This window comes from Marinobacterium iners DSM 11526, from assembly GCF_900107855.1.
In the GTDB taxonomy this organism is placed as follows: domain Bacteria; phylum Pseudomonadota; class Gammaproteobacteria; order Pseudomonadales; family Balneatricaceae; genus Marinobacterium; species Marinobacterium iners.
On the sequence record NZ_FNRJ01000001.1, the window covers coordinates 457,451 to 515,121 of the forward strand.

The window sequence follows — 57,671 nt, forward strand, 5'->3', positions numbered from 1 at the left end:
TCCAGTGTGCCGAGCGCCTTGCCCATCTCTTCATCTTCACGAGCACCGCCCAGACGCACCAGACGGTTACGCACCAACACCAGCTCACCGACCATGTTCATGATCTTGTCGAGCAAACGGGTATCAACACGGACATTACTCTCGGCAGCCGGTTTGTTGCCAGCAGCGGGTTTGCCTTTCACTTCTTTGGCGTCATCCGCAACAGTAGCGACTGGCTCGGCAGAGGGGGGAGGCGGTGGTTCAGCCGGCGCAGGCGCAACGGATGCAGCGGCCGGTTTGGCCTGCTCTGCATCCGGCATATGAGCAAAGGCACCCTGGCCACTGGACTGAAGTTCATCCAGCAGCGCTTCAAATTCATCGTCGGTGATCAATTCACCATCGCTGTTGGTTGCCGGTGCAGCCGCGGCCGCTTCAATTTTCGGCGCTTTGCCGGGGCCATGCAGCTCGTCCAGCAACGCCTCGAATTCGTCTTCAGTGATAAGCTCATCGCCACCCGACTCAGATTCACTTTGCTGGTGGCTGCCCGCCAGATCACCCAGCAGCATCTCGAATTCATCGTTCGGTGTGTTTGGGTTAACAGGGGCTGATGCTTGGGGGACAGGCTCTGCCGGTTTTGGAGTGCTGGCAGCTGCCGGTGCCGGTGCCGGTGCAGACGGTACTGTTTCACCACGCCCTTCAGCAAAGTCCTGCAAACGCTGCAGCAATGCAGGCGATGCATGCTGGGGTTCTTCACCACCGCGCACCGCTTCAAACATGGCATTGACGGCATCAAGTGCCTGCAACACCACATCCATCAGTTCGGAGCTGATACTCAGTTCACCGTTGCGCAGCAGGTCAAACAGGTTTTCCGCCTTGTGACAGCATTCAACCATCGCTTCCAGCTGCAGGAAGCCGGCACCACCCTTGACGGTATGGAAACCGCGAAAGATTGCGTTCAGCAGATCCTTGTCATCGGGGCGCTGCTCAAGATCGACAAGCTGCTCAGACAGCTGCTCAAGTATCTCGCCGGCTTCGACGAGAAAGTCTTCCAGTATTTCCTGATCAACATCCAAACTCATAGGGAGCTCCTATCAAAATCCCAGGCTGGAAAGCAGGTCATCAACATCGTCCTGATCACACAGCGTATCTGTTTTCCCTGTCGGAAGCTGGGGCCCTTCCGCCCGGATAGGATCATGTTTTTGTTCTTGTTCAGCCGCGTGGCCCTTCCGGCGTACCGGCTTGTCATCAGAGGCTGCTATATCCTCTGCACTCTCCAGGCTGCTCAGCCGTTCTACTCTGGCCGCCATATCCATCAGTTTGACCAACTGACCCTCAACCTGAGTCACCAGCGTGATAACTCGGCGGATCAACTGACCGGTTATGTCCTGAACCCCCTGGGAGACGAGGATATCAGTCAAAGTTGTGCGCAGTTCAGTAATGGTTTTCTCGGACTGATCCTTGAGGCTGCAGGTGCGATCATAAACCCCGTTCAATGCCTCGAACTCACCCTCAAGCTGCCCTACCAGCAACAGCAGATCCTTGAAACGTTCACTCTGCTGATCCAGCTTATCAACCAGGCTGAGTGATCGATCCACACGATCCATGGTTTCATGGGCATTTTTTTCAGTGAGCTCAATCACGTAATTGAGTCGATCTGAAGCATCACCGATGGCCGAGACCGTACTTTCCGCATCGCTCGGCATTTTTTCGCCGACATCGCTGGAAAATGACTTGATCGCCTCATGCAGGCCGCGCGTCAGGTGACCGACCTCGTTATAGAACACCTGGTGACGGGCAAACTGAAGCTCATTGATAAGCCCCATCGCCTCTGCCATGTTGCCGGCCTCAAGTTCGGACACCAGTGCCTGGGCACGGCTACGCAGAAACTCATCGAAGCCGTTGAAGTCCACTTTACTGGCCGTTTGCGCTGCCATCTGTCTTCCCCGCTTCCGGTTAACCCTCGATACGCTCGAAGATCTTGTCGATCTTCTCTTTCAACACGGCGGCCGTGAACGGTTTTACGACATAACCGTTCACACCGGCCTGTGCTGCCGCAATAATCTGCTCGCGCTTGGCCTCTGCCGTTACCATCAGTACCGGAATGGAAGCCAGAGCAGGATCGGCTCGGACTGCCTTGAGCAGGTCTATACCGGTCATTTCCGGCATATTCCAGTCGGTAATGAGGAAGTCGATACCTCCCTGCTTGAGAATCGGCAACGCCGTCTTGCCGTCGTCAGCCTCGTCGACATTGGTAAAACCAAGGTCCCGCAGCAGGTTTTTTATGATGCGCCTCATTGTGGAGAAATCATCCACAACGAGAATTTTGATGTCTTTCTTCAAGACACTTCTCCCAGTTCAGAAAACACCTTCAAGAGTCGTCCTTATTCCAGACCACAATCGGTCAGCGCCAATCCCTTAGCCGGCCCCTGAGCCTCAGCGCAGCCTGGCTATGGATCTGGCTCACGCGCGACTCACTCACCCCAAGAATCTGTCCTATCTCTTTAAGGTTCAGCTCTTCATCATAATACAGCGACAGCACAAGCCGCTCACGCTCTGGCAAGACACCTATCGCCTGCGCCAGCGCCTGCCTGAATCCTTCCCCTTCATGGGCATGCCCAGGGTCTGGATCAGAGGCAACAAACTGCTCCGAGGGTGTTTCTTCGGAGCTGTCAGTCAACTGATCATAGCTGAACAGGCGGCTGTCGAGTGAATCCTGCAGCAGGGCATGGTACTCGGCAACCCCTATTCCCATTTCGGCCGCAACTTCTATGTCTGTGGCATCACGGCCGGTCCGGTTTTCAACCTGGGCAATCGCTTCGCTGACCCGACGCCCATTTCGGTGTACTGATCTCGGCGTCCAGTCACCCCGCCGTACCTCATCGATAATGGCACCGCGGATACGAATACCGGCATAGGTTTCAAAACTGGCACCCTTGCTGGAGTCGTAACGTTTGGCAGCTTCTAGCAGTCCCATCATGCCAGCCTGAAGCAAGTCGTCCAGCACAACATGGGACGGCAGGCGCGCCAGCAGATGATGCGCAATACGGCGCACCAGAGGGGTGTACTCCTCGATCAGCTCCTGCCCTGACTTAAACTCCAGTTCGTTGTACATATACGCTTCTTTTCAGTGTGCCCGCGCTCCCTGCACGAGCCGCTCGACAAAGAATTCAAGGTGCCCACGTGGGCTGGAACTGACCGGCCAGCTGTCCACCTTGTTCGCCAACTGGCGATAGGCCAATGCGGCCTTGTCCTTGGGAAAGGCTTTCAAAACAGCCTTTTGTCTCTGTACAGCCTTGCGCACCGTTTCATCATAAGGGATTGAGCCAACGTATTGAAGCGTAACATCCAGGAATCTGTCGGTCACCGTCAACAGTTTATTGAACATATTACGTCCTTCGGATTCCGTTCTGACCATATTGGCCAACACTCGAAAGCGTGTCATCTGATAGTCACGATTCAAAAGCTTGATCAGTGCATAGGCGTCGGTAATCGAAGTAGGCTCATCACAGACCACCACCAGCACCTCCTGAGCGGCACGCACAAAGCTGACCACCGAGTCCGAGATTCCAGCCGCAGTGTCAATAACCAATACATCCAGCTCATCGGCAATGTCGTTAAAGGCATGGATCAACTCTGCATGCTCATGGGCGCTTAGAGCCGTCATTTCCTGCGTCCCCGAAGCCGCCGGCACTATCCAGAAATTATCCCCTGCCGGCACCATAACTTCCTTGAGACTGCAGTTGCCTGCAAGCACATCCGAAATGTTGCGTTGCGCTCTCAGCCCGAGCATCACGTCTACATTGGCAAGGCCCAGGTCAGCATCCATCAGCACCACCCGCTGCCCCATTTCACTGAGAGCGGTGGCCAGATTGACCGACACATTGGTCTTGCCAACGCCTCCCTTGCCGCCCGTTACTGCTATCACCTTGACCGGGTGGGTCTGCTTCATCAAATGACTCCTCAACCCGCCCTGAATAATGAACTGCCGGAAGCTTGATCTGCATCATGCTCCCCCGATTTCTGTGCAATCACCACGGCACGGCTGACCAGATCATGCCGCTTGGCGATACCGATATCATCCGGAATTTTCTGCCCATCAGTCACATAGGCGATCGGCAGCTGCTTTTCGATTGCCAGCGTAAGCGCCTCACCCAGGCTGCCCGACTCATCTGTCTTGCTGAGCACACAACCGTTCAGACCCAGCTCTCGATAGTTGTCGAACGCACTACGCATCAACTGGCGCTGACTGGAGCAGGACAGCACCAGCAACTTTTTCAGGCGAACAGTGACACTGGAAAGCATCTGCATCTGCACCAGACCCTGTGGGTCGGATGCACTCATGCCAGCGGTATCAATCAGCACCAGACGCTTGTTGCGAAGACTTTGCAGCACTTCTTCCAGGCTATGGTTTTCATCCACCACGCGAACAGGCACATCCAGAATACGGCCAAAGGTTTTCAGCTGCTCATGAGCCGCGATGCGGAAACAGTCCGTGGTAACCAGTGCCACACTGGAGCTGCCGTGCTGCAGCACATGACGAGCAGCCAGCTTGCCGATGGTGGTGGTTTTGCCGACACCGGTAGGGCCGACAAAGGCGATCATGCCGCCACGCTCCACCAGCTCTTCACCCAGCACCGGCAAAGCATCCGAAAGGCGAGCGAGCGCATTGCGCCAGGCCTTGTCAGCGGCAAGCTCAGGCTCCACACCGCTCATCAGCTGCTGTACCAACTGTGAACCGAGGCCCAGCTGCTCCAGGCGGGCGTGTACAGCTGATCTTTCCTGCACTGGGGCTGCGGCAGGCGTGGCAAACACAGGCGCAGCCGGTTCGGGACGCGCCACCTGCTGCTGCAGCATATTACGCAGCTCTTGAATTTCCTGCTGCATACTCAGCAACGCATCGTCATCCGCAGGCAGGGTATCACTCTCAACAGGTCGTGACGCGGGACGGGGCGTTTCAACCTGACGGGAAGGCGGAGAAGGTACTTCCCGCTGGCGGTTGCGGGCACGAAGCGACTCAAGAATGGAGCGCAGATCTTCATCATCTTCGTCATCAATCTGGCGATTTGCGCTGCGGTCCGCTACCGGCGTAGGCTCGGTGATGCGTCGACTGGCTTCTGCGATTCGAGCCCTGGTACGGTTCAGTTCCTCTTCAAGCGCCGCATTGCGACTGGCCTGCTCCGATTGGTGCGAGTGCCCACCGGTAAGGATACGTATCTGCTCATCCCGATTGGGCGGCTGACGACGACTGCGGCTGCGCTTGAGCTCTGCCTGAGCAGCCTCATATTCATCTTCACGCGCGGCCACAACCTCGACCCCACCCGCTACACGGTGGTTGGAGATGATCACGGCATCAGGGCCGATTTCGTCACGCACCCGGCGCATTGCCTGGCGCATATCCGGTGCAAATATGCGTTTTACCTTCATACCCGTCCCTTATCGGCCGCCAGCCGCCAAACCCTAGCCATTTTGTCCACCCACAGTGGCCACAATCGTGACTTTCTTGTTCTCCGGGATCTCCTGATAGGAGAGTACATGAATCTGGTGTTCTCCATAACGTACAAATTTGGCCATCAGCGGCCGAATCGGGGCTGCCACCAACAGGATGGACGGCTTGCCGGACATCTCCTGTTTCTGAGCGGTCTCGCCCAGCGAGCGCTGCAACCGCTCGGCCATACCGGGCTCCAGTACCATCCCCTCGTCCTGCCCCTGCTGCATGGATCCGAGCAACATCTGTTCCAGTGACGGGTCCAGCGTAATAACAGCGAGCTCCGGTTCCGAGCCATTGACCGTTTGCACAATCAGACGTGACAGCGCCACCCTCACGGCCGCAGTTAACGCCAGCGGATCCTGTGTCCGGTTGACCGCCTCGGCCAGCGCCTCGGCGATGGAGCGGAAATCCTTCAACGGCACCTGTTCCATCAGCAGGTTCTGCAACACCTTCAGCAACGCACTGATCGACAGTTTCTTCGGTACCAACTCTTCCACCAGCTTGGGCGAAGCCTTACTCAGCAGATCAAGCAGTTGCTGTACCTCCTCATGCCCCAGCAACTCATGGGCGTGGGTTTGCAACACCTGATTGATATGGGTCGCCACCACCGTACTTGCATCTACTACTGTATAGCCCAGTGTTTGCGCGTGCTCCTTATGGCTCTTTTCGATCCAGACTGCCTCCAGACCAAACGCCGGGTCACGCACGCTGACCCCTTTCAGCTCTCCGAATACCTGACCCGGGTTGATCGCCAGTTCGCGGTCGGGGTAGATCTCCGCCTCACCTGCTATAACGCCCATCAATGTAATGCGATAGGCGCCGGGCAACAGGTCCAGGTTATCCCGAATATGCACAGACGGCACCAGGAAGCCCAGATCCTGAGACAGCTTCTTGCGCACCCCCTTGATCCGCCCAAGCAACTGCCCACCCTGCATTTTGTCCACCATCGGAATCAGCCGGTAGCCGACTTCCAGTCCGATCATGTCCACCGGCATCACATCATCCCAGCCCAGCTCTTTCTGTTCTTCCGCCGCTGGTTTGCTGTCTGTTGGTGCCTCGGCCTCTTCCGCCTTTGCCTGTTCCAGCTTCTGCAGCTCCTGACGCCGAATCCACCAGGCAATACCGGCTGCGGCCATCGCCAGCATCAGGAAAGCAAAGTGCGGCATGCCGGGCACAATACCCATGATAAAGAGTATGGCAGCTGCCACAGTCAACGCACGTGGTGAGGCGAACATCTGACGGAATACCTGCGACCCCATCGCTTCGGAGGAGTTGGCACGGGTCACCATCACCGCAGCCGCAGTGGACAGCAACAGCGACGGGATCTGTGCAACCAGCCCGTCACCGATGGTCAACAGTGAGTAATATTGCAGGGCCAGACTGAAATCCAGCCCGTGCTGCACCATGCCAATCCCCAGACCACCCAACAGGTTGATCACCAAAATCAGGATACCCGCCACCGCATCCCCGCGCACAAACTTCGAGGCACCATCCATGGCACCGTAGAAATCGGCTTCCTGCGTTACTTCTCGACGTCGATCACGCGCCTCTTCCTGACCAATCAGGCCCGCGTTCAAATCGGCATCGATGGCCATCTGCTTGCCGGGCATTGCGTCAAGGGTAAAGCGAGCACTCACTTCGGAAATACGGCCAGCACCCTTGGTCACAACCACAAAGTTGATGATCACAAGAATAAGGAACACGATGATACCGACGACATAGTTGCCGCCAACCATCACATCCCCGAAGGCCTCGATCACCTTACCGGCAGCATCCCCTCCCTCATGGCCGTACAGCAGAACCACCCGAGTTGACGCCACATTGAGAGCCAATCGCAGCAGGGTCGCAGCCAGCAGAATGGTTGGAAACACACCGAAATCAAGTGGCCGCAGGGCGTAGATCGCCACCAGCAACACCACGATCGATAGAGCAATATTGAAGGTGAAGAACACATCGAGCATGAACGGAGGAACAGGCAACGCCACCATGCCCAGCACGACAAGCAGCAGCAGCGGAATCCCCAGATTCCCCTGCGACAGGCTTCGCACATTGTTCAGGACGACTTGGCGTTCCACTCTTCCTCCGAATGCGTCAAAAAAACATCAAACCAAAGCAACAACACTGCAATCCGAATCAATCCGGCCACATACCGAGAAAAAACGCTGCTTTTCTGACGCTTAACGTACTTCAAGAGGGGTTAAATGCAAAAAACAGGCCAAGCTACCTACTCATCCGGATCCTTGCGATACTCTTCAGGGATATCGATATCTTCATCCCGCAACGGCTCCGGCGCTTCCTCCAACCGTTTGCGATAGCGCTTGAGCTGAAACACATAAGCCAATACCTGGGCAACCGATTGGTAGAGCCCGGCGGGAATCTCGTCACCAATCTCAGTGGCATGATAGAGTGCACGTGCCAGTGGAGGAGCCGACAAAAGCGGCACATCATGCTCCTGTGCGATCTCGCGGATCTTGAGGGCAACAAAGTCCACCCCCTTGGCAACCACACGTGGCGCCCCACTGCCACCCTGATCATACTTCAGCGCGACGGCATAGTGAGTCGGGTTGGTGATCACCACATCGGCCTCAGGCACTTCGGACATCATCTTGCGTTGTGAAATTTCACGCTGGAGTTGACGGATACGCCCCTTGACCTCGGGCTTACCCTCGGTGCTCTTCATCTCATCCTTGACTTCCTGCAGCGTCATTTTCAGCTTCTTGTTGTAATCGTAGAGCTGAAACGGCACATCAATCAACGAGATGATAATCAGTGACAAACTCATCACCAGAAAGGACCAACCCAGAATCTGCAGTGAATGAGCAATGGCCGGCTCCACTGCCTCTCTCGCAAGTGCAAACAGGTCAGGCCGATCCAGCCACAGAACCATGATTGCAAAGGCCCCCACCAATAGAAACTTGGCCAGCGCCTTGAACAGCTCAATCAGAGCCTTGAGCGAGAACATCCGCTTGAGCCCGCTGAGCGGGTTGATGCGACTGCCCTTGGGCTGAATCGCCTGACCGCTGAAATTCCAGCCACCCAGAGCGATCGGGCTCAGCAGTGCCGCCAGCAACGTCAGCAGATAAAACCCCCACAGGCTGAAAAAGCCCTCATACAGAGCCTCACCCAGATGCGTAAACATGCGCGCTGTATCAAAAACATCTTGGCGATCGAGGGTAAAACTTTCCTGCATGATGCTTATCATGGTAGCGGCTACATTACCGCCAAACAGAATAGCGGCAGCTGCCGATGCCAGCAGCAATGCGGTGGAGGCAAGTTCACGTGAGCGTGGAATATCACCTTTTTGTCGCGCATCCTTGATGCGCTTCTCCGTAGGTTGTTCTGTCTTTTCCTGACCCGTCTCTTCAGCCATCTCAGCGCCCTGCTTTTAAAAGCTGACTGACATTCTCCAGCGCTTCGGCCGAGAATGTCTGATAGTGACTGAAAAAACCGGAAAGGCTGACCCAGACAATGAACACCCCCATCAGCATGGTGAAAGGGAAGCCAATCGCAAAGATATTCAACTGGGGTGCCGCCTTGGTCATGATGCCAAAGGCAAAGTTGATCACCAGCAACGCTGTCACGGCCGGTAGTGACATCATGAGCGCAGCCATGAACAGCCACCCGCCCCAATGGGCAATTTCCCATAGCGTCATTTTACTGACACCCTCCAGCCCTACCGGAATGACGTCAAAACTGTCCACCATAATTTCGATCAACACCAGATGGCCATTCATCCCCAGAAACAGCATCATCACCATCATCAGATAGATCTGGGACAGGATAACGGTATTCACACCGTTTGCCGGATCGGTCATGGAGGCAAAGCCAAGCCCCATCTGCATTGCCATAATCTGGCCACCAGCCACAAAACTCTGCAGCAGAATATTGGCTGAAAAGCCAAGCAAGGAACCAATCAGTACCTGCTGAGCCACCACAATCCAGTTCTGCAGCGACAAGCCATCAAATTCAGGCATGGGGGGCAACACCGGCACGATTAAAACAGTCACCGCCAGTGCCAGCCCAAGGCGCAAACGCATCGGCAACATCTGGGTACCGATGATCGGCATTGCCATGAAAAAGGAGGAAACACGGAACAGAGGCCAAAGAAAACTGCTGACCATTTGCTCGACCTGCAGCAGGGTAATTTCCATGGCCTAGGAGATCAGTCTGGGGATGTTCATGAACAGGTAATTGAACAGATCCGATATATTGGTAACGATCCAGGGACCTGCCCACATCACCGCCAGCAGCGTTACAATCAGGCGGGGCAAAAAACTCAGCGTCTGTTCGTTGATCTGGGTTGCGGCCTGAAACACCGATATGATCAAACCGACCGCCAGTGCCGGGCCCACAATGACGGCGACGATGATGACCACCAGCCAGAGTGCGCGACCGAACAGGTCAAGCGTCATGCCTGGATCCATAACACCTCCCTAAACACCAAAACTTGCGGCCAGCGTACCGATCACCATGGCCCAGCCATCCACCAATACAAACAACATGATTTTGAATGGCAAAGAGATGATGATTGGAGACAGCATCATCATACCCATGGCCATCAGTACACTGGCGACCACCAGGTCGATCACCAGAAAGGGTATGAACAGCATGAAACCGATCTGAAAGGCGGTTTTCAGCTCACTGGTAACGAACGCCGGTATCAGTATAGTAAACGGGATCTCTTCTGCCGTTTCCACTGGAGGCGTTTCCGAGATCCGCATGAACAGCTGCAGATCGCTCTCGCGAGTCTGGTTCAACATGAACTCATGAAAGGGGACACCTGCCGCTTCAAAGGCCTCCATCGGCCCCAGCTCTTCAGCCATATACGGCTGCACAGCGCGGACATTCACCTCTTCCAGCACCGGCGACATGATGAACAGCGTCAGGAATAGAGACAGGCCGATGATGATTTGGTTGGAAGGTGTCTGTTGCAGACCCAATGCCTGCCGCAGAATGGCAAATACGATAATGATGCGTGCAAATGAGGTCATCATCATCAACATGGCCGGCAGGAACGTCAGCAGCGTCATCAATGCCAGGATCTGGATGGTGACGCTGTAGTTGCTGGTTCCATCTTCGCCGGTAACCAGCGTCACGGCCGGAATGCCGGTTTCAGCTACTGCAGCCATGGAGGGCAGCATCAACAGCGGCAATAACAGCACGGGAAGCAGCCTGCATTTCATGACCCGCTTTGCCCCCGTCCCAGTACTTGCTGCAAACGATCGGCAAAGGCTGCCCCTCGCAGCTCTGCCGAATCCAGCACAGGTTCATCAAACCGTGCCAGCAAGCTTACACGACCTGGCGCCACGCCAAGCAACATCTGCTCCTGCCCGATCTGAACCAGCACGGCACGTTCGCGTTGCCCCAGCGGCAGCGCTGCCAGCACTTTCATCCCCCTGCCCTGCGCCGGCGCACCATTCACTCGACGGACCAGCCAGGCCAACACCAGGATAAGCCCAACCACCAGCGCCAACCCGAGCAGCAACTGGCCTATAGCACCCAACGACAGCGGGTCCGGCAGATCGACACGAGCACTGGCCTTGCCGGTCTCTTCAGCAGCCGATGCCAGTGTCGGCAACAGCATCAGAGCAAGCAAAGCCCTCATTTAAGCCGCCGAATACGTTCCTGCGGACTGATCACGTCGGTCAGGCGAATACCATAGCGGTCATTCACCACGACCACTTCACCGTGCGCGATGAGGGTACCATTTACTTTCACATCCAGCGGCTCTCCCGCCACACGGTCGAGCTCAATGACCGATCCCTGACTCAGCTGCAGAAGGTTGCGAATGGCGATCTCCGTACCGCCCACCTCCATGGTCAGGTGTACCGGAATATCCAGAATCACATCCAGCTTGGGATCCGCAATCGGCGTGGATTCATCCTTCAGCTCATCGAGTTCGACACCTTGAGCCCCGCCCCCGGACTGCGCCTGAACATCATCCAGCAGAGCATCTGTATCCACACCGGCATCACCGGTCTGCTGTTCCAGCGCTGCGGCCCACTCGTCCGCCAGCGCCTGTTGATCCTGATCGTTGTTCTCGTCACTCACCTTGGTCACTCTCCGCCAGCCGGTTTACTCACTACCCGGCCGCTTGATGGGGTCCTTGATTTTAACCGCCAGATTACCACGCGAGGTCCCCAGCTGGCACTCAAACATGGGGATGCCGTTGGCTCTCAGCTCAAGATTTTCAGGCATTTCTACCGGGATAACATCGCCCGCTTCCAGCTGCATCACATCACGCAGTGTCAACTCGCGTTCGGCCACGGTCAGATCGAGTTCCAGCGTGGCCATCATGATGTCACGCCGCAATGCTGTCAGCCAGCGCTCATCACCCTTCTCTTCATTGGCCTGCACGCCCGATACCAGTTGCTCGCGGATCGGCTCCAGCATTGAATAGGGCATGGTAATGTGCAGTTCGCCGGTACCGCCTTCAAGGTCGATCTGAAACGAGCTCACCACCACAACTTCAGTCGGGTTGATGGCATTAGCCATGGCCGGATTCACCTCATGACCAATATGCTCAAACTCCAGCTCGGCTACTGAACGCCAGGCATCCTTAAGATCCTGAAACAGCTGCTGCAGGGTTTTGTGAACAATGCGTGTTTCGGTGGGAGTAAACTCTCGCCCCTCGATCTTCGCATGCCGACCATCCCCTCCAAAGAACTGGTCCACCAGCTTGAATACCAACCGTGCATCCATGATGAACAGCGCCGTACCCCGTAATGGATGAACCTTGACCAGGCTCATGCTGGTGGGGACGTAAAGGGTGTGGATATAGTCGCCGTACTTCATGACCTGGATGCCACCGACGGTCACATCGGCAGTGCGGCGCAACAAATTAAACAGACTGATTCGGGTGTGGCGGGCAAAACGCTCATTGATCATTTCGAGCGTTGGCATTCGCCCACGCACGATACGCTCATGGCTGGCCAGATCATATGGCCTTATGCCATCAGCATCCTCATCGGCATTGTCTTCGGTCTCGACATCACCGTCATCAACACCGTGCAACAGCGCATCTATTTCATCCTGTGAAAGCAGGTCCTTGACCGACATGGATAACCCTACTGCATCACAAAGTTGGTAAAGAGGATCGTTTCGACCCCGGGCTGGCCGATTTTTTCCTGCATAATCGACTGTACCAGCGCCGTAGCTTCTGTTCGCAGTGCCTGTTTGCCTTCCAGCGTCTGCAGCTCTTCAAACGCCTGGGTAGCGAACAGAGCATTGAGACGTGCCACGATCAACGGCATGTGCAGCTTCAGCGCCTCATCCACAACCGGGTCCCGACTTTTGGCCTCGATGAAGGCCTGCATGTAGTGTCGCTTGCCATCAGACGACTGCAGGGTTACCACAAAGGATGGCTTGCCCTCCAGCGTACGGACCTTGGTATAGATCGCCTCTCGCTTGACCGCCTCAATCTGCTGAGCCTCACCATCAGAGCCGCCATCGCCCGACAGCAGGAAGAATGCAGTGGCACCACCCCCACCCAACAACAGGAGCGTCACGGCCACGAGTATGATGATTAACTTCTTTTTGGAACCCTTGGCTCCCTGTTCGTCATCTGCCGCTTCTTCTTTATCTGCCATCAGTGCCTCCGCTGGTCGAGCGTTAATGCGCTTGGATGGAGACTAATATAACACACTGTTTTTGGGGCTGAAGCCTCAGGCGTAATAGTCCACCAGACCGACCTTGACCGAATGCAGAGCCAACCCTTCGTTCGGACCCGCGTCACCCTGCCCATAACGGCCACCGGGCTGGCCCTGCCGCGCCTGTTCGTGCTGCCCGGATTGCTGCTGGGAGGACTGGTCCGCCACTGAAGAATCCTGCAGATTGAGTCCCTGCTCGGCAAACATTTCGCGCAGACGTGGCATCTGCTGCTCCAGCGCCTCACGAACCATTGGATTGGGGCTGGTGAAGCTGACACTAACCTGATCGCCGCCCTGTATGTGGATACGAATCTGCATGGCACCCAACTCAGGCGGATCAAGCTGAATCTGGGCCGTTCGCGGACCGTGCTGGGCCATCATAATCGCACGCTCACCCATCGCACGCCCCCAGTTGGGCGAGAGCAGCTGTTGCTGAGCCAGTGAAAAGGGTTGCTGTGGCAGGGCACCTCCTGACGCAACGCTCTGCGTACGGTTGCCGGCGGCAGCCTGGGCCTACTGTGAATCCTGCCGCTGAGACTGTTGTTCCTCTCGCCCCTCATCACCCATGTTACTGCCGGTGCCGCTCTGCGCTACCTGGTCTGCACGACTGGCCACCATTTCAGCCTGAGCTCGCCCACCAGCCACATCAGGACCGGAGCGTTGCGCGCCATTAGTCGTAACAGCGGCGTCCAACACGCCATCAGATGATGTCGACGCCGTTGCTCCTATTGCCGATTGAGTGGAACTGCTCTGCGGCTGCAGGTTGAGTGGCTGACGCGCCTCATCAGCGGCCGAATCACTGCTCACAAGCGGCTGCTCCGGAGCCGACTGTTCGGCACCGGGTTGTGTAATGGTTTCGGGTTGACCTGTTTCGGTAAGGCGTAATGGATCGACATTCACTTCTGCGCCCATGCCCGCAGCCGGGACGGTTTCAGTGGCTCCACGCTCACCTGCCGTCGCGCCCCCCGACTGTGCCTGTGCACGCATTACCGATGCGGGTATCGCAGGCTGCGCTGGTTCACCCTCTCCCGGGAGCGGGTATGCCGGTGTAGCTCGCACAGTATGTGCCGTTTCATTCTGACGGACGGCCTCACTTTGCCGCACCGCTTCGGCCCTGCTGGCTGCCTGTGCGTCCGAACGCATGGCAGCACGCTGCTGGTCGGCACTGCCCCTCGGCTGTGACTGCGCCATTTGCTGCTGTACTTGTTGCTCACGGTTTTGCTGACCGTTAGCTTGCTGCTGGCGAGCAGCCTCGGCGGCGACCTGTTGATCCCTGAACTGTGTCTGCGCAGACCGCTCCGCTGCTTTCTGTTCCTGCGTCAGTTGCTCGCCATTGCGCTCACCGCGCGCTGCTTCAGACTGACGAAGTTGATCGCTTTGTTGCTCAGACTCAGCTTTCATAGCCGCTTCAGCCTGTTGCCGTGCATCAGCATTATTAACGCTTGCCATGGTTTGTGCCGTTTTATCAGCTGTTTCGGCCTGAGTATATGCTGCCTGAGCCTGCACAGCTTGTGCCTGCTGCTTTTCTACTGACTGCTGTTCAGCGTCTTCAGAAGCAGTTTCAAGCAATCGGCCGTCTTGTTCCAGCTCAGGGTCAACAGCACTACTTGGCTGTTCCGATTCGATGACCGACGCATCCGGCAATTGCTCGCCCGTCGGTGGCAAGACTGTGCCAGCTTCGGCCTCAACCCTTGCCTCCTGATAGGCCTGTAGCGAACCGTTGAAATGAAAATGAAAACCGCCCCCCTTCATCGGGCTAACCGGAGCAACCGCCCCGCCAGCTGTTGGATTCAGAGGTTGTCCAATGCCGCCCAGACCCAGTAACAGAGGGGATGAAGGAGATGGTTGTGTGATTGCCATGAGAGGTTCCTGCATACAAGGTTACAGGGAACAAGCAAGTTAAATGCCAAATTCAGATAAAGCGAGGACGACCATGTTGCGAGCGCTCATCAATATCCCGTTGCAGCTTGCGCTCCTGCTCCTGCTGCTCATCCTCACGCGCCTTTCGAATCAGCCGCTCAATCCCTTTCTGGCGAGCATAAACCTGCTGCCAGTAAGCACGCACCTGTTGCAGCTGTTCTCGCGCCTGTTTCAGCGCATGCTCCTGCTCGGAGATGGTCGTATTGATCTTATGCATGAACGCCTGCTGAGTATTCAATGCACCGATACTCAGGCCCTGCTGGCCACTGGTCGTAAACTGCTGCTGATATTCACGCAGATAGGTTTGCAGCTGGGCGATACCGGCTTCCCCCTGACTCACCCGCTTCTGGGCATCCGCCAGAAAGCGGTCAGCTTCCTTGCGCTTGCGCTCGGCAACAGAAAGCACTACCTGTAATCGATCCGATCGTTTCGCTGCCATGCGTCACTGCCTCCTATGGGGTACGCCGCAGGGTTTGCGGCTGGCCAGGCTGATTCTTGGGCTGTGGCGGAGGCGACATCACCATCGCCAGTTCCTGTACGCTGCGCTGCATTGGCATCGGTTCATCCATTCCCTGCTGCAGGTAGGCACGAATGGCAGGCAGCATGTCGACCGCACGATCGGTTTCCGGATCACTGCCGCGCGCATAGGCCCCAACCGAGATCAGGTCCGCATTCTGCTGATAGCGCGAGTACAACCGCTTGAATTGCAATGCCAGGTTCAACTGACTGTTGTCCACGATCTGTGGCATGGCACGGCTGATCGAGGCCTCAATATCCAGCGCGGGATAATGCCCCTGCTCCGCCAGCGTACGAGACAGTACAAAGTGCCCGTCCAGTATGGCGCGCGCCGAATCAGCCACCGGGTCCTGCTGGTCATCACCCTCAGTCAGTACAGTGTAGAAGGCTGTGATGGAGCCCCCTCCTGTTTCACCGTTGCCCGCACGCTCTACCAACTTGGGCAACTTGGCAAATACCGATGGTGGATACCCTTTGGTGGCGGGTGGCTCACCCACAGCCAGCGCGATCTCTCGCTGCGCCTGGGCATAGCGGGTCAAAGAGTCCATCAGCAGTAATACGTTACGCCCCTGTGCACGGAAATATTCGGCAATACGGGTGGTAAGCTGGGCCGCGCGCAGACGCATCAGTGGCGAGTCATCCGCTGGCGAGGCAACCACCACCGAACGCGCCATGCCTTCGGCACCCAGACTGTGATCAATGAATTCACGCACCTCACGACCACGCTCACCGATCAAACCCACAACAGTAATTTCTGCTTCGGTAAAGCGAGTCATCATGCCAAGCAGCACCGATTTGCCTACACCGCTGCCGGCGAACAAACCCAGACGCTGACCTCGGCCCACCGTCAGCAAACCATTGATGGCACGTATCCCGACATCCAGAGTCTGTTCAATCGGGTGTCGATGCAACGGGTTGATGCTTTCGCCGGCCAACGTCACCATGTCGTCGGGCTTGAGTGGTCCCTTTCCGTCCAGCGGACGGCCAATACCGTCAATCACTCGGCCGAGCAGACCGAATCCCACCGGCACCAGACTGGCCCCTACACGCGGACGAACCGCTGCACCGGGGGCCAGTCCGTCCACACTATCCAGTGGCATGAGGTAGATACGATCACCGGCAAAGCCAACCACTTCAGCCTCGACACTGCCATCGCCCTGCAGATCCACCATACAATAGTCGCCCAGAGCCACTTTCAGCCCAACTGCTTCCAGAGTAAGGCCTATCAACCTCGTCACCTGCCCCTCAACACCGGGGCGAGGCGGCTCATAATCAACCTGCAGATAACGTTCAAGACGGTGATTCAGGTCCGGCAAGGCGGGCTCCGGTGATCAGTTGGAATTGGCGTCAGGTGTACTGATAAGGCGCGCCAGCAGCTGCTCGGCCACCTGTGCAAAACGTTCTTCAGTGCGATAGTCGACGCGACAACTGCCACTTTCAACGATACAGCTGCCTGCTGCAAGACCTTCGTCTGATTTGAGCTGGAGCCGACTGTCATCCAGCAGTGGCTCCAGGGCTGCAAGCTGGTCAGGATTAACCCGCACCAGGATTTCGCCACTGGCTCTTGGCAGCTGATCCAGCGCCTCATGGACGCTGCGAGCAAGCAGCTCAACTCGTTGACTCAGCTCAGCCTTGACCGCCGCCTCCGACAGAGTCACCACCAGTTTCACAATGGTAGATTCAAGTTCTTCACGCTGCTGCTCGATCGGTTGTTGCAACTGCTCAAGCAAGGCGTCAAGCCTCTCCAGCCTAGCCCTAATCTCGGCCTGACCCGCTTCCAGCCCCTGAGCAAGCCCCTGCTCATAGCCTTCCTTTTGCCCCTGTTCACGGCCTTCGCTCAACCCTTCGGCATAACCTTCCCGTCGCGCCTCCTCACAGATTTCTTCCCACTGTGACAGCGTCAATTTTTCGGCAAATATCTCCTCTTCAACCACGGAGACATCGACATCTTCAAGCGGAGCCTTCGGCTTACGGGCCAGCGCCTGAACAACCGGCGCTTCCACGCCAACATCGGGCGGCAGCCAACGTTCGAGGCTGGCCACATCAGCGGCACGAATACGGACAGGAGCATCCTGTTTCATCAGATCATCTCTTCGCCGGAGCCACCCAGCATGATTTCACCCTCATCGGCCAAACGACGAGCTACGTTGAGAATCTCCTTCTGAGCATCCTCAACCTCAGACACACGCACCGGGCCCTTGGCCTCAAGGTCATCACGCAACAGCTCGGAGGCACGCTTGGACATGTTCTTGAAAATCTTTTCCTGCAGAGCAGTATCGGCCCCCTTGAGCGCCAGCACCAGACTATCGGTGGAAATTTCGCGCAGAATCACCTGAATGCCGCGATCGTCGACATCGATCAGATTCTCGAACACGAACATGAGATCCGAAATCTCACTTGCCAGCCCTTCATCATTCTCTTTAATGCCTTCCAGCAGTTCAGCTTCAAGACTGGTCTCGATGTAGTTCATGATATTCGCAGCTGAACGCACGCCGCCCAGAGTGCGCGACTGACTGGCCTTGCTGCCGGCAAACTGGGTTTCAAACATGTCGTTCAGTTCCTGCAGGGCCTGAGGCTGAATACGATCCAACGCCGCGATGCGCATGAGGATGTCCAACCGCACCTTCTCATCGAAGTAAGTCAACACGACTGCTGCCTGGTCCGGATCGAGGTAGGCAACCACCACCGCCTGAATCTGAGGATGCTCATAGCGCAGCACTTCGGCAACCTGACGCGGATCCATCCAGCGCAGGGTATCCAGCCCGGAAGTATTGGTGCTGAAAAGGATACGGTCGATCAATGTCTTGGCTTTTTCTTCGCCCAATGCCTGATTCAGCATGGCACGGATATAGCGATCGTTATTGATGCCGATGCCGGTCTGGTCACTGACGACATGCATGAAATCGGCAACGACCGATTCGACCCGCGATTGGGGCACATTATCCAACTGGGTCATTGCCTCGCCGATACGCTGCACTTCCTTGGGACCCAAGTGCTTAAGAATCTCAGCTGCATCGGACTCGCCCAGGCTGATCAGCAGAATGGCCGCTTTCTGGATGTCCGTGAGATCACTGTCATCGCTCATGATCGATCACCCACTGCCGAACTGCCTGTGCCACTTTCTCCGGATCCTCTGCGACCATGCTCCTGATCGCATTGAGCTGATAGTCAAAGCTTTCATTGGGTGTCGGCATGACACCACGATCGGAGCCACCGAGTGTCACCTTGTCATCTGCCACTCCGGGGCCATCCAACCCTTCAAGATCTGCTGATATTTCACCGGCCGGGCCCAGCGTCGCCACTTCACGTCCCTTACCTGCATCCGCCAGGCTGCGCAGAATCGGGCGCAATACACCCAAAATCAGCAGCAGCACGAACAACCCCGCCATCAGCTGCTTCATCAGATCCCAAAACCAGTCCTCCTGCCAGAAGGAAGACTCTTCCACTTCAAATTGCTCAGGGGGCACGAAAGGTGAGTTGACCACTGTGACGCTGTCACCGCGCAGTGCCGAGAAACCCACGGCATTGCGTACCAGTACCTGCAGCCGCTCGAGTTCAGCCTCGGTCCATGGCGTGCGCACGGCTTCACCGGACTCGGGGTTGATGGTCTGAAGATCATCCACCACAACCGCAACACTCAGGCGCTTCACCACGCCGGATTGATGTCGTGTATAACTGAGGGTACGGTCCAGCTCGTAGTTGCGCACGGCCTGCTCACGGCTTGAACCCGAGCGTGAGGCGCCACCAAGTGCGGTAGCATTGGCATCCATCTCCTCGGGAACTGAGTTGGGTCCGGGCGGCTGATTGGAGAGCGCCCCCGGAACCCCCTGAGCGAGATCACCGCTGGCGCGGTTTTCTTCCAGTGTCTGCTCGCTGCGCAACGCCGGCAGATCCGGATTGTATATCTCGTCTGCCTGTTCAACTTCGGTAAAATCGATATCGGTCGACACTTCAGCCCGGAAGTTGCCCAACCCAACAACCGGTTGGAGGATACTGTTGACCCGGTTAAGCAGGGTCTCTTCAATGCTGCGGGTGTACTCGAGCTGTTTTGCCGCCAGCACCACATCCTGGTCCTGGCTGCGTGTGTTGAGCAGACGCCCTTTCTGATCAACTACCGTGACATCATCCACCGCCAGCTCAGGAATACTGGACGCCACCAGATTGGCAATCGCGGCCACCTGGTCCCGCTCCAGCGTGCGCCCAGAAAACATTTCGATAAATACGGAGGCACGCGGCTTGCGCTGATCACGTACAAAAACAGACTCTTTCGGCAACGCAAGATGAACACGGGCAGAACGTACCGCAAGCAGGCTGCTGATGGTACGCGCCAACTCGCCTTCCAGCCCACGGCGGAAGCGGGCATTCTCCATGAACTGACTGGTCCCCAGCCCCTGTTCCTGTTCCAGCAGCTCAAAGCCTACCGTCTTGTCAGCGGTAAAACCTTCAGCGGCCAGTTTTAGCCGCGCTTGATGCACATGCTCCTGCGGCACAAGAATTGCCCGGCCGTCAGCGTCAAACTTGTACGGCATGTTATACAGCCGTAACTGTTCAATCACTTCATTGGCATCGGAAAAGTTGAGATTGGAAAACAGCACCCGATAATCCGGCTTCTGTGACCAGAGCACAACGGCAAAGCCGATGGCGATGCTGGCGGCCAGCCCCACCATCAAACCCAGCTGGCGCAGGATTCCCAGGCTGTTAAAGCCGGTCATCAAACTGCCCTTGCTGTTAAGTTGTGCCGGTGTGTTATCCATTCAGCCCTGACCGTGTAAAACCTGAAAACATTAAATCGGCATCTTCATGACATCTTCATACGCCGTTACCAAACGATTACGCACCTGAGTCATAGCCTGAAACGAAACAGAAGACTTCTGAGCCTGAATCATGACCTGCGGCAGATCCACGCCAGGATCGCCCCGCTCATACGCTTCACGCAGCCGTGATGCTTCCGACTGGTGTTCATTGACCTTATCCACAGCCCCTTTGAGCAGCGTCGCAAAACTGTTGCTTTCGGTCTTGCTAATCCCCGGCGCACCAATACCTTCGGCCCTAAGATCCAGCATTTCGACCGGACGCGGCCCCTGCTGCACCTCTGACTTGATCGCGCGCATCTGTGACAGAAGGCTGTTGATATCAGCTCGTTCAATCATGCAGAGCTTCCTCCCGGACGGCAATATTTTGACATTATAGAGACTAACCCTCCCGCTTCAAGCTGCAATCACGCCAGAGTTGACAATATCCTGACGCCAATTGAGCCTGACAAGGGTCATGCTGTTACTGCTTAACGCTATAATGCAAAAAGCGGGCCATATAGCCCGCCGGGGAACCTGACGTTAATGCATGCCCTAGTATCGTCCTTCTGGCGATTCACCGTAGCGCAGCCGTACATACATCAGCGCTACCGTGATGGCATCCCCCAAAGCTGTGTGCCGCTCAAGGATGGGAATATCCAGTTTGCCTGCAATGGTGTCAAAGCGCAGGTCGATATTACCCCCCACATGCTTCCACTTGATGATGTCGTGATAGACGTGGGAAAGCTCAACAGCCTTGTTGGGCAGGCCGAAACCGTACTTGGGGCGGATAAACTTGTCCAGCATGCGAATATCAAAATTGACGTAGTAACCGAGAATGGGACGATTGCCGACGAATTCGAGCACCTTTTCCAGAGCCTCGTCCAGTTCGATGCCATCCGCCAGATCGCTGGCTCTGATCTTGTGGATTTTGATGGAATCACCACTGAGGCTGGCCGGAGGCTTCAATTTCAGGTCGAGACGCTCACTGGTAATCACTTTACGCCCTTTGATGCGCACAGCTCCGATCGACAGTATTTCGGCCTTTTTCACATCAAGACTGGTGGTTTCACAGTCAAGTGACACGACTTCGTCACCCTTGTAGGCTTCGAACAGATGCGCCCAGGGCCCTTCCCTGTGCTCACGTTTCTCTTTCAGACGCCGTATTGAGCGCGGAATGATCATCTACATCAGCCTCCCAAGTGGTAACGCATTGTCAGGTGCTTTTTGAACCCTTTCACCACATGCAAGGCATCACGCAGCAGTTCCCGCTCAAGCTTGTTCAGCTGCTGCAGGTCGATCATGTTTGGGGTTGGATCGGCTCCATCAGGACTTTCTTCGGCACGGCGGATCTGCTGCCGCAGACGCAGCTGAATAAACAGCGCCAGCGCTTCCGATAGATCACGGCCATGCTGTTCCTGCATCTGGCCACTTTCCATCAGCGCCTCAATGCGCTGGAAAGTATTCGTCTTGAGGATCCGCTGTTCAAGCGCGATGGTACGAACACCATGCACAATGGGGAAAATCCCGCCTTTCTTGATATCCAGCTGCCCCTTGTCCTTGAGGTTGCCAAAGAAGGTAAGTGGCGTATCAAACCCAATCGCGGCACGGGCAAAATGCGAGAAAAACACATCATTGTTCCGCAGGTGACGCAGGAACCAGTTACGCGCCACCTTGAACAGCGCCTCGTTACCCGCTACCGGCTTGGCATCAACCGCAATGGCCAGGTTCATCTGCGCACTGCCTTCACAGGTGTCGGCCCAATCACTGAGCTTCTGGGTCCAGTCACCCACCGAGTTGACCCACTCGGGATTGGACACCATGATATTACCTGGACAAGGCGGAAAGCCGAATGAAATCAGGGTCTCGCTGAATTGCTGCATGCATTGCTGCATTTCAGGCCAGGCCAAATTGTCACGAAATATAAGCGCGTTATCCTGATCGGTTTTCATGATCTGCTCGGCACGCCCCTCCGACCCCATCACGATCAAGCAGACGTGCGGCTGCATGTCCGCAGGGACGATCAGATCGAACAGCTTGGCAATAATGCGCCCGTTCATGGCCGCCAGCAGATCCATGGTGAAACGAATCTTGACGCCGGTAGAGATCAACGCCTTGATCAGCTCATTCAGGCCCTGTGCGGCCTCACGCAACTGGTCGATGCTGGCTGCACGCTCGATGCGCAAGCCAATCACATGGGAATGGCTGGAGAAGTAGCTGAGCACATCGGTCAGCTCGACAATACCCACCATCTCCTGACCATCCATCACGACTACACGCTCGATCTGCTGCTGAGTCATCATCACAAGCGCGTTGAACAGGTAGTCCTCATGATCAATGGCGATCAATCGATAACTGGCGATATCGGACACATCCGTTTCCAGTGGCAGCTGCTTCAGCACGACTGCGTCCAGCAGATCAGTCCCGGTTACCATGCCATAACGGCCACCCTTGCGTGCCAGCACACAGTCCGCTTTATGGCTTCGCATAAGCTCGGTTGCAGTATGAATGCTGGTCCCTTGTTCTACCACCAACGGCTCACGAACAGTGGCATCGGTGATTTTGGCCAGCATGAACTCAGCCATGTCCTGATTACTGCCATGCTGAGCGACAATCTCACGCTTTACCGCCAGGTTCTGCTGGAAGTAATCGGCAAACTGGGCATTGGTCGCCATCAAGTCCAGCAGTGTTCGTGTCGGCAGGATATGACAAATGGTTTCCTCTTCCGCCACGAAATTATGAATCGCCTTGCCTCTCAGTGCCGACCAGCCGCCGAAGTAGTCTTCGTTCTCATAGTGTACGAACACATGCTGAGTTCTTTTTTCGCCATCCTCGGAAACCGCTTCACTCTCGCTGACTCGGCCTTTCAGCACCACATGCAAGCCGTCTGGCACTTCACCTGCCTGGATGACGGTTTCGCCTTTCTGGAAATAGGCGATATCCAGGTTGGCACGCAGCAGCGTTTGCTCCTCCTCATTCAGCAGGCTGAAAGGGATGTTATCGATCTTGAACGAGTTGGGCATTTTCTACTCCTGCAGCTCGAGACAAAGGCGGGGCCGACTCATGCAGAACACATAAGCCCACATAAGCACGATCATGAGAAAAGCAGGGCCTTGCTGAGAAAACCAGAAGTCAGGTGGGGTGTTTGAAAGGCGGGCTTGATGCTGCTCATCGATAAAGACAGTGCCACATCCACACAAAGCAGCAAGACAGATAACCAGACCGGTAAGACTAATTCTGAGGTTCTCGCGCCAACTTGCCTTGGCGCCTTCTTTACCTGAATACATGACACCACTCTGTTGTTGTTATATCCGGTGAAAGCCTGTGGGCTTATCCACTGAATCTAACAAACACAGGTGGCTAAATATGCCCCGACTTTAGTCGGAGCGGTTCGTTGTGCCAAGGCCAGTCAGGGCTGACACAGCATCTGATATACCTGCTTTCCTCTGGCAATCTGCTCTGCAGGCGAAGCCATCGGCCGCCCCTCCTCATCCAGCTTAACCACTTCACGGTTATCACAGTTGAGCAGATACCCCTGAGGATGCGCCTGAGTTACATGGTGCTTCTCGAACCGATACAACACAAACCTGACCACCTGTTCACCCGTTTCAAGAGTTCGGCTGTCGGCATTGGTTACATCCAGTGCAGTAAAGGCGGTTTCCAGAGGAACCAGATAGGTCCACGGGCGCCACACCATACTGTCCGTTTCGGTTTCGATCACAGCAGTACCTTCAGGCAACCTGGACTTGATCAGATCCAGTGCGCTGTATTCAATATAGATCTGGTAGGCCAGCATACCAGCACCTGCAAAAGCAGGAATGATCCACTTGGGGAGTTTTTTTCGGCTCAGCATACGCAGGATGAGCGCTACCCCCGCGGCACCGAGACCGGCAAACGCTGTTGCAACCAGATTCCAGATCATACTTCTCACTTCCTGAAAAAAGTCGGGCTTCCAGTTGGAAGCCCGATTTGGATCAACCCTTGTCAGACATCTGCTGTCTGTGCTCAGGCAGCATTATGCTCAGTGGTCAACCGCAGCGCCAGCACCTTTCGGGTAACGCACGCTTTCTACCAGCTCCTGAATCTCAACCGGCGGCTCTTCAGTCATGTGAGACACAGCGAAGGCAACCACGAAGTTGATCATCGCACCCACCGCACCGAAGGACAGCGGAGAGATGCCCAGAATCCAGTTATCCGGAGTGTTGGCCAGAGTGTTGGTTTCCGGGATGAAGAACCAGCCCAGGAAGGTGAAGATGTACACCAGAGTACTCAGCAGACCAGCCAGCATACCGGCAACTGCACCCTTGTTATTCACCCGCTTGGAGAAGATACCCATCATAAGGGCCGGGAAGATGGACGCAGCTGCGATACCGAACGCCAGTGCTACCGTCTGCGCCGCAAACCCTGGCGGGTTCAGACCCAGATAGGTTGCTAGCAGAATCGCTACAGCCATGGAGATACGGGCCGCCATCAATTCACCCTTATCGGTGATATTCGGGTTGATCATGGTTTTGATCAGGTCGTGCGATACGGCAGAGGAGATCGCCAGCAGCAGGCCTGCTGCAGTCGACAGTGCCGCTGCAATACCACCGGCCGCAATCAGACCGATAACCCAACCCGGCAGCTGTGCAATTTCAGGGTTTGCCAGTACCAGGATGTCATTGTTTACGGTCAGCTCGTTACCGTTCCAGCCACGCGCCTGCTCGACGGGTGCAAAGTCATCGCCCGCTTTGGCATTGTAGAACTGGATGCGACCGTCGCTGTTCTTGTCTTCAAACTTGATCAGACCGGTTTCTTCCCAGGTTTTCACCCAGTCAGGACGCTCTGCGTACTGAATAGACTCCTCAGTCGGGCCATTCGGATACACAGTGGTGATCAGGTTCAGACGCGCCATGGAAGCAACCGCCGGAGCCGTCAGGTACAGCAGCGCGATGAAGATCAGTGCCCAACCAGCAGACCAGCGCGCATCAGCCACCTTCGGTACAGTGAAGAAGCGGATGATAACGTGCGGCAGACCTGCAGTACCGATCATCAGAGACAGTGTGAACAGAACCATGTTCAGCTTGTTGTCCACATCCGCGGTGTAATCACGGAAGCCCAACTCACGTACCACTTCGTCCAGTTTGGTCAGCAACGGCAGACCGGATTCGGTGTGATCACCGAACATGCCGAACATCGGGATCGGGTTACCGGTCAGCTGCAAAGAGATGAACACGGCCGGGATGGTGTAGGCGATGATCAGTACCACGTACTGAGCCACCTGGGTGTAGGTGATACCCTTCATGCCACCAAATACGGCGTAGAAGAATACAACCGCCGCCGCAATCCAGATACCGGCAGTACTGCTCACTTCCAGGAAGCGAGAGAAGGCAACACCGGCGCCGGTCATCTGACCGATTACGTAGGTAACAGACGCCACGATCAGGCAGATTACCGCCACCAGACGTGCACCACGACTGTAGAAGCGATCGCCAATGAAGTCAGGTACGGTGAACTTGCCGAACTTCCGCAGGTACGGGGCCAGCAGCATCGCCAGCAGTACATAACCACCAGTCCAACCCATCAGGAAGGAGGAGTTGACATAACCTGCAGACAGCAGACCCGCCATGGAGATAAAGGAGGCAGCTGACATCCAGTCAGCAGCGGTCGCCATACCGTTGGCAACCGGGTGAACCCCCCCGCCTGCAACGTAGAACTCTTTGGTAGAACCGGCACGGGCCCAGATGGCGATGCCGAAGTAGAGTGCAAAGGATGCACCTACGAAGATCAAGTTGATTGCAAACTGACTCATACTGGCTTACTCCTCCAGACCCATCTCTTTATCGAGCTTGTTCATTCTCCAGGCGTAGTGGAAAATGATGCCGATAAAGGTAAGGATGGAGCCCTGCTGGGCAAACCAGAAGCCGAGGTCAGCGCCACCGACCGGAATGCCGGACAGCATGCCACGGAACAGGATGCCGCAGCCATAGGACACAAGGGCCCACACGACCAGACTTCCCAGGATCAAACGAAGGTTCGTCGACCAGTATTGAGCAGCTTTGGATTTATCATCTGCCATGTTGTTTCTCCGTTTTCTTGTTATTGGAGCCGAGAGTAATTCCAGAGTGATCTTGCAGAAAGAACGCACGGAATAAAAGCCCCGACTTTAGTAGAACACTGTATTCCCTGCCGTACCCGAACAAAAATAACATCGAAGAATCAGCATGTTACAAAAACATTCAAAAAACATGATCCGTGGCATGTAATACAATGGTCACAGGCCTTTGGTCCGCTCTGGTGTCCGTAACGGTGCCGACACAAGACTTAGGCGCTACACTAGCCGCCTGATCCACTTGCAAGCGAGATTCGACATGCTATCCGGCTGGACCATCATCCTGATTTCATTGGCCTACTTGGGCCTGCTGTTTGCCATCGCCTACTTTGGTGACAAAAGCAGTGCCGGCAAACAGTGGGCCAGCAACCCGGTCATTTACTCGCTCTCCCTCGCCGTCTACTGCTCCAGTTGGACCTTTTACGGGGCTGTTGGCCGCGCCGTTTCTACCGGTTGGGAATTCGTCGCCACCTACCTGGGGCCAATTCTGGTATTTCTGCTGGCAATGCGTGTCATCGAAAAGGTGTTCACCGTCAGCAAGCAGCAAAACATCACCACCATCGCCGACTTCATCTCTTCACGCTATGGCAAAAGCCAAAGTCTCGCGGTACTGGTGACGCTGATCGCGGTCATGGGGACCATTCCCTATATCGCCCTGCAGTTGAAGGCGGTAGCTATCAGTTACAACGCACTGGCGCCGGGGGCTACCGAAGCCATGAGCAAGGGCAGTGACACCGCCCTGTTTGTTGCACTGTTGATGGCGGTATTTGCCATTCTGTTCGGCACCCGGCACATCGACGCAACTGAACACCACGAAGGACTGGTGCTGGCGGTGGCGTTTGAATCACTGGTCAAACTTGCCGCGTTTGTCGCGGTCGGGCTGTTCGTGATCTTCGGCATTTTTGACGGTTTTCAGGACCTGGCTTGGCAGGTGCAGACACAGCTGCGCGACAACCAGAATTTCAGCAACCCGCTTACCACCGGTTTTCTCACCGAGGTGGTTCTGGCCTGCGCGGCAGCCATCTGCCTGCCACGTCAATTTCATGTCAGCATTGTGGAAAACACCCGACGTCGCAACCTGTACACCGCCCGTTGGCTGTTCCCACTCTATCTGTTGATACTGGGCCTGTTTGTGCTGCCGATCGCCACCGGTGGCATGATCTTTTTCAACGGCAGTAATGTTGATGCCGACACCTATGTACTGATGCTGCCACTTGCAGAGGGCTCGGGCTACCTGGCCACCTTCGCCTTTATTGGTGGACTGTCGGCGGCCACCAGCATGGTGATCGTGGCCAGCATCACGCTGGCTACCATGGTATGTAACGATATCGTAATGCCGCTGCTGTTCCGCATCTCATGGCTGCGCCTGTCACAATCCCGTGATTTGGGCGCCCTGCTGCTGCGTGTGCGGCGCATCACCATCATCTGCCTGTTACTGATGGGCTACTTCTACTACCGCATCCTGGGCGAACAGGGGCCGCTGGCCTCCTTCGGCCTGCTGGCATTCGTGGCAGCGATCCAGTTCCTGCCGGCCATCATCGGCGGCATCTACTGGCGCAGCGGCAACCGCTACGGTGTGCTGGCAGGGCTCAGCGCCGGCTTTCTGCTTTGGGTCTACACTCTGGTGCTGCCGACCCTCAACTCGGCCCGATTGATTCCGGTTGAATGGCTGCCTCAGGTCAGTGACAGCAGCGGTTTACTCAACCCAACCGCCCTGCTTGGCCTGAATGGACTCGACCCATTGACGCACGGTGTGATCTGGAGCCTGGGCGTCAACATCCTGCTGTTTGTGCTGATCTCACGCTTCACCAGCATCCGCTTGGTTGACCGGATTCAGGCCAGTGCCTTTGTGAATACCTCTGCCAAGGGCATTGCCGACCCTTCACGCCATTTCGGGCAAGTGACCGTTGGCGATTTGCAGATGTTGAGCGAGCGGTTTTTGGGTATGAGCCGCACCCGTCAGGCGTTCAGCAGTTTTGGGCAGGGCCGGGGAGAAGGGCCGCCAATGGCAGCCGAAAAGGCGACGCCCGAACTGATTCAGCATACCGAGCGCCTGCTGTCGGGTGCCATCGGCGCCTCATCGGCCCGTATCGTCATGGATTCCACCCTGCGCGGTCGCGAGATGGAGATCGGCGATGTCGTCACCATTGTGGATGAAGCCTCGCAAGCTCTGCGCTTCAACCGCTCGCTGCTGCAATCCACCATCGAGAACATCAGCCTCGGTATCAGCGTAGTGGACCAGCAGATGCGACTGGTCGCCTGGAACCGCCCCTATATAGAGATGTTCAGCTACCCGGAAGGGCTGATCTGTGTCGGTCGCCCAATTGAAGAGGTGTTCCGTTATAACGCCATCAAGGGTGAATACGGGCTGGGAGATGTTGAGCATCAGGTCAGAATGCGACTGGATTCGATCCGCTCCGGAGCCCCGCACAGCTACGAGCGCTATCGTCCCGATGGCACAGTGCTGGAAGTCCGTGGTAACCCGATGCCCAATGGCGGTTACGTCAACACCTACATGGACATCACCGAGCACAAGCGGATCGAGGAGGCACTGCGCGAGAGCGAGCAGAATATCCGCATCTACACCGACAACGTGCCGGTATTGATCGCCTATCTCGACCCGGAATGCCGCTTTCTGTTTATAAACAAGGCCTATGCGGATGCCTTCGGCCTCGATCGGCACAATATTGCCGGCGTACATTGCCTTCAGGCCCTGCCGGAAGAGGAGTACATCAACCGGCGTCACTATATTGGCGCTGTACTGCGAGGTGAGCGACAGCGCTTTGAAACTCGCCTGCCCACACAGGGCGACAGCATCCGTTTTGCCGAGGTGACCTACATCCCTCATATTGGTGAATACGGCGATGTTCTGGGCTACTTCACGCTGTATCAGGACATCACCGAGCGTCGCAAGGCAGAGCAGGCACTGCAAGAGACCAACGAGAACCTGGAACAGCGCGTGCGTGAGCGTACCCATGCACTGTCAGTCGTCAACAAGGAACTGCGCAAGGAGAACACCATCCGTGCCCTGATGGAAGATGAACTGCGCCAGGCCAAGTCCGATGCAGAAGCCGCCAACCTGGGCAAGACCCGCTTCCTGGCCGCCGCCAGCCATGACCTGCTGCAACCGCTCAATGCCGCGCGCCTGTTCAGCTCTGCCCTGGCGCAGCAAAGTCACAGCCGCGAGACCAGCCAGCTGGTGGAAAATCTTGACGGCTCACTCAAGGCGGCGGAAGAACTGATCACCGCCATTCTGGATATATCCAAGCTGGATGCCGGTGCACTGGAACCGACACTGACCCACTTCTCACTGGAGTACCTGTTCCAGACTCTGAATACCGAGTTCAGCGTGCTGGCAAAGGAGAAAGGCCTTGCGTTCCACAGCGTCAATTGCCATCAGGTAGTGTATTCCGACCAGACTCTTCTTCGCCGCATCATGCAGAACTTTCTGTCCAACGCCATGCGCTACACCGCCAGCGGCAAGGTGCTGATGGGGGCACGACGCGAAGGCCAGCAGCTGCGGCTTGAAGTTTGGGATACCGGTGTTGGTATTCCCGATAATAAGCTGCGCGAGGTGTTTGAGGAGTTCAAGCGGATCGACAACCCCAAACACAGTCAGGTGAAGGGGCTGGGACTGGGGCTTGCAATTACCGACCGTATCGCCCGCATGTTGGGGCACCAGCTCAAGGTTCGTTCCTGGCCGGGTCAGGGCACAGTATTCAGCATTACCCTGCCACTGGGGGATGCCTCACTGGCACAGAAACCCAAGCCCGAGCAACGTGGCTGGATACGCAGCAAGGGACTCAACGGCATCAAGGTACTTGTGATCGACAACGAGCCCAAGATTCTGGAAGGAATGAGTGCATTGCTGCAGGGTTGGTCCTGTGATGTGGTGACCGCCCTCTCGGGCGATGAAGCGGTTGCGGTCACACTGGAACGCAGCTGGGTACCGGATATCGTGCTGGCGGATTACCACTTGGGCGAGACCGAGACCGGTGTCATGGCCCTGCGTCAGCTGACCGTACTTGAGAGCCGACCTTCCAATGCAGAATACTTCTCGCCTGCCATTGTGATCACCGCAGATCGCACTGACGAAGTGCGCGACGAGATCGACACGGCTCAGGCACAGCTGCTGACCAAGCCAATCAAGCCGGCGGCACTGCGTGCGATGATCAACAAGATCATTGCTACCTTGAGGGCGGAAAAAGACTGAAAAAAAGGCATGACCCGGGCCGTTATGGCGCCCGGGAAAAGGTGTGGAATCAGACTTCGGTTTTGGGCGGCTCAACGCCCAGACGCTGGGCCGCAATAACCGCTTGAGTACGGCTATGCACACCAAGCTTGCGTAGAATGGCAGTCACGTGGGCCTTGATGGTCGCTTCCGACACACTCAGCTCGTAGGCGATCTGCTTGTTCAAGAGCCCTTCAGTCAACATGGTCAGAACGCGGAACTGCTGCGGTGTCAGGGAGGCAAGCGCCGCCGCAAACTGCTGATCCTCTTCGCTCACATCGCCCATGTTCTCGGTCAGCTCCTGTGGCAACCACTCTTCACCTTCCAATACGGCGGTAATCGCCTCGGAAATGATTTCCAGTGGTGCGGACTTGGGGATAAATCCGGACGCACCGTAATCGATGGCACGTTTCATAACATGCGGCTGTTCACTGCCGGATACCACAACCACCGGCACGCCAGGGTGCTGGCCACGAAGAAACACCAGTCCGGAAAAGCCATGTGTACCCGGCATGTGGATATCCAGAAGCACCAGATCAGCATCGCCGTGTTGTTCGACCTTCTCCTGCACCGCCGCCAGACTGTCGGCTTCGACAATCTCGACACCGGGTACCGCCTGAGTCACCGCTTGTCGCAGCGCTGCGCGAAATAGCGGATGGTCGTCAGCAATAATGATCTTTTGTGCCAGTTGCATGCATCGTCTCCCTCGTTCCTTGGCCCGCTTAAGAGTAGCCGAAGTTGTCGAATGTTGTGCGAATCAGTCAAATAGGGGGCCTTTACTTGGGGGCAATAATACCACCTCATTGTCGACAGTGCTGCACCAAGCTGCGAGTTTGTCGCCAATCCCCAAACAAAAACGCCCGCCGGGTGAGCGGCGGGCGTTTCAATGGCTGTTACCCTGCCGGGCGTTGATCAGCCCTTACGGTTCATGCGGTGCTCAATCAGATCATCCACCACAGTCGGGTCAGCCAAGGTGGAGGTGTCACCCAGCGCACCAAAATCGTCCTCGGCGATCTTGCGCAGAATACGGCGCATGATCTTGCCTGAGCGGGTCTTCGGCATGCCCGGCGCAAACTGGATCAAGTCCGGCGATGCGATCGGGCCGATTTCGGAACGAACCCAGTTGCGCAGCTCTTTCATCAGCTCGTCGCTCGCATCGAAGCCGCTTTGCAGGGTGACATACACATAGATGCCCTGACCCTTAAGATCATGCGGGTAACCGACAACAGCGGCCTCGGCAACAGCCGGATGAGCTACCAGTGCGGACTCGACTTCGGCAGTACCCATGCGGTGGCCGGATACGTTGATGACGTCATCCACACGACCGGTGATCCAGTAGTAGCCGTCTTCATCACGGCGGGCACCGTCACCTGTGGTATACACACCCTTGAAAGTGCTGAAGTAGGTCTGAATGAAGCGCTCATGGTCACCCCAGATCGAACGACTCTGACCCGGCCAAGAGTCCTTGATCACCAGATTGCCTTCACCGGCGCCCTCGATCTCCTTGCCTTCACCATCCAGAAGCGCCGGCTGTACGCCGAAGAACGGACGCGTGGCTGAACCAGGCTTGGTGGCCGTTGCACCCGGCAGTGGAACAATCATGATGCCGCCGGTTTCAGTCTGCCACCAGGTATCCACGATTGGGCACTTACCCTTACCAAAGGTGCGGTGATACCAGGTCCAGGCTTCAGGGTTGATCGGCTCGCCCACAGAGCCCAGCAGCTTGAGACTGGACAGGTCAGAGTCGCCCAGTACATCTTCACCCTGCTGCATCAGTGCACGGATGGCGGTCGGAGCGGTGTAGAACTGATTAACCTTGTGTTTCTCGATCACGCGGCCGAAGCGGCTGTTGTCCGGGTAGCTCGGCACACCTTCAAACATCAGTGTGGTGGCGCCGTTGGCCAGCGGGCCGTAAACGATGTAGCTGTGACCGGTCACCCAGCCCACGTCAGCGGTACACCAGTACACATCACCTTCGTGATAATCGAATACGTACTGATGAGTCATGGCAGCGTACACCATGTAACCGCCAGTAGTGTGTTTGAGACCCTTGGGCGCACCAGTAGAACCGGAGGTGTACAGGATGAACAGCGGTGCTTCAGCGTTCATCGGCTCGGCCGGGCAGTCGTCGGACTGTTCAGCAACAGCGCCTTCGTACCAGACATCGCGACTGTCGTTCCAGGCCACATCCTTATCGACACGCTTGACGACAAAGACGGTCTCGATCAGGTTGCCGGCTTCATGATGATCCAGCGCCTTGTCGACATTTTCTTTCAGCGGTACGACCTTGCCACCGCGCAGCGAGTAGTTGGAGGTGATCACCACCTTCGATTTGGCGCCTTCAATACGGGCTGCCAGTGCTTCCGGCGAGAAGCCACCGAATACGATGGAGTGCACCGCACCCACGCGAGCACAGGCCAGCATGGCAACGGCGGCTTCCGGGATCATCGGCATGTAGAGAGTAACCACATCGCCCTTCTGAACGCCCTTGGCTTTCAGCGCGTTGGCAAAGCGACACACGCGTGCGTGCAGGTCACGGTAGGTAATCTTTTCGTCTTCGCTCGGGTCGTCGCCTTCCCAGATGATCGCGACCTGATCGCCACGGGTTTCCAGGTGGCGATCAAGGCAGTTGTAGGAGGCGTTCAGTTCGCCGTCTTCGTACCATTTGATATCGACAGTGTGCGGATCAAACGTGGTGTTTTTAACCTTGGTGTATGGCTTGAACCAGTCCAGGCGCTTGCCCTGCTCGCCCCAGAAGGCTTCCGGGTCGTTGATCGACTGCTCATACATCGCCTGATATTTATCGTCATCGGCATGCGCCTTGGCAGCAAAAGCCGGATCGACCGGATATACGTTCTGTTCACTCATCGTGATGCCCTTAGCTTGCGTTTTGTTTTTATAACGTGGAACGCCGCACTTATTTATAGTCGCTATTGTCGGCGCGATCGAGTTGATTAATGAGAGGTTATACCGAAGCCACTCGGGTCCCCTGAATTAGACATTGGTCTACTCGAATACCGACAAAAGTCATATACTACACAGTAAGCGTGCACTTACTTACCTGACAGCAATGACTCCAGATCAATTCCCTCTTCTCGCATTCGCGCCAGCTTGTATCGCAGCGTGCGTGGACTGATGCCCAATTTTTCAGCAGCATCCTTTCGGCTGCCTGAAGTGGCGCGCAGGGCCTCTATGATCAGTTGATACTCATGCTGTTTCAGGTCTTTGCCCAACAGGCCCTCGACCAGGTCCATTTCAGGTTCGTCTGTCTCCGCGGGCAGGCTGTCTGACGGGACTGGCTGTGTGGCCCCATTACGCAGCGGGATTGCAGCACTGCCCAGGTGCAGATCAGCGGCCGTAATCCGGTTGCCGGCCTGAAGAATCAGCGCACGCTGGATTACATTATCCAGCTCACGCACATTGCCCGGCCAGTGATGCTCGCACAAACTGCTGGCGGCTGTTGGGTCCAGCGATGCCAGATTGCGACCCATCTTGCGGCAGTGATGTTTGAGCAGGCGCTCGGCCAGCGGGCGGATATCTTCCGGTCGTTCGCGCAGCGGCTGCCATTGCAGCGGGAACACGTTCAGACGGTAGTAGAGATCCTCACGGAACTTTCCCTCCGCCACGGTCTGTTCCAGCTGGCGGTTACTGGTGGCCAGCAGGCGCACATCCAGCAGGATTACCTTGCGCCCACCAATACGCTCCACCTCCTGCTCCTGCAACACTCGCAACAGCTTGGCCTGCAGCCCCAGATCCATCTCGCTGATCTCATCCAACAGCAGCGTACCGCCGTTGGCCTGTTCAAACTTGCCGGGCTGGCTGCTGATGGCGCCGGTGAAAGCGCCCTTTTCATGGCCGAACAAAGTTGCTTCCAGCATGCTCTCGGGAATGGCGGCGCAGTTGATGGCGATAAACGGCTTGTCGGCACGGGGCGAGTGATTGTGGATATATCGTGCCAGCACCTCCTTGCCGGTACCGGACTCACCGGTGATCAGTACGGTAGAGTCGGTTGCCGCCACCCGTTGCGCCAGCTGCAGCAACTGGCGACTGCCCGGTGCTTCAGCCACGGGTTCGTCGTACTGCACCGTCAGCAGGCCCTGCGCATGGGTGCGAATCAGATCAATCAGCTGTTGCGGCTCAAAGGGTTTCATCAGGTAGTCAGCGGCGCCGTTGCGGATCGCGTCCACCGCCCGCTCTACCTGACCATAGGCGGTAATAAGGGCTACCGGCAATGAGGGGGTCTGCTGCTTCAGATGGGCCAGCAGTTGATGGCCGTCCATACCGGGCATGTTCACATCAGAGATCACCATATCCACACTGTCCCGCTTCAGCAACGCCAGCGCGTCCTCACCACTGCCGGCTTCCAGATAGTGGATATCCGCCAGTGCCAGCGTATCGGTAATCGCCTCGCGCAGGTCGATATCATCCTCAACAATCAAGACTTTTACACTCATGCCGACTCCTGTGCGGTGGGATTGATCAGGGGCAGACGGAAGCTCGCACAGGTGCCGACACCCGGTGTCGAAGCCAAAGCAAACTCGCCATGATGCGCTCTTGCCATCACCTGGGCGATGGCAAGGCCAAGTCCCGTGCCATGTGATTTGGTAGTGTAGAAGGGCTCCTGCGCCCGCTTCAGTGTAGCGGCATCCATGCCCGGGCCATCATCAATCACTTCAAGCAGTAGTCTGTCTCCCTCTTGGGCCAGACGCAGCGTGAGCTCAGAGCCCTCTTCGCAGGCCTGCAGGGCGTTGTTAACCAGATTGAGCACTGCCCCAAGCAGGGCTTCGAGATTGCACTGGATCACCACATCAGGTGCTTCGTTGATGCAATCACAATCTGCATCGTGCTGGCTCAAAGGCTGATCCAGCAAGTCTTCCAACCTTGCCATCAAGGTACGGCCATCAACACGGTCTTCCAATCGGGTTTCACCGCGGGCGAAGATCAACATGTCACGCACCTGCTGCTCCAGGTGAGTCAGGCGCGATTTAACCTTGCCGGCAAAGCGGATCCGCTTGTCATCATCCAGCTGCGGTGCCATCAAGTGGCTGGCGTAGAGCAGTGCCGCCGACAGCGGTGTGCGCACTTGATGCGCCAGCGAGGCCATCATCCGTCCCATTTCCGACAGCCGCTGGTAATGGTGCAGCTGCTCCTGCAGCGTACGGGTGTGGGTCTGATCGGTGATAAACACCAGCTGGCCCGGTTCGCCATCCAATGCCTGTGTCGACAGACTTACACGGCGGCCGTTCTTCAGCGATACCTCATGACCATCGTCTGGCCTCGGTGCAAAACACTGATTGATCACCTCCAGCCAGGTTTTATTGGCCAACTCTATCCCCAGCAACAACACCGCAGCCGGGTTGAATTCGGTAATACGTCCGGTTTGACCGATAACCAGCACTCCGCCGGGCATGCGATCAATCAGGCGGCGCAGGCGCTCAAGGGCCACCCTGTCGGCCTGAAGTACAGACACCTGACGTTCAAGTTCGGCGATCCGTTGTTGCAGCTGTTGGTGTTCAGTCACTGGCGTTCAATCCCGTATTTGCGCATTTTTTCCACCAGTGTGGTACGCCGAATCTGCAGCAGGCGCGCCGCTTTCGATACTACCTGATCGGTCGCATCAAGTGCCTGATGGATCAAGCGTTGCTCATGGGATTCCAGCCAGGCCTTGAGATCAACCCCCTCGGCAGGCAGTGCCTCAACAGCGGCAACTTCGGCGGATACGACAGGTTGCTCTGTATCGACCTGCAGCGGCAACTCAGGCCGCGCATAACGTTCAGGGTCCGGCTCTTCAATATGGCGAAACTTGGGCGGCAGCTCCGACACCCCGATCACACCGCCGGGGTGGATGATACTGAGCCGCTCAACCAGATTGGCCAGCTCCCTTACGTTGCCCGGCCAGGGGTGCAGGCGCAAAGACTCCAGCGCGGCGGGATGGAACTGCAGTCGGCCGGAGCCGGTCTCATCCAATTGCTGACTCAGATTATTGATCAGCAGTGGCAGATCCTCCAGTCGGTCGCGCAGTGCCGGCATTTCGATGGGGAATACATTGAGGCGGTAATACAGATCTTCGCGGAACTGCCCATCCTGAATCATCAGCTCCAGGTTCTTGTGGGTCGCGGTAACGATGCGCACATCCACTTCCAGTGTTTTGCTGCCCCCCACCCGCTCAAACTGCCTCTCCTGCAACACACGCAGCAGCTTGACCTGCATCGGCAGCGGCATATCACCGATTTCGTCCAGAAACAGCGTACCGCCGTTGGCGAGTTCAAACCGACCGGGTCGGCTGGAGATAGCACCGGTAAACGCCCCTTTTTCATGGCCGAACAGCTCACTTTCGAGCAGCTCGGATGGAATGGCGCCACAATTGACCGGCACAAAAGGCCCGTCACGGCGCGGCGAATGCTCATGCAGGCAACGCGCCACCACCTCCTTGCCGGTACCGGACTCACCGGTAATCAGGACACTGATATCACGTGGCGCCACCTGAGCAATAAGGTGCCGGATCTCGCGAATGGGCGCACTCTGGCCGACAAAACCCGGCATATCCGGCAGTGCTCGCGGCTCAGTTATGCCACGCTCACGCAGAAGGGCACATTGATGCAGCCAATCCAGTAACTGTGGATAACGATAAGGCTGCGCCAGCACGCCCAGAATACCGGACTGCGCAAATGCAGCCTGATCCAGCTCTGGCCAGTCACAGGTCAACAGCTTAGGGATAACCGGACCCCGATCCAGCTCGGCGACCAGTTTATTCAGCGCAATTGGCAGACTGCTCTCCCCAATCAACACTACCCCCACCGAGTCCAGCGCAAATGCCCTACTCTGCTGTAGCCAGCTTACAAAGTCAAAAACATGACACTCAAGCTCGATAAACTGCAAACAGGCACGCAAGGTCTCACGCCTGTCAGCATCGTCATCGATGATAAGAGCTTGGAAAGGAGGCTGGTCAGAAACTCCACTGTTGGTTATGCTCATGGGGGTGTCCGGGCATTGTCAGGATTCTGACAATCTACCGAATAGAGAAAGGATGTCAATAGATTGACGTAATGGTTTTTTGTTGGGCCACCCTTAATAATTAAGTCCTGTTACCGATACACCTAATAGGATGAAAGCGGTACACAAACTCGCAATGCTTGAAAGCCCAGGAGCAAGCATGACACAGGCAAGAACAGCACTGGTTACTGGTGCAGATGGATTTATCGGCTCACACCTGACTGAGCTCCTCGTCCGAGAAGGCTACAATGTCAAAGCATTGTCACAGTACAACTCCTTCAACCATTGGGGCTGGTTGGAAAATATTGATTGCCTGAACGATATAGAGGTATTGAACGGCGATATTCGTGATCCGCACTACTGCAAACACATCACAAAAGACACTGATGTTGTGTTTCATTTGGCCGCCTTAATCGCAATCCCCTACTCCTACCTGGCTCCGCAAAGTTACATGGAAACCAATGTCAACGGTACGTTGAATATATGTCAGGCAGCTCTCGATAACGGTGTTGAGCGGATCATTCATACCTCAACAAGTGAGGTATACGGTACCGCGCAGTACGTGCCTATCGATGAAAATCACCCGTTGCAACCTCAGTCACCCTATAGCGCATCCAAAATCGGCGCTGATGCAATGGCCATGAGCTTCCACAACGCTTTTGGCCTTCCATTGACCATCGCACGCCCTTTCAACACCTATGGCCCTCGCCAATCTGCACGCGCCGTTATTCCCACAATCATCAGCCAGATAGCATCCGGGATGAAAGAGATCCAATTGGGCGACCTGAGTCCGACACGAGACTTCAACTACGTCACAGACACTTGCGCAGGCTTTTTGGCACTGGCTGCAGCTCCAGAGGCAATTGGCGAAACGGTTAATATCGCCTCAAACTACGAAGTCTCCATCCGGGACACCTTGGAGCTCATCCGAGAACTCATGGGTAGCGATGTACAGTTCATTACGGATGAACAACGTTTACGACCCGGCAAGTCCGAAGTATTCAGACTCTGGGGCTGTAACAAGAAGCTGCATGGCCTGACAGGCTTTACACCTGCTTTTGACTTGCGTTCGGGCCTCACGGAAACCATCGAGTGGTTCACCCGACCTAAAAACCTGCGTCAATATAAAGCCGGCATTTACAATGTCTGATACAGCCGCTCGGCAGCTTGTTGGAAGGGTTGACTTGATACATGGCACCCGTGATTGCCACATAACGCCGATGGCAGATACCGTTGAATCTTTGGGCAGGCTATACAAAGGCCGTCACGCCGACACCTTTGGCGCGTTGAGAACGCTCAGATTTATCGGTTCACAACTGGAGCAACTTGAAGCCCCTCTCGAAGCCAAGTGCGTGTCGGCTTCGGCATTTCAAATTGTACCATCCAGAACACACGTGGCATTGATAAACGAGCCAAAGGATTGTCGTTTAAATTACTGGCTGAACGCGATTTTTTGTGAAAATGAGGCCCACAGGAGTGCGTTGCTGAAAACAACAAGTCAACAAGGAGGTATGATGCGTCCAACCGGGACTCTGATGAACCACCCAAACATGCATCATGATTGCCGTCGCGGCGACCATAGCACCGCCGAGTGGTTTGGGGCACGAGTCGTCAATTTGACAAGTAGTGTTGTGATCAAGTGGCCACCGTGAACAGGATAGGCATCTTTGGTACATCAGGTATGGCTCGCGAGACAGGTGACATCGCTTGGGCTCTCGGGCTTGAGCCAGTCTATGTGGCGCGGGATGAAAGCGAGCTGGGTGCCTGGAACTTCTCTGCTCAGATAATACTGGAGCAGGACATAGGGCAGTACACCGAGATGCCATATGTCATTGGAATAGGTGAAGGCAGTATTCGTAAAGCCGTTGCCAGACGTTTTAGGGATCAGCTCAGGTTCACTAACCTGATTCATCCAAGTGCCACGTTTGGCACGGCACAACGGGAAGTACTTGAAAGCTGTATGGGCACAGTCGTTGCGGCGGGTGCACGTTTTACCAGTGGCATATCCGTGGGTGATTTTTGCATATTCAATCAGAACACCACTATTGCGCACGACTGTGTGGTGGGGAGTTTTGTTCATGTAGCGCCAGGTGCAAATATATCAGGAAATGTATATTTACAGGATGGCTGCTGGATAGGTGCTGGTGCCGTAATTAATCAGGGCAATCTAACCAAGAAGCTTAAAGTTGGTGACAACACAGTCGTTGGCTCTGGTGCAGTAGTGACCAACGATTGCGCCCCAAATGCCGTGTATGTGGGTGTGCCCGCAAAGAGGGTTAAATGAAGACACTTATTATCGCAGAAGCAGGCGTTAACCATAACGGTGACATGGGGCTAGCGAAAGAACTGGTTGCAGCTGCGGCAGACACCGGCGCTGATTTAGTAAAGTTCCAGACATTTATTGCCACTAATATTATCTCGCGCCATGCACCCAAGGCAGAGTATCAAAAGGGTGCAACCGACCCGCAAGAGTCACAGCAGGAGATGGTACGTAAATTAGAGCTGACACGAGACAACCACCTTGAGTTGATCGATGAGTGTAAGAAGCAGGGTATAGGCTTTTTCACCACCGCCTTTGATAAAAACAGCATAGACCTTCTGGATGAGCTAGGTGGGTTAGATATTGTTAAAGTGCCTTCTGGCGAGTTAACCAATCTTCCTTATCTGCGTTACCTTACCCGGCATGGGCATCAGGTCTTGCTCTCGACGGGCATGGCTAACCTGGGGGAGATCGAAGCAGCAATAAACGTAGTAGAGCAAGCGGGTACCCCCAGGAACAAGATCACAGTTCTGCATTGCACCACTGAGTATCCGACACCCATGGAAGATGTAAACCTCCTTGCAATGGTCAATATTGGTAAGGCTTTTGGCGTAAGCGTGGGTTATTCGGATCACACGCCTGGTATCGAAGTACCTATCGCAGCTGTTGCGCTGGGTGCGACAGTGATTGAAAAACACTTCACGCTGGATCGTAACCTTCCCGGACCGGATCACCGAGCCAGTCTGGAGCCAGGTGAACTCACGGCCATGGTGCAGGGCATACGGAATATTGAAAAGGCACTGGGTGATGGCATCAAACGCCCCAGTCCGAGTGAATTGAAGAACAAACCGATCGCCCGCAAATCCATCGTTGCAGCCCGTCCAATCAAAGCCGGCGAAGCGTTCAGCGAAGAAAATCTCATGGCAAAACGTCCGGGAACAGGGGTTTCTCCCATGCATTGGGATGATGTTATTGGCCGTACTGCGAGCAGGGATTTCAACGAAGACGAGTTGATCGAGCTATGAGTCGCAAAATCTGTGTTGTTACCGGCACCCGTGCTGAATTTGGTTTGCTACGCTGGCTGATGGAAGCTATCAACAATCATCCAGAATTAACACTTCAAGTTGTTGCAACAGGGATGCATTTGTCACCGGAGTTTGGCTCCACCTACCGGGAAATCGAAGAAGCAGGCTTTAAAATCGATGCCAAGGTGGAAATGCTGCTTAGCTCAGACACCAACACCGCCATCACCAAATCCATGGGACTCTGCCTGATCGGCTTTGCGGATGCTTATGAACGCCTGGCACCCGATATGCTAGTCGTATTGGGTGACCGGTTTGAAATTTTTGCCGCCACTTCAGCTGCCATGATTGCCGGCATCCCCATTGCACACCTGCATGGTGGCGAGACTACGGAAGGCGCATTTGACGAAGCCATCCGCCATTCCATTACTAAAATGTCCCACCTTCACTTTGTAGCAGCTGATGAATATCGCAGGCGTGTTATTCAGTTAGGTGAACACCCGGACCGGGTATTCAATGTGGGTGGAATGGGCATTGATGCCATCAAGCGTATCAAGCTGTTGAACCGGGAAGAACTGGAACGCTCACTTGATTTTTCTCTTGGCAAAAAAAACCTGTTGATCACCTTTCACCCGGTGACACTCGAAGGTGATGCCAGCTCTGTTATACAGATGCGGGAGCTACTGGCTGCATTAGCTGAACTGCAGGATACTACCCTGATCTTCACCATGCCTAACGCCGATACCGGTGGTCGGGAACTGGGAACACTGGTACAGCAGTTTGTGGAAAAGAACCCACGCGCCAAGGTATTTACATCCCTCGGTCAGCTGCGATACCTCTCTTGCTTGGCCCAGGTCGATGGCGTTGTGGGCAATTCCTCCAGCGGCTTGGCGGAAGCTCCATCATTCAATATCGGTACCATCAACATTGGCGACCGCCAAGAGGGACGATTAAAGGCAAGTAGTGTAATTGATTGCCTACCGTCCAAACATGAAATTCTTGATGCCATAAGACATATGTATTCCCCCAGGTTCCAACAAATGCTGCAAACGGTTGAAAACCCTTACGGTCAAGGAAATGCGTGTGAATCTATTATTACGCACCTGACTAACACCCCTCTTGAAAATATTCTCAAAAAAAGGTTTTACGATCTTTAATCGACCAAGGGGCAACAAAACTGTTGAACCACTGTGATCTCAATTTAAGGTAAGCCTATGAAACGCTGGCAAGACACCCTTATCCAACCGAATGCAACGCTTCAGCAGGCAATTCAACAGATGGACAGCTCTGCTCAGGGCATTCTGCTCGTCACTGACGCAGAACAACACTTATTGGGCACAGTAACAGATGGCGATGTTCGCCGCGCTCTGTTGAAGCATATGGGGCTTGAAACTGCGATCCATCAAGTCATGAACGATCAACCGCGAAGTGCCAGTTCCGAATGGAGTCGCTCTCGATTGCTCGCGCTTATGGAACAGCAACACCTTTTACACCTCCCTATCGTTGGTCACTCAGGCAGAGTCATTGGCCTTGAGACGTTGCAACGTCTTCTGGACAAGCGCCAGCTTGATAACCCGATTTTCCTGATGGCCGGAGGGTTCGGTACGCGACTGCGTCCACTTACTCATAACTGCCCCAAGCCCATGCTAAAAGTAGGCGGCAAGCCTATTCTTGAGCTCATTTTGCAGAATTTTATAGATGCCGGCTTTTACCGCTTTTTCATCTCTACACACTATATGCCGGATGTAATTCGCAACCACTTTGGTGATGGGCGCAACTGGGGCGTAAGCATTGAATACATTCATGAGGAAAGCCCGCTGGGAACTGCCGGAGCACTGGGCTTGCTGCCTCAGCAAGAAATCGACCGGCCTATGTTCTTGATGAATGGCGACCTGTTAACTCGGCTTGATTATCGCAAGTTGCTTGATTTCCATGAGCAGAGCCAGGCTATCGCAACCATGTGCGTGCGCGAGTATGAACACCAGGTACCTTATGGCGTCATTGAGAGTAATGGCAGCTGCATCACCTCTATCACCGAAAAACCAACCCAGCACTTTTTCATTAACGCTGGCATCTATTTGCTTTCACCCGAGCTTGTCAGAAGTGTAACGCCTGGTACCAGAATCGATATGCCCACCCTGTTACAGCAAGCAATCGACCAAAGCCAACATGTCAGTATGTTTCCCATTCATGAGTATTGGCTGGATATAGGTCGCATGGAAGACTTTCGTCGCGCACAAGATGAAGTGGCAGATGTATTAGCGGGTCTGATGACATGACGCAACAGCTTGATATCGTAGCCATTATCCCGGCACGTGCCGGCAGTAAACGACTGCCAGGCAAAAACATGTTGCCACTGGCCGGTAAACCGTTGATTCAATGGTCACTGGATGCTGCGAAAGAGTCCGGAGTCGTTGATTTAACTCTGGTGACTTCCGATGATCCAGCCGTGCTGGAACTTGCCCGGCAGCAGGACGTTATGGCCATCAAGCGGCCCCTTGAGCTCGCAAGCGACACAGCAACCACTGTTGACGCGGTACTGAATGCTCTTCAGCAACTTGAATCGAAGGGCTACAGTGCCCAACGAGTAGTATTGCTGCAACCTACGTCACCTCTCAGAACCGCCCAAAATATACAGTCAGCAGTACAACGCATGGAGGAAACAAGTGCCACAAGCATTGTTTCCGTTTGCGCAATGGATCACACACCTCTTTGGGCCAACACCTTGCCACACGATGGAAATATGGATCAGTTCCTGTCCACCGAACTGATTAACAAACGCAGTCAAGACTTGCCAACCTACTACCGCCTCAACGGCGCCGTTTACTTGATTAATAAACAGGCATTAATCGATCATCATAATTTTTTTGTTCCCCCTACCTATGCTCTTCTTATGGATAGAACCAACTCAGTTGATATCGATACGGCGGAAGACTTGGTATTCGCAGAGTTTCTTTCGCGACAACAAAGCAACTGACATCGCAACAGGCTTGCAAATCAAAAAAATGTTGTTTTATGGCTAAAGAACCCTTGGGGGCGGCCGCTAACAGGTTCATGGAGGCATCATGCCGCTAACAATTTAAGCTCAAGTGATCGTCTAGAAGGAGACCTTCATGGCCAGTGTAGTCAACACTAACATCATGTCCCTCAACGCGCAGAACAGCCTGTCGCGTACCAACAGCTCACTGCAAACTGCCATGGAACGTCTGTCTTCTGGCCTGCGTGTTAACAGCGCCAAGGACGATGCTGCGGGCCTGGCAATCTCCAACCGCATGACCTCACAGATCCGTGGTATGACCGTAGCACAGCGCAACGCCAACGACGGCATCTCCGTTGCTCAGGTTGCGGAAGGTTCCATGCAGACCATCACCGATACCTTGCAGCGTATGCGTGACCTCTCAGTGCAGGCAGCCAACTCCGGTGGTCTGAGTGACGGTGACAAGGACAAACTGAATACCGAGTTCGCTCAGTTAAAAGAAGAGATCGGTCGAATTATCGGTAATACTGATTTCAATGGTAAAAAAGTGCTTCAGGGCTCTTTGTCCGCCGGCGGTACGTTTCAGGTTGGCTACAGCACTGCGGCTGATAATCAGATCACTATTTCCGTTGCAAACCTGTCCGACGTTTCAGGTTTGGATACAATCATGGCTGCAGGCACTGCAATCAGCGCGGGTCAAAGTGCTTCTAATATTCACAGTGTTATCAACAATATTGATATCGCAATACAGAAGATTGATACAGCCCGCTCTGACTTGGGTGCGATTCAGAACCGCTTTAGCGCCACCATCGACAACCTGTCAAACGCGATTGAGAACCAGAGTGCTGCGCGTTCACGTATCGTGGATGCCGACTTTGCGGTAGAGACTGCCAACCTGAGCCGCTCCCAGATTCTGCAGCAGGCCGGTACCTCAATGTTGGCACAGGCCAACCAGGCACCTCAGTCCGTATTGAGCTTGCTGGGTTAATTCACTCGGATACCAAGCTTAAACACCTCAGCACTGATACCCGCTCACCCTTTCGGTTGGCGGGTATTTTTTTAGCTGTGTGCCGGGCGATAACGAAAATCTCTCAAGCTTTACTTTTTGCTGCCGCTAACTTCTGTACAAGGCTATCAGCCCACGATTTAAAGTACGAATGATCGTCTGAAGGAGACCGTCATGGCCAGTGTAGTTAATACCAACATTATGTCACTCAACGCGCAGAACAGCCTGTCGCGTACCAACAGCTCACTGCAGACTGCCATGGAGCGCCTGTCTTCTGGTTTGCGTGTCAACAGCGCCAAGGACGATGCTGCGGGCTTGGCAATCTCCAACCGCATGACCTCACAGATTCGCGGTATGACCGTGGCACAGCGCAACGCCAACGATGGCATCTCCGTTGCTCAGGTTGCGGAAGGCTCCATGCAAACCATCACCGACACCCTGCAGCGCATGCGTGACCTGTCAGTACAGGCGGCTAACGATGGTGGGTTAAGCGATGGTGATAAAGCGAAGCTGAACACCGAGTTCCAGTCACTGAGGGAGGAAATTGGCCGTATTGTTGACAACACAGATTACAATGGTAAAAAAGTACTCAATGGTGATATCGATGCTGCAGTGTTTCAAGTGGGTTACAGTACGGCATCAGACAATCAGATCAGTGTCACTATTGGTAGTCTCGCTACCGCATCCGGAGTTGCAAGCGCCCTAAACTCTGGCACTTATAAAATATCCGGCAGCACCTCTGCTGTTCTTGCAACTATTAATGCTATTGATGCGGCAATCGCTACCATTGATACCAAACGCTCTGAACTGGGTGCCATTCAAAACCGCTTCAGTGCCACTATCGACAACCTGTCAAACGCGATCGAGAACCAGAGTGCTGCGCGTTCACGCATTGTGGATGCTGACTTTGCGGTAGAGACTGCCAACCTGAGCCGTTCCCAGATTCTGCAGCAGGCCGGTACCTCAATGTTGGCACAGGCCAACCAGGCACCTCAGTCTGTATTGAGCTTGCTGGGTTAATTCGCTCGGAATACCAAGCTTAAACACCTCAGCACAGATACCCGCTCACCCTGTCGGTCGGCGGGTATTTTTTAAGCTGTGTGCCAGGCAATAACGAAAATTTCTCAAGCTTTACTTTCTGCTGCCGCTAACTTGTATACAAGGCAATCAGCCTAGGATTTAAAGTACGAATGATCGTCTGAAGGAGACCGTCATGGCTAGTGTAGTTAATACCAATATTATGTCACTCAACGCGCAGAACAGCCTGTCGCGTACCAACAGTTCACTGCAGACTGCCATGGAGCGCCTGTCTTCTGGTCTGCGTGTCAACAGCGCCAAGGACGATGCTGCGGGCTTGGCAATTTCCAACCGCATGACCTCACAGATCCGTGGTATGACCGTAGCACAGCGCAACGCCAACGACGGCATCTCCGTTGCTCAGGTTGCGGAAGGCTCCATGCAGACCATCACTGATACCCTGCAGCGCATGCGTGACCTGTCAGTACAGGCGGCTAACGATGGCGGTTTGAGTAACAGTGATAAAAACAAGCTTTCTACCGAGTTTAACTCACTCAAGGAAGAGATAGACCGTATTATCAAAAACACTGACTACAATGGCAAAAAAGTCCTCAATGGTGAGATCAGTGGTGCTGTTTTCCAGGTGGGCTACAGTACTGCAGCTGACAACCAGATCAGTGTTACCATTGGTTCAATAGCAAGTGCTGCCGGTGTAACAAGCGTTTTGGCGAATGCAATCAGCATTGGCTCCGGCGGTGACGCACTCGAAGCAATCAATGCCATCGATGCGGCCATTGCTACAATCGACACCAAACGTTCTGAACTGGGTGCTGTTCAGAACCGCTTTAGTGCCACCATCGACAACCTGTCAAACGCGATTGAGAACCAGAGTGCTGCGCGTTCACGCATCGTGGATGCCGACTTTGCGGTTGAAACTGCCAACCTGAGCCGTTCCCAGATTCTGCAGCAGGCCGGTACCTCAATGTTGGCGCAGGCCAACCAGGCTCCTCAGTCCGTATTGAGCCTGCTGGGTTAATTCGCTCGGGATACCAAGCTCAAACACCTCAGCACAGATACCCGCCCACCCCTTCGGTTGGCGGGTATTTTTTTAGGTGTGTGCCAAGTGATGACGCAAAACCACTCAAGCTTTACTTTTTGCTGCCGCTAACCTCTGTACAAGGCAATCAGCCCACGATTTAAAGTACGAATGATCGTCTGAAGGAGACCGTCATGGCCAGTGTAGTTAATACCAACATTATGTCACTCAACGCGCAGAACAGCCTGTCGCGTACCAACAGTTCGCTGCAGACTGCCATGGAGCGCCTGTCTTCTGGTTTGCGTGTCAACAGCGCAAAGGACGATGCTGCGGGCCTGGCAATTTCCAACCGCATGACCTCACAGATCCGGGGCATGACTGTAGCACAGCGCAACGCCAACGACGGCATCTCCGTTGCTCAGGTTGCGGAAGGCTCCATGCAGACCATCACTGATACCCTGCAGCGTATGCGTGACCTGTCAGTACAGGCGGCTAACGATGGTGGTTTGAGTGGTGGTGATAAAGACAAACTGGCAACTGAGTTCAACTCTTTACGGGAAGAACTCGATCGCATCATTAAGAACACCGATTACAACGGTAAAAAAGTGCTCAATGGTAGTATCGCCAATGCTGTGTTTCAGGTTGGTTACAGCACTGCTGCTGACAACCAGATTAGTATCACAATTGGCGCCATAGCAGGCTCTACAGGCATGTCTGCAGTTCTGGCAAGCGGGACAATCAGTATCGGTTCAGCAGGCAATGCCCTGACTGCAATTGAAGAAATCGATAATGCCATTGCCATGATCGACACCAAACGCTCTGAGCTGGGTGCCATCCAGAACCGCTTTAGCGCCACCATCGACAACTTGTCAAACGCGATCGAGAACCAGAGTGCCGCTCGGTCACGCATCGTGGATGCCGACTTTGCAGTAGAGACTGCCAACCTGAGCCGCTCCCAGATTCTGCAACAGGCTGGCACCTCGATGTTGGCACAGGCCAACCAGGCACCTCAGTCCGTATTGAGTCTGCTGGGTTAAACCAGAGCATCCGGCCTGACAGAGTTGAACAAGTGCCTGTATACTGAAGTCAGCGTACGGGCGCTTTTTATTTTATACGGAGGTTGATTATGGCAATTTCACTTAGTGGTATTGGCAGTGGCCTTGATATCAAAGGCCTTGTATCTCAGTTGGTACAGGCAGAAGGCGAAGCCAAAAACAACGCCCTAAACCGCCGCGAATCAAACTACCAAACAGAACTGTCGGCGCTTGGGACACTTAAAAGCAGCTTGAGCAGTTTTAAAGATGCTGCTGCCAAACTGGCCGATGCTGACGACCTGTTGAAAGTCAACGCAACTTCGTCTGATGAAGCAATGTTCACCGCTTCAGCCTCCAGTAGTGCGTCTGCCGGTAATTATGCCGTAGAGGTTCTTAACCTTGCCAAGGCTCAGAAACTTAGCTCAGCCGGTTTCAGCTCAGCCAGCGACAGTGTTGGCACAGGTACAATGACGATCGGCAGTGGAGCCAATAGCTTCGATGTCAACATTGACACCGACAACAACTCGCTGGCCGGTATCCGTGATGCAATCAACAACGCAGCGGATAACAGCAGCGTGACGGCCACAATCGTGAATGTTGATGATGGTGCAGGTGGGACTGAGGCACGTCTGGTACTAACCGCCAAAAACAGCGGTACTGATAACCAGATCAGCATTGACGTTACCGAAGGTGCAGAGCCCGGGCTTTCACAACTGTCATACAGCTATGATGCCGGTGGTGTTGGCAGTGGCGGCATGAACCAACTGGTAGCGGCCGACGATGCACAGATTCGTGTCGATGGCATGCTTGCCACGCGCAGCAGCAACAGTATCAGTGATGTTATTCCAGGTGTGACGCTGGACCTGAAAGCTGAAACCACTACAGCTGTCGGACTGTCTCTGGATGTCGATAAGGATGCTACTCGAGAAAGCGTGCAAGCTTTTGTGAATGCCTACAATAAACTGGCCGATACTTATGACCGCCTGACTAGCTATAATGCGGAGAGTGAATCCGGTGGTGCTCTTCAGGGTGACTTCAGCGCAAGGCAGATCATGAGCGAGGTTCGTAATATATTGCGTACCAATGACTCCAGCAACCCTTACGGTTCACTCTTCAGTATCGGAATGGAAATCGACCAATACGGCAAGATGTCTATCGATGGTGACAAATTCGATGAGGTTTTGAGCGCCCGCCCTGAGGCCCTCAGCAATCTATTGAGCTCTGCAGATGGTATAGCAGGGCAGTTGGAGAGTACTCTAAAACAATCGCTTGAGCTCGGCGGTATCTTTGATAGCAGAACAAACAGTCTGAACCAGTCACTCAAAAAAGTCGAAGACGAGCGCTTGGACCTTGAGGATCGTTTACAGACTCTTGAAACACGTATGCTGAACCAGTTTATCACAATGGATACGCTCGTTGCTCAATATAATAACACCGGGAATTATTTGGCGGGGCAGCTTGCTGCATTGCCCGGTTTTGCACCTCAAAAGTCCAGATAAGGTATAGGGTCTAATATGAATGGAATTAACACCTATAAATCAGTGGGCGCTGACAGCGCATCACCACATAAACTGATTCAGATGCTGTTCGACACTTATCTGGTTCGTATTGATCAGGCAATCACTGCGCTCGAAAATCAGAATATGAACGCCAAGGGTACAGCTATATCCAAAGCCCTGGCTATTATCGGTGGGCTCGAAGAAGGACTCGATTTGGAGAAAGGAGGCGAACTGGCCGAAAATCTTCAATCACTTTACCGTTACGTACGTGAGCGGCTGCTGGTTGCTACTGACAAGAACGATGTAGAAGAGTTGAAAAAAGCACGCGATTTGATTTTCCCGATCAAGGACGCATGGGATCAAATCCCTGCAGAATATCATAATCATCAAGAATAATTTAACCGCGCCCCCAGAGCTGAATCATCAGCACGGGGGCAAAACTCAGGACTGATCCGAGCTTTGTAGGTCCAACAGGGTTTCGACCAGGCGAACTCCCTCCTTGTTATCCAGTTCTTTATACCACCGCTTGAGTTTTGCCAGAGCTTGCCTGTCCCCAGGAAAATAGTGCAAATACTCAGTGAGGTGTTCAACTGCATCGGAAGCCTGACCATTGGCCATCAATGCATCAGAGTAGAGACCAAGATAGAACGCATTGATACTCGCCAGCCCCGCCATCGCATCCATGACTGCTTGATGGTAACCAAGCTCACTACACAGGCCGACCATCATAGCCAGAGCCTGCTCTATTATCGGTGATCCCGGCAGGTCCATGACTGGAATTAATTCAGCCAGAGCTGCTTCTGGCTTGTCTTCCATTTGGTAAAGGGTTGCAGCAATCAGTGGAAGGTAGTCTATTGCACCTTCCGTCGCACTCAGTGACTCATACAAGAGCTGCAAGGTTTCAATGTCTTTTTTATCCTTAAGATACTGTACCCTGGCCGGTAGCGCATGAAGATTGCTGGCCTGACTTTGTTGAGCCAAAGCCAGAAGCGAGTCCCTGTGTAATTCCTCTTCATAAGCTTGCCGTGCCTTTACAAAAGGATCTTCCCCTTTACCTGCAGGCACAAGACAAAACGCACGCCCTGGCTCATTTCGCTCAATCCATTTAAGTGCCAGTGCCTGTTGCTCCTCAATCGATTCATTGAGCAACGATTGTTCACGCAGGCGTATACGCACAGATTCCAGGCCAGCCTCAATATACTGTTGTAACCGTTTCGCACCTTCTTCCAGGGCTGTGTAATACGTTTCCAAGCGCTGTTTAATTTGCTCAAGCCGGAGCTCATCATCATCGGTAAACGTCTGTGCCATTCGCAAAAGTGCACGCACCGAGAGCGTTTTAACCATTTTGAACAGCTCTGGATGCTCTTCTGACAGTTTCTTGTCCAGCCCTTCCAACTGTAGCTTGCGCTGAGGGTTGATGTATTCCCCCTCATACATATCGTTGTGGTGCTCCTGTGCTCTATCCAACAAGACCAAAACTTCAACGATCTTGTTTTGAGCTTCACTCAAATCCTGTTCAAGTGATCGTAACCATTGCCTTTTATTCCCCTGCTTGGGCTGCGGCAGATGTAGTCTGTCCACCAGCAGTGATAGATTGAGTTCTAGTTCAGTTGGTGATTGAAATTGAACACCCTCTATACGAGCGGCACCAGATGATATGTTAACCACCCGAACCCCTTTCTCCATTAATGTTTTTGCCTGCTGAGCGATGTTACGTGCCGCTGAAGCAAAATCAGGAGTAGTACAGGCCTGCTGTCCTCCATTTGTCTCAAGTACCAGACTGGAGAGATCCGTTTTTGGCCCCGCGGCTCTTTCCCTGCTACCTTTCGCGTGAGTGTAACCTTCCGGCGTAAAGCACAAATCAACGCCTGCAAGCAGAATATGTTGACTTCCAAGCCATGCAGCAGCGGCAATAGCCGAGTTCGTTACGGTGGGCCCACTCCCGTTAAAGAGGCACTTGGGGTTCAGTTCAGACTCCCACGGCAGCAACGGTCCCATGAAATATTTGCGATGAGGCCATTGTGACAGCAGCCTGGGGCTAACGTGATACTGGTTAATAAAAACAGTTCCAGGACCCAGTTTCAGCATATCCTTGCTGACTTGATAGCTGATATCGTGCGGATCTACTGAAAACACAAAATCGGGCTCAAGACCCACCTGCATTAACCGTCCAGCAATTCGAGAAACAGCAAAGACAACCAATTGCTCGCGATGTGACTCTATCCAGTCCAGATGCTCATCCAAACTGGGACCACCACCCAGTATGATAACAGTTCTGCCTTTCAAGCAGCCCTTGATGTCTGAAATAGGATTCTCATTATCCGCGCAATTCTGCAATTGACGTTGTACAAAGGCATCCTGTCCAAGAGAAACAAGGCTATTCCAGCGCAGCTCATTAATGTAGCTACTGGCATCCCAGTACTCAGACCGGTATTGACCTACAAACCCATATTCTGCCGAAAGAGAACGCTTGAGGAATACACCATCCACATACAGGTAATTAACAATACCGGCGTTTTGTGACGCCTCTACAAACTGCTCTGAGTCCACGAGGGATATCCGATCCTCAGCCAAACTCAGGTCGACTGTTGTTACTACCTGATTCAGGATTTCCGATGGTTCAAGAAAGATATAACGTGTACCGGCCGGCAACCCGCGATCCAATATGTAACGGATAATATTGCCCGAGTCAGAGCCAACAAAGATGATCAGTGAATCTTCACGCGCCAGTAGCTTTCCAAACTCACGCTCTATACGCTCCCAGGCACTTTCTCGTTGAAACATGTCCCTGTTCACGGCGTAAAGATACTGTTCTCCAAGCTGGTTGGTGAGCATCTCGTTATGGCTCAAAACATGCGTCCTTATACCTTGCTCTCGACCAGTAAACCGGTTGCATCCCCAAAAAACTCTTCAGACAAGTCTTTCATGCGCTTCATAAGCTCAAGTACTTCTTCTGTGGGAATTTGCCGGATTGTTTCTTCATTGTCTTTATTGACGACTTTCAGAACAACCTGTGATAAATCTTGGTCGATGGATATCTGAAGCCCCCGATTACTGACGGTTTCTACAAACTCACTTAGCTTTTCGACAGCATCCTGTACCGCTTTGGGGTCAGCTTTTTCAGTAGGTTCGACGGTATACCGTGGAGATTCAGGGTTCTGCTCCGCACTACCGGTTTGCCTGACCTTTTCTGTTTGGGCATTACCATCCATGCCTGTCAGTTTTTGGACCCCGCTATTTACCGCAACACTGTTGTTAACGTCCATAGGGCACACCTGTATTAATTTGTATCATCTAAAGCAAGCTCACCGGAAGTTCATGTACTCACCGGCAACATTGCGCCGTTTCTTAAGTAGTTCAATATCTTGTTGTAGTGCTTTTCTCTTTGCAGTCAACAAAGCCTGATTATCATTATCAAGTTTTTGCAGCACATGGAGGCGACTCTCAAATTGCTTAACATCAGCCCAGTCGATAAGACGGATACTGAAGTCTCTGATTTTCTCTATTTCAATCAGTTCTTCGATTTGTTCATCCGTTAACGCCTCGGCATGAGCAAGTATACTCGCCTGCTGACGCCCACACTCAAGGGCTGTTTCAATCAGCGTCTCCGTGTCTGCCTGCTTTAGCACTGATTTATCCAACATAATTGAACAAGCTCATCTGTTGGACCTTACCAAAGCTCTGATAGGCAGCCTGCAGTGCAGTGGACTCAAGCGACAGTTGGCTGATGGCTTCATAATAGTCTGTATCTGCAAACAGGGAGCGTGTTGACTCGGTGAACGTTTGAAGATCAGTCAGGTTCCATTCCTGATCTTCAAGTACACGCAACCTGGAGCCAAGCTGTGCCTGTTGGCTGACAATGTTTTCGTACCAGCCGTTGACGCCCTGAGAGGCTGCAGAGGGGTCAGTGCCTGATTCCAGAGCCGTCTTCAGGTCCAGAATCTGGTTCAGGACATTATCCGTACTATCACCAAAAATTGCGCTTCCCGGGTCTGTGGACTGGATCGTTGAATTCTCACCGATATCCAAAAAACGCTCCCCAGAATCGCCTTGGTATTCGTAAGCAGTACCGCCCGCATTCAATACATAAGGCTCGGTATCTCCACGATAGCCAGCAAACATATACTCGCCCTGAGCATCCTGAGTATTCAGAAGCCCTTTGACATGATCCAGGATTCCATCCAGCTCACTAGCAAGTATCTGCCGGTCATTATCTGACATGGCACCACTGTTGCCTCGAATCGCGATTTCCTGAACACGTTGCAGGCTGGTCACGACCGAGGCAACCGTCGTTTCTTCATAGCTGAGACGACGCTCGGAAACCGAAATGTTTTCCCTGAACTGCTCGGTACGGGCGATAACACGATCAAACTTCATGATCTGTGTTGTCGCCAATGGATCGTCGGATGGCTGCTGCAGTTTTTTACCAGTAGATAATTGTTGCTGCAGCTTGTAAAGCCGTGAGTTGGCTTCGCTGATGTTGGTTTCATTCTGCGAGTAGAAGAGATTGGTTGATAGTCTCATAATCGTTTTCTCCTCTCTCAAACAGCCTGGATAAGGGCGTCAAAGATGGTTTGTGATGCACTGATAATCTGTGCAGATGCCTGATATGCCTGTTGAAACTGGATCAGCCTGACCGCTTCCTCATCAAGGCTAACACCACTGACAGACTCCCTTTGAGCTATTGTGTTGCGCAGTACCGCTTCAGAGGCACTGCGGTCCATTTGTGCCACTTTGGTATCTGTTCCGACCCTTTCGATCAACCGGCCATAACTGTCCTGATAACTGCCTTCAAGTGTTGTTGCCTGCTTCATCAAGTCAGACATCACCAAGCCGTTACGGTTATCGGATATACCAATACTTGAGCCATTTGCACTGAAATTATAGCCAACAGTAAAGGTATCATTGTCCTGTACCTGTCCACTCAGCCCCACTTCCAGCATGGTTCTGCCTGTCGCCTGATCGGTTAGTTCAAGCCTATCAGGCTGTGCAGGATCGACGGTGACCGCCCAGGTTGTTGTACTGCCGTCTGTATCCGTAACCGTCCAAGCAGGAACAAGCGAGCTGTCATACTCAAGTGTAAGGGGTAGCTTGGGAAAGACATTACGAGGATCTGTCTCTGTAATATCATCGATTGTACTGACGCTGACGTTTGCCGTAGCTGTCCCCGCATTCCCGGTTGAAGCGGAAATGGTCACGGGTGAGGCCAGTGCCAAGTCTCGGCCATCGAGTATATTCAGTTCTATGTCATCTGCACCGGTTCGTACCGGGCTAATCATCATTTTCTCATTGGACGCGAAGGGGCCGTTACTATTCGCATCCAACCTGAAACCATCCACCTGGAGGCGCAACTCGCCATTAGCCGGGTCAAACCAGATTTCATTCTCGGCATCGACATCAGCGGCGCTACCCGCATCTGTGAAGCTGTTTTGTGTCCAGCTTTTACCATCACTAAGCCGCGTCAGGCGGAAATCATCTTGTCCGGTAAATACCAGCTCGTATTCACTTGCCCGCAGTTTTGAGCTGTCAGTGATGCGCACGTCACCCGTAGCGTCAATACGTGACCGAAAGCGCGACTCCATGAGTTCGGCTGAGTTGATATCATTATAGAGCCTTCTACCCATTTCACCGTCGTAGTCGATACCTTTTTGATGCTGTGCGTTCATGGTATCGGCGAAGGTGATCGCCAAACGCCCCAGTTCGTTCAGGCTTCGATCCATGGTCTCACGACGATAGGTAATCAGACCTCCCAGTTCACCACCTGTCAGCATGTCAGTAATGACATTCTCTTTACCCGCAATCACCACCCCAACCTCGTAGCGCGATGGATTGAATTCATTCTCACGGGCAACGAATTCATACGCTGACTGCCCCACAACAAGTGGCTGACCGTTGCCTACAAATACACTGAACTCACCATTGGACTGTTCGATGACCTTGATGTCCACCAGAGACGAAAGCTCTTTAACAGCCTCATCACGCTGGTCTTTCAGCTCAAACGCATCTTTGCCACCAGCTTCAGCGATACGTATGCGGTCATTCAAATCGGCTATTTGACCTGCAGAAACAGAAACCTGCTCTGTAAGCTCGCGTATTCTTGTATTAACTGTTTCGTTGATCTGTGCAACACGGTCGTGAAGGTCATGGTAACGGCGCACAAGAGCACCCGCCTCTGCCAGAAAAAGTTCACGATTTGTAAGCGAAATAGGGTCATCGTTGGCGGCCTGAAGCGAAGCAAAATAGTCATCCATTTTTACCGTCAGGCTGGTGCTGTCGCTGGCCAACAGATTGTCCAGCTGGCTAGCCAGCTCTTCGTATGCCTTGGAAGCCTCAAATCGTGAGTTGTCACTCCACAGGCGAGCCGTAATGTACTGGTCCGCTATCCGAGCAACATTGTCCTGAACGACACCACCGCCTTCCAGGCTGTTGAACTGGGCAATTTGTCGAGTATATCCAGGTGTATTGAGGTTCGTAATGTTATTACCGACCACACCCAGTCCAGACTGAGCGGCGCGTGTACCTTGAACTCCGAGTGATAGCAGGCCATATGACATTACGATGTTGCTCCGTTATTTGTGCGGTGCCACGCACCTTCACCGTTTACTGTGTTGTTATCGGCCAACAATCAGCCCTCTTTAGCGCCACGGCCCAAACCAGCCAGCAGATCACCGCTGAAAATACGTTCTATCTTGTTGGCATATTCAGGATCGGTGGCATAACCGGCGTTGTGCAGTTCACGTACAAAGCGGGTCGGGTCTGCACCCTGTTCCAGCGCCTGTTGATAACGCGGGTTGCTGCGCAGAAAATCAACGTAGTCGCTGAAGCTATCGGCATAGCTGTCATAGGCACGAAAGCGGGCCTGTTCCTTCTCGGGTACACCGCCACGGTATTCCAGCGTTTGTACCTTCGCGGTATCACCTTCCCAGCCGCGGTGAGCCTTGATATTGAACAGGTTACGGCTACTCTCACCGCTTGTTGCATCACGGGTGATGAACTTGCCCCAGCCGGTTTCAAGCGCAGCCTGCGCCAGCAGCACATTAGGGTTTACACCCAACTCTTTCCCCGCTTGCTCGGCCAGCGGCATCAACTTCTCAATGAACTCGGCTGGCGTTTCAAATCGGGCCGGCAGAGTTTCTTTCACAGCTGCGGTTTCGGAGTCGGCCTTGTCCTGATCGGTCAGTTCCTGGGCTACAGGTTGAACCATATCACTGTTGCCTTCCTGCTCAGACTCACTGGCTGATGGTGCACGGTAGTTTCCAGCCGGTGCTTGCGGCAGCGGCCCGCCACCAAAGGCGCGTGACAGCATCTGTTCAGTCATTGACTGCTGGTCACCTTTTTCTTCATCTTGCCCCGGTGCCACGACAGGCGCGTGTTGCTGACTCAGCTGTTTGACGATGATATCGGCCAGCCCGATGCTGTCCTTTTTCGACAGATCCAACGTCAGCTGCTGGTCAAACATCTCCTGATAAAACTTTACGTCACCGGAGTTGAACGGGCTGTCTGACGCCAACACGTCACTGGCCTGGCGCATGCTTTTGAGCATCATGTTCATGAACAGCTGCTCAAACTCCTGCGCGACGCCTTGCAGGGCGGCTTGTTGGTCATTGCCAGCCTGAGTTTTCAGCTTTTGCAGCTGGTTCAGGTCAGTAAAAAGCGCCGCTTGTGAAGGTGTAAGCCTGCCGCTGTCGATCGCCATATCAGATCACCACCAGTTCAGCCTTGAGCGCTCCGGATTGTTTGAGCGCTTCAAGGATTGCCATCAGGTCACCGGGCGCTGCACCTACCTGATTGACCGCTTCAACAATGTCGCTCAGGGTTGCACCCGGCGCAAACTCGAACATGCGGCCCGAGCCTTCTTCAATCTCAATCTCGGTACGTGGTGTCACCACGGTATTACCACCGCCAAGTACATTGGGCTGAGCAACATCCAAATTTTCGGTAATGGCAACGGTCAGACCACCATGCGTGATGGCCACCGGCGATACCCGCACGTTCTGACCGATGATGATGGTGCCGGTACGGGAGTTGATGATGACCCTGGCTGTTTCTTCACCGGGCTGGACTTCGAGGTTCTCCAACACAGAAAGGAACGAGACCCGCTGTGACGGATCGCGCGGAGCTCGCACACGAATAGAGGCTGCATCGAGTGCCTGTGCCATATCA

General features: G+C 54.3%; 55 protein-coding genes (2 of these 55 running past the window's edge). 14 read left to right on the forward strand and 41 right to left on the reverse strand.

The features are described 5' to 3' along the window. The 29 genes from BLV48_RS02205 to BLV48_RS02345 form a co-directional block, all read right to left on the reverse strand. A protein-coding gene (locus BLV48_RS02205) for a chemotaxis protein CheA (protein WP_091822394.1) crosses the window boundary here: on the reverse strand, positions 1-1,058 show its 5' portion. The gene continues 1,021 nt to the left of window position 1, outside the view; the window shows 1,058 of its 2,079 coding nt (coding positions 1-1,058); its start codon is at positions 1,056-1,058; the stop codon falls past the left edge of the window. 12 nt (positions 1,059-1,070) lie between these two features. Further along, positions 1,071-1,913: a protein phosphatase CheZ gene (locus tag BLV48_RS02210; protein ID WP_091822396.1), complete on the reverse strand. Its 843-nt coding sequence runs from the start codon at positions 1,911-1,913 to the stop codon at positions 1,071-1,073. Positions 1,914-1,932: 19 nt separating this feature from the next. Further along, positions 1,933-2,319: a chemotaxis response regulator CheY gene (cheY, locus tag BLV48_RS02215; protein ID WP_091822399.1), complete on the reverse strand. Its 387-nt coding sequence runs from the start codon at positions 2,317-2,319 to the stop codon at positions 1,933-1,935. A 61-nt stretch (positions 2,320-2,380) separates the two neighbouring features. Continuing rightward, positions 2,381-3,091, reverse strand: a complete 711-nt coding sequence (locus BLV48_RS02220) for an RNA polymerase sigma factor FliA (protein WP_091822402.1) — start codon at positions 3,089-3,091, stop codon at positions 2,381-2,383. A 12-nt stretch (positions 3,092-3,103) separates the two neighbouring features. Beyond that, positions 3,104-3,928 carry a MinD/ParA family protein gene (locus tag BLV48_RS02225; RefSeq protein WP_091822405.1) on the reverse strand — a complete coding sequence of 275 codons (825 nt, stop codon included), beginning with the start codon at positions 3,926-3,928 and terminating at the stop codon, positions 3,104-3,106. An 11-nt stretch (positions 3,929-3,939) separates the two neighbouring features. Then, the gene (flhF, locus tag BLV48_RS02230) at positions 3,940-5,403 is read right to left on the reverse strand and encodes a flagellar biosynthesis GTPase FlhF (RefSeq protein WP_091822408.1); all 1,464 of its coding nucleotides are present in this window, start codon (positions 5,401-5,403) and stop codon (positions 3,940-3,942) included. A gap of 33 nt (positions 5,404-5,436) precedes the next feature. Beyond that, on the reverse strand, positions 5,437-7,542 hold the full coding sequence (gene flhA / locus BLV48_RS02235) for a flagellar biosynthesis protein FlhA (RefSeq protein ID WP_091822411.1): 2,106 nt from the start codon (positions 7,540-7,542) through the stop codon (positions 5,437-5,439). 149 nt (positions 7,543-7,691) lie between these two features. After that, positions 7,692-8,837 carry a flagellar biosynthesis protein FlhB gene (gene flhB / locus BLV48_RS02240; RefSeq protein WP_091822413.1) on the reverse strand — a complete coding sequence of 382 codons (1,146 nt, stop codon included), beginning with the start codon at positions 8,835-8,837 and terminating at the stop codon, positions 7,692-7,694. A gap of 1 nt (position 8,838) precedes the next feature. After that, positions 8,839-9,618: a flagellar biosynthetic protein FliR gene (gene fliR / locus BLV48_RS02245; protein ID WP_091822416.1), complete on the reverse strand. Its 780-nt coding sequence runs from the start codon at positions 9,616-9,618 to the stop codon at positions 8,839-8,841. Positions 9,619-9,621: 3 nt separating this feature from the next. Beyond that, positions 9,622-9,891, reverse strand: coding sequence for a flagellar biosynthesis protein FliQ (gene fliQ, locus BLV48_RS02250; protein ID WP_091822419.1), 270 nt, complete (start codon positions 9,889-9,891; stop codon positions 9,622-9,624). Positions 9,892-9,900: 9 nt separating this feature from the next. Then, the gene (gene fliP, locus BLV48_RS02255) at positions 9,901-10,650 is read right to left on the reverse strand and encodes a flagellar type III secretion system pore protein FliP (RefSeq protein WP_091822422.1); all 750 of its coding nucleotides are present in this window, start codon (positions 10,648-10,650) and stop codon (positions 9,901-9,903) included. Then, positions 10,647-11,072 (reverse strand): flagellar biosynthetic protein FliO, encoded by a 426-nt coding sequence (gene fliO / locus BLV48_RS02260; RefSeq protein WP_091822424.1) that lies wholly within the window; start codon positions 11,070-11,072, stop codon positions 10,647-10,649. The genes fliP and fliO overlap by 4 nt, the downstream gene beginning before the upstream one ends. Next, positions 11,069-11,518: a flagellar motor switch protein FliN gene (fliN, locus tag BLV48_RS02265; RefSeq protein WP_091822880.1), complete on the reverse strand. Its 450-nt coding sequence runs from the start codon at positions 11,516-11,518 to the stop codon at positions 11,069-11,071. The genes fliO and fliN overlap by 4 nt, the downstream gene beginning before the upstream one ends. A gap of 24 nt (positions 11,519-11,542) precedes the next feature. After that, the gene (gene fliM / locus BLV48_RS02270) at positions 11,543-12,526 is read right to left on the reverse strand and encodes a flagellar motor switch protein FliM (protein WP_091822427.1); all 984 of its coding nucleotides are present in this window, start codon (positions 12,524-12,526) and stop codon (positions 11,543-11,545) included. 8 nt (positions 12,527-12,534) lie between these two features. After that, on the reverse strand, positions 12,535-13,056 hold the full coding sequence (locus BLV48_RS02275) for a flagellar basal body-associated FliL family protein (RefSeq protein WP_091822430.1): 522 nt from the start codon (positions 13,054-13,056) through the stop codon (positions 12,535-12,537). 75 nt (positions 13,057-13,131) lie between these two features. Next, the gene (locus BLV48_RS02280) at positions 13,132-13,515 is read right to left on the reverse strand and encodes a flagellar hook-length control protein FliK (protein WP_091822433.1); all 384 of its coding nucleotides are present in this window, start codon (positions 13,513-13,515) and stop codon (positions 13,132-13,134) included. A 114-nt stretch (positions 13,516-13,629) separates the two neighbouring features. After that, positions 13,630-14,976 (reverse strand): hypothetical protein, encoded by a 1,347-nt coding sequence (locus tag BLV48_RS02285; RefSeq protein ID WP_091822436.1) that lies wholly within the window; start codon positions 14,974-14,976, stop codon positions 13,630-13,632. Positions 14,977-15,028: 52 nt separating this feature from the next. Then, a complete protein-coding gene (gene fliJ, locus BLV48_RS02290) occupies positions 15,029-15,475 on the reverse strand; it encodes a flagellar export protein FliJ (RefSeq protein ID WP_091822439.1) in 447 nt (148 codons plus the stop codon). A gap of 13 nt (positions 15,476-15,488) precedes the next feature. After that, positions 15,489-16,868: a flagellar protein export ATPase FliI gene (gene fliI / locus BLV48_RS02295; RefSeq protein WP_139253870.1), complete on the reverse strand. Its 1,380-nt coding sequence runs from the start codon at positions 16,866-16,868 to the stop codon at positions 15,489-15,491. A gap of 15 nt (positions 16,869-16,883) precedes the next feature. After that, entirely contained in the window at positions 16,884-17,633 is a 750-nt protein-coding gene (locus tag BLV48_RS02300; protein ID WP_091822441.1) for a flagellar assembly protein FliH, read from the reverse strand. Beyond that, positions 17,633-18,637: a flagellar motor switch protein FliG gene (gene fliG, locus BLV48_RS02305; protein ID WP_091822444.1), complete on the reverse strand. Its 1,005-nt coding sequence runs from the start codon at positions 18,635-18,637 to the stop codon at positions 17,633-17,635. The genes BLV48_RS02300 and fliG overlap by 1 nt, the downstream gene beginning before the upstream one ends. Further along, entirely contained in the window at positions 18,627-20,306 is a 1,680-nt protein-coding gene (gene fliF, locus BLV48_RS02310) for a flagellar basal-body MS-ring/collar protein FliF (RefSeq protein WP_091822446.1), read from the reverse strand. Before fliF ends, fliG begins: the two co-directional genes overlap by 11 nt. 30 nt (positions 20,307-20,336) lie before the next feature. Then, positions 20,337-20,702, reverse strand: coding sequence for a flagellar hook-basal body complex protein FliE (gene fliE / locus BLV48_RS02315; protein WP_091822449.1), 366 nt, complete (start codon positions 20,700-20,702; stop codon positions 20,337-20,339). Between the two features lie 195 nt (positions 20,703-20,897). Next, positions 20,898-21,527, reverse strand: a complete 630-nt coding sequence (locus tag BLV48_RS02320; protein WP_091822451.1) for a 3'-5' exonuclease — start codon at positions 21,525-21,527, stop codon at positions 20,898-20,900. A gap of 5 nt (positions 21,528-21,532) precedes the next feature. Further along, complete coding sequence (locus BLV48_RS02325; protein ID WP_091822454.1) at positions 21,533-23,365, reverse strand: DUF294 nucleotidyltransferase-like domain-containing protein; 1,833 nt, start codon at positions 23,363-23,365, stop codon at positions 21,533-21,535. Positions 23,366-23,368: 3 nt separating this feature from the next. Next, positions 23,369-23,629, reverse strand: a complete 261-nt coding sequence (locus tag BLV48_RS19570; RefSeq protein ID WP_091822456.1) for a sodium/substrate symporter small subunit — start codon at positions 23,627-23,629, stop codon at positions 23,369-23,371. 122 nt (positions 23,630-23,751) lie between these two features. Then, positions 23,752-24,264, reverse strand: coding sequence for a hypothetical protein (locus tag BLV48_RS02335; RefSeq protein WP_091822459.1), 513 nt, complete (start codon positions 24,262-24,264; stop codon positions 23,752-23,754). A 99-nt stretch (positions 24,265-24,363) separates the two neighbouring features. Further along, positions 24,364-26,133 carry a sodium:solute symporter family protein gene (locus tag BLV48_RS02340; RefSeq protein ID WP_091822462.1) on the reverse strand — a complete coding sequence of 590 codons (1,770 nt, stop codon included), beginning with the start codon at positions 26,131-26,133 and terminating at the stop codon, positions 24,364-24,366. A 6-nt stretch (positions 26,134-26,139) separates the two neighbouring features. Then, positions 26,140-26,400: a DUF4212 domain-containing protein gene (locus tag BLV48_RS02345; RefSeq protein ID WP_091822464.1), complete on the reverse strand. Its 261-nt coding sequence runs from the start codon at positions 26,398-26,400 to the stop codon at positions 26,140-26,142. 292 nt (positions 26,401-26,692) lie between these two features. Between BLV48_RS02345 and BLV48_RS02350 the strand changes: the two genes are divergently transcribed. Beyond that, positions 26,693-30,646 carry a hybrid sensor histidine kinase/response regulator gene (locus BLV48_RS02350; RefSeq protein WP_091822467.1) on the forward strand — a complete coding sequence of 1,318 codons (3,954 nt, stop codon included), beginning with the start codon at positions 26,693-26,695 and terminating at the stop codon, positions 30,644-30,646. A 49-nt stretch (positions 30,647-30,695) separates the two neighbouring features. On the opposite strand, the gene BLV48_RS02355 is transcribed toward BLV48_RS02350, so the two are convergent. The 5 genes from BLV48_RS02355 to BLV48_RS02375 form a co-directional block, all read right to left on the reverse strand. Further along, positions 30,696-31,358: a response regulator gene (locus BLV48_RS02355; RefSeq protein ID WP_091822470.1), complete on the reverse strand. Its 663-nt coding sequence runs from the start codon at positions 31,356-31,358 to the stop codon at positions 30,696-30,698. A gap of 218 nt (positions 31,359-31,576) precedes the next feature. Then, positions 31,577-33,532 carry an acetate--CoA ligase gene (gene acs, locus BLV48_RS02360; protein ID WP_091822473.1) on the reverse strand — a complete coding sequence of 652 codons (1,956 nt, stop codon included), beginning with the start codon at positions 33,530-33,532 and terminating at the stop codon, positions 31,577-31,579. A 185-nt stretch (positions 33,533-33,717) separates the two neighbouring features. Beyond that, positions 33,718-35,118, reverse strand: coding sequence for a sigma-54-dependent transcriptional regulator (locus BLV48_RS02365; protein ID WP_091822476.1), 1,401 nt, complete (start codon positions 35,116-35,118; stop codon positions 33,718-33,720). Further along, on the reverse strand, positions 35,115-36,185 hold the full coding sequence (locus BLV48_RS02370; RefSeq protein WP_091822479.1) for a sensor histidine kinase: 1,071 nt from the start codon (positions 36,183-36,185) through the stop codon (positions 35,115-35,117). The genes BLV48_RS02365 and BLV48_RS02370 overlap by 4 nt, the downstream gene beginning before the upstream one ends. After that, positions 36,182-37,639 (reverse strand): sigma-54 dependent transcriptional regulator, encoded by a 1,458-nt coding sequence (locus BLV48_RS02375; protein ID WP_091822482.1) that lies wholly within the window; start codon positions 37,637-37,639, stop codon positions 36,182-36,184. The genes BLV48_RS02370 and BLV48_RS02375 overlap by 4 nt, the downstream gene beginning before the upstream one ends. Positions 37,640-37,817: 178 nt before the next feature. Here BLV48_RS02375 and BLV48_RS02380 point away from each other — a divergent pair, with 178 nt between their 5' ends. The 13 genes from BLV48_RS02380 (at position 37,818) to fliS (ending at position 49,904) form a co-directional block, all read left to right on the forward strand. After that, the gene (locus tag BLV48_RS02380; RefSeq protein WP_091822484.1) at positions 37,818-38,807 is read left to right on the forward strand and encodes an NAD-dependent 4,6-dehydratase LegB; all 990 of its coding nucleotides are present in this window, start codon (positions 37,818-37,820) and stop codon (positions 38,805-38,807) included. Next, positions 38,800-39,309 carry a hypothetical protein gene (locus tag BLV48_RS02385; RefSeq protein WP_091822487.1) on the forward strand — a complete coding sequence of 170 codons (510 nt, stop codon included), beginning with the start codon at positions 38,800-38,802 and terminating at the stop codon, positions 39,307-39,309. Before BLV48_RS02380 ends, BLV48_RS02385 begins: the two co-directional genes overlap by 8 nt. Beyond that, positions 39,306-39,941: an LbetaH domain-containing protein gene (locus BLV48_RS02390; RefSeq protein WP_091822490.1), complete on the forward strand. Its 636-nt coding sequence runs from the start codon at positions 39,306-39,308 to the stop codon at positions 39,939-39,941. Before BLV48_RS02385 ends, BLV48_RS02390 begins: the two co-directional genes overlap by 4 nt. Further along, positions 39,938-40,942 carry an N-acetylneuraminate synthase gene (neuB, locus tag BLV48_RS02395; RefSeq protein ID WP_091822493.1) on the forward strand — a complete coding sequence of 335 codons (1,005 nt, stop codon included), beginning with the start codon at positions 39,938-39,940 and terminating at the stop codon, positions 40,940-40,942. Before BLV48_RS02390 ends, neuB begins: the two co-directional genes overlap by 4 nt. Next, a complete protein-coding gene (gene neuC, locus BLV48_RS02400; protein ID WP_091822496.1) occupies positions 40,939-42,096 on the forward strand; it encodes a UDP-N-acetylglucosamine 2-epimerase in 1,158 nt (385 codons plus the stop codon). Before neuB ends, neuC begins: the two co-directional genes overlap by 4 nt. Before the next feature lie 57 nt (positions 42,097-42,153). Beyond that, the gene (locus tag BLV48_RS02405; protein ID WP_091822499.1) at positions 42,154-43,218 is read left to right on the forward strand and encodes a nucleotidyltransferase family protein; all 1,065 of its coding nucleotides are present in this window, start codon (positions 42,154-42,156) and stop codon (positions 43,216-43,218) included. Beyond that, positions 43,215-43,916 carry an acylneuraminate cytidylyltransferase family protein gene (locus tag BLV48_RS02410; RefSeq protein WP_091822501.1) on the forward strand — a complete coding sequence of 234 codons (702 nt, stop codon included), beginning with the start codon at positions 43,215-43,217 and terminating at the stop codon, positions 43,914-43,916. The genes BLV48_RS02405 and BLV48_RS02410 overlap by 4 nt, the downstream gene beginning before the upstream one ends. A gap of 136 nt (positions 43,917-44,052) precedes the next feature. After that, positions 44,053-44,904: a flagellin N-terminal helical domain-containing protein gene (locus BLV48_RS02415; RefSeq protein WP_091822504.1), complete on the forward strand. Its 852-nt coding sequence runs from the start codon at positions 44,053-44,055 to the stop codon at positions 44,902-44,904. 192 nt (positions 44,905-45,096) lie between these two features. Continuing rightward, the gene (locus BLV48_RS02420) at positions 45,097-45,942 is read left to right on the forward strand and encodes a flagellin N-terminal helical domain-containing protein (RefSeq protein WP_091822507.1); all 846 of its coding nucleotides are present in this window, start codon (positions 45,097-45,099) and stop codon (positions 45,940-45,942) included. 193 nt (positions 45,943-46,135) lie between these two features. Beyond that, positions 46,136-46,975 carry a flagellin N-terminal helical domain-containing protein gene (locus BLV48_RS02425; RefSeq protein WP_091822510.1) on the forward strand — a complete coding sequence of 280 codons (840 nt, stop codon included), beginning with the start codon at positions 46,136-46,138 and terminating at the stop codon, positions 46,973-46,975. A 194-nt stretch (positions 46,976-47,169) separates the two neighbouring features. After that, positions 47,170-48,012 (forward strand): flagellin N-terminal helical domain-containing protein, encoded by an 843-nt coding sequence (locus BLV48_RS02430; protein WP_091822513.1) that lies wholly within the window; start codon positions 47,170-47,172, stop codon positions 48,010-48,012. Between the two features lie 89 nt (positions 48,013-48,101). Further along, positions 48,102-49,508 (forward strand): flagellar filament capping protein FliD, encoded by a 1,407-nt coding sequence (gene fliD / locus BLV48_RS02435; protein WP_091822515.1) that lies wholly within the window; start codon positions 48,102-48,104, stop codon positions 49,506-49,508. Between the two features lie 15 nt (positions 49,509-49,523). Next, positions 49,524-49,904: a flagellar export chaperone FliS gene (gene fliS, locus BLV48_RS02440; protein ID WP_091822517.1), complete on the forward strand. Its 381-nt coding sequence runs from the start codon at positions 49,524-49,526 to the stop codon at positions 49,902-49,904. A 45-nt stretch (positions 49,905-49,949) separates the two neighbouring features. Here the strand turns inward: fliS and BLV48_RS02445 are convergent, their stop codons facing one another. The 7 genes from BLV48_RS02445 to BLV48_RS02475 all read right to left on the reverse strand — a co-directional run. Next, on the reverse strand, positions 49,950-52,358 hold the full coding sequence (locus BLV48_RS02445) for a motility associated factor glycosyltransferase family protein (RefSeq protein WP_139253871.1): 2,409 nt from the start codon (positions 52,356-52,358) through the stop codon (positions 49,950-49,952). A gap of 11 nt (positions 52,359-52,369) precedes the next feature. Next, on the reverse strand, positions 52,370-52,774 hold the full coding sequence (locus tag BLV48_RS02450) for a flagellar protein FlaG (protein ID WP_091822523.1): 405 nt from the start codon (positions 52,772-52,774) through the stop codon (positions 52,370-52,372). 39 nt (positions 52,775-52,813) lie between these two features. Beyond that, positions 52,814-53,152, reverse strand: coding sequence for a hypothetical protein (locus tag BLV48_RS02455; protein WP_091822529.1), 339 nt, complete (start codon positions 53,150-53,152; stop codon positions 52,814-52,816). Further along, on the reverse strand, positions 53,142-54,032 hold the full coding sequence (flgL, locus tag BLV48_RS02460; protein WP_091822532.1) for a flagellar hook-associated protein FlgL: 891 nt from the start codon (positions 54,030-54,032) through the stop codon (positions 53,142-53,144). Before flgL ends, BLV48_RS02455 begins: the two co-directional genes overlap by 11 nt. Before the next feature lie 17 nt (positions 54,033-54,049). Further along, positions 54,050-56,062 carry a flagellar hook-associated protein FlgK gene (gene flgK, locus BLV48_RS02465; protein ID WP_091822536.1) on the reverse strand — a complete coding sequence of 671 codons (2,013 nt, stop codon included), beginning with the start codon at positions 56,060-56,062 and terminating at the stop codon, positions 54,050-54,052. Positions 56,063-56,133: 71 nt separating this feature from the next. After that, positions 56,134-57,204: a flagellar assembly peptidoglycan hydrolase FlgJ gene (flgJ, locus tag BLV48_RS02470; protein WP_091822539.1), complete on the reverse strand. Its 1,071-nt coding sequence runs from the start codon at positions 57,202-57,204 to the stop codon at positions 56,134-56,136. 1 nt (position 57,205) lies between these two features. Beyond that, a protein-coding gene (locus BLV48_RS02475) for a flagellar basal body P-ring protein FlgI (protein ID WP_091822883.1) crosses the window boundary here: on the reverse strand, positions 57,206-57,671 show its 3' portion. Its footprint extends 629 nt past the window's final position; only the last 466 of its 1,095 coding nucleotides appear in the window; the start codon falls outside the window, past its right edge — the gene reads right to left on this strand; its stop codon occupies positions 57,206-57,208.

Excerpts from the sequence above, each read along its gene's own strand:
- BLV48_RS02380 (WP_091822484.1), top strand. The coding sequence starts at position 37,818 with ATGACACAGGCAAGAACAGCACTGGTTACTGGTGCAGATGGATTTATC.
- BLV48_RS02420 (WP_091822507.1), top strand. The coding sequence starts at position 45,097 with ATGGCCAGTGTAGTTAATACCAACATTATGTCACTCAACGCGCAGAAC.
- BLV48_RS02375 (WP_091822482.1), bottom strand. The coding sequence starts at position 37,639 with ATGAGCATAACCAACAGTGGAGTTTCTGACCAGCCTCCTTTCCAAGCT.
- BLV48_RS02455 (WP_091822529.1), bottom strand. The coding sequence starts at position 53,152 with ATGTTGGATAAATCAGTGCTAAAGCAGGCAGACACGGAGACGCTGATT.
- fliG (WP_091822444.1), bottom strand. The coding sequence starts at position 18,637 with ATGAGCGATGACAGTGATCTCACGGACATCCAGAAAGCGGCCATTCTG.
- BLV48_RS02430 (WP_091822513.1), top strand. The coding sequence starts at position 47,170 with ATGGCCAGTGTAGTTAATACCAACATTATGTCACTCAACGCGCAGAAC.
- BLV48_RS02320 (WP_091822451.1), bottom strand. The coding sequence starts at position 21,527 with ATGATCATTCCGCGCTCAATACGGCGTCTGAAAGAGAAACGTGAGCAC.
- BLV48_RS02275 (WP_091822430.1), bottom strand. The coding sequence starts at position 13,056 with ATGGCAGATAAAGAAGAAGCGGCAGATGACGAACAGGGAGCCAAGGGT.
- BLV48_RS02225 (WP_091822405.1), bottom strand. The coding sequence starts at position 3,928 with ATGAAGCAGACCCACCCGGTCAAGGTGATAGCAGTAACGGGCGGCAAG.
- BLV48_RS02365 (WP_091822476.1), bottom strand. The coding sequence starts at position 35,118 with ATGAGTGTAAAAGTCTTGATTGTTGAGGATGATATCGACCTGCGCGAG.
- BLV48_RS02405 (WP_091822499.1), top strand. The coding sequence starts at position 42,154 with ATGAAACGCTGGCAAGACACCCTTATCCAACCGAATGCAACGCTTCAG.
- BLV48_RS02410 (WP_091822501.1), top strand. The coding sequence starts at position 43,215 with ATGACGCAACAGCTTGATATCGTAGCCATTATCCCGGCACGTGCCGGC.
- fliQ (WP_091822419.1), bottom strand. The coding sequence starts at position 9,891 with ATGGATCCAGGCATGACGCTTGACCTGTTCGGTCGCGCACTCTGGCTG.
- fliD (WP_091822515.1), top strand. The coding sequence starts at position 48,102 with ATGGCAATTTCACTTAGTGGTATTGGCAGTGGCCTTGATATCAAAGGC.
- BLV48_RS19570 (WP_091822456.1), bottom strand. The coding sequence starts at position 23,629 with ATGTATTCAGGTAAAGAAGGCGCCAAGGCAAGTTGGCGCGAGAACCTC.
- BLV48_RS02300 (WP_091822441.1), bottom strand. The coding sequence starts at position 17,633 with ATGAAACAGGATGCTCCTGTCCGTATTCGTGCCGCTGATGTGGCCAGC.
- fliJ (WP_091822439.1), bottom strand. The coding sequence starts at position 15,475 with ATGGCAGCGAAACGATCGGATCGATTACAGGTAGTGCTTTCTGTTGCC.
- fliE (WP_091822449.1), bottom strand. The coding sequence starts at position 20,702 with ATGATTGAACGAGCTGATATCAACAGCCTTCTGTCACAGATGCGCGCG.
- BLV48_RS02335 (WP_091822459.1), bottom strand. The coding sequence starts at position 24,264 with ATGATCTGGAATCTGGTTGCAACAGCGTTTGCCGGTCTCGGTGCCGCG.
- acs (WP_091822473.1), bottom strand. The coding sequence starts at position 33,532 with ATGAGTGAACAGAACGTATATCCGGTCGATCCGGCTTTTGCTGCCAAG.
- fliM (WP_091822427.1), bottom strand. The coding sequence starts at position 12,526 with ATGTCGGTCAAGGACCTGCTTTCACAGGATGAAATAGATGCGCTGTTG.
- BLV48_RS02355 (WP_091822470.1), bottom strand. The coding sequence starts at position 31,358 with ATGCAACTGGCACAAAAGATCATTATTGCTGACGACCATCCGCTATTT.
- flhF (WP_091822408.1), bottom strand. The coding sequence starts at position 5,403 with ATGAAGGTAAAACGCATATTTGCACCGGATATGCGCCAGGCAATGCGC.
- BLV48_RS02385 (WP_091822487.1), top strand. The coding sequence starts at position 38,800 with ATGTCTGATACAGCCGCTCGGCAGCTTGTTGGAAGGGTTGACTTGATA.
- fliP (WP_091822422.1), bottom strand. The coding sequence starts at position 10,650 with ATGAAATGCAGGCTGCTTCCCGTGCTGTTATTGCCGCTGTTGATGCTG.
- fliS (WP_091822517.1), top strand. The coding sequence starts at position 49,524 with ATGAATGGAATTAACACCTATAAATCAGTGGGCGCTGACAGCGCATCA.
- BLV48_RS02345 (WP_091822464.1), bottom strand. The coding sequence starts at position 26,400 with ATGGCAGATGATAAATCCAAAGCTGCTCAATACTGGTCGACGAACCTT.
- BLV48_RS02280 (WP_091822433.1), bottom strand. The coding sequence starts at position 13,515 with ATGGGTGAGCGTGCGATTATGATGGCCCAGCACGGTCCGCGAACGGCC.
- BLV48_RS02340 (WP_091822462.1), bottom strand. The coding sequence starts at position 26,133 with ATGAGTCAGTTTGCAATCAACTTGATCTTCGTAGGTGCATCCTTTGCA.
- BLV48_RS02350 (WP_091822467.1), top strand. The coding sequence starts at position 26,693 with ATGCTATCCGGCTGGACCATCATCCTGATTTCATTGGCCTACTTGGGC.
- neuC (WP_091822496.1), top strand. The coding sequence starts at position 40,939 with ATGAGTCGCAAAATCTGTGTTGTTACCGGCACCCGTGCTGAATTTGGT.
- flgK (WP_091822536.1), bottom strand. The coding sequence starts at position 56,062 with ATGTCATATGGCCTGCTATCACTCGGAGTTCAAGGTACACGCGCCGCT.
- flgL (WP_091822532.1), bottom strand. The coding sequence starts at position 54,032 with ATGAGACTATCAACCAATCTCTTCTACTCGCAGAATGAAACCAACATC.
- fliO (WP_091822424.1), bottom strand. The coding sequence starts at position 11,072 with ATGAGGGCTTTGCTTGCTCTGATGCTGTTGCCGACACTGGCATCGGCT.
- BLV48_RS02285 (WP_091822436.1), bottom strand. The coding sequence starts at position 14,976 with ATGGCAATCACACAACCATCTCCTTCATCCCCTCTGTTACTGGGTCTG.
- fliF (WP_091822446.1), bottom strand. The coding sequence starts at position 20,306 with ATGGATAACACACCGGCACAACTTAACAGCAAGGGCAGTTTGATGACC.
- flhB (WP_091822413.1), bottom strand. The coding sequence starts at position 8,837 with ATGGCTGAAGAGACGGGTCAGGAAAAGACAGAACAACCTACGGAGAAG.
- BLV48_RS02450 (WP_091822523.1), bottom strand. The coding sequence starts at position 52,774 with ATGGACGTTAACAACAGTGTTGCGGTAAATAGCGGGGTCCAAAAACTG.
- BLV48_RS02210 (WP_091822396.1), bottom strand. The coding sequence starts at position 1,913 with ATGGCAGCGCAAACGGCCAGTAAAGTGGACTTCAACGGCTTCGATGAG.
- BLV48_RS02325 (WP_091822454.1), bottom strand. The coding sequence starts at position 23,365 with ATGCCCAACTCGTTCAAGATCGATAACATCCCTTTCAGCCTGCTGAAT.
- BLV48_RS02425 (WP_091822510.1), top strand. The coding sequence starts at position 46,136 with ATGGCTAGTGTAGTTAATACCAATATTATGTCACTCAACGCGCAGAAC.
- BLV48_RS02220 (WP_091822402.1), bottom strand. The coding sequence starts at position 3,091 with ATGTACAACGAACTGGAGTTTAAGTCAGGGCAGGAGCTGATCGAGGAG.
- flgJ (WP_091822539.1), bottom strand. The coding sequence starts at position 57,204 with ATGGCGATCGACAGCGGCAGGCTTACACCTTCACAAGCGGCGCTTTTT.
- neuB (WP_091822493.1), top strand. The coding sequence starts at position 39,938 with ATGAAGACACTTATTATCGCAGAAGCAGGCGTTAACCATAACGGTGAC.
- BLV48_RS02415 (WP_091822504.1), top strand. The coding sequence starts at position 44,053 with ATGGCCAGTGTAGTCAACACTAACATCATGTCCCTCAACGCGCAGAAC.
- fliR (WP_091822416.1), bottom strand. The coding sequence starts at position 9,618 with ATGGAAATTACCCTGCTGCAGGTCGAGCAAATGGTCAGCAGTTTTCTT.